47 protein-coding genes (2 of these 47 running past the window's edge) are annotated in these 57,671 nt (G+C 41.4%); 34 read left to right on the top strand and 13 right to left on the bottom strand.

The window, feature by feature from the left end:
• Together GSQ84_RS16995 and GSQ84_RS16990 are read left to right on the top strand one after the other, a co-directional pair.
• A protein-coding gene (locus tag GSQ84_RS16995) for an undecaprenyl-phosphate glucose phosphotransferase (protein ID WP_254070893.1) crosses the window boundary here: on the top strand, window positions 1–639 show its 3' end. Its footprint begins 759 nt before the window's first position; 639 of the gene's 1,398 nt are visible here — the last part of the coding sequence; its start codon lies beyond the left edge, outside the window; its stop codon occupies window positions 637–639.
• Window positions 640–677: 38 nt separating this feature from the next.
• The gene (locus tag GSQ84_RS16990) at window positions 678–1,586 is read left to right on the top strand and encodes a sugar phosphate nucleotidyltransferase (RefSeq protein ID WP_254070892.1); all 909 of its coding nucleotides are present in this window, start codon (window positions 678–680) and stop codon (window positions 1,584–1,586) included.
• 50 nt (window positions 1,587–1,636) lie between these two features.
• Here the strand turns inward: GSQ84_RS16990 and GSQ84_RS16985 are convergent, their stop codons facing one another.
• Both GSQ84_RS16985 and GSQ84_RS16980 read right to left on the bottom strand, forming a co-directional pair.
• Window positions 1,637–1,954, bottom strand: a complete 318-nt coding sequence (locus tag GSQ84_RS16985) for a hypothetical protein (RefSeq protein ID WP_158798462.1) — start codon at window positions 1,952–1,954, stop codon at window positions 1,637–1,639.
• Between the two features lie 208 nt (window positions 1,955–2,162).
• Entirely contained in the window at window positions 2,163–2,747 is a 585-nt protein-coding gene (locus tag GSQ84_RS16980; protein ID WP_158798461.1) for a class I SAM-dependent methyltransferase, read from the bottom strand.
• Window positions 2,748–2,949: 202 nt separating this feature from the next.
• Here GSQ84_RS16980 and GSQ84_RS16975 point away from each other — a divergent pair, with 202 nt between their 5' ends.
• The 7 genes from GSQ84_RS16975 to GSQ84_RS16945 all read left to right on the top strand — a co-directional run bounded on the left by GSQ84_RS16975 (window position 2,950) and on the right by GSQ84_RS16945 (window position 12,219).
• A complete protein-coding gene (locus GSQ84_RS16975; RefSeq protein ID WP_158798460.1) occupies window positions 2,950–4,188 on the top strand; it encodes a PAS domain S-box protein in 1,239 nt (412 codons plus the stop codon).
• Between the two features lie 163 nt (window positions 4,189–4,351).
• Window positions 4,352–5,857, top strand: coding sequence for an ATP-binding protein (locus GSQ84_RS16970; RefSeq protein WP_158798459.1), 1,506 nt, complete (start codon window positions 4,352–4,354; stop codon window positions 5,855–5,857).
• A gap of 2 nt (window positions 5,858–5,859) precedes the next feature.
• Window positions 5,860–6,249, top strand: a complete 390-nt coding sequence (locus GSQ84_RS16965) for a response regulator (protein ID WP_158798458.1) — start codon at window positions 5,860–5,862, stop codon at window positions 6,247–6,249.
• Between the two features lie 101 nt (window positions 6,250–6,350).
• Window positions 6,351–7,520: a pyridoxal phosphate-dependent aminotransferase gene (locus tag GSQ84_RS16960; protein ID WP_158798457.1), complete on the top strand. Its 1,170-nt coding sequence runs from the start codon at window positions 6,351–6,353 to the stop codon at window positions 7,518–7,520.
• The gene (locus GSQ84_RS16955; RefSeq protein WP_158798456.1) at window positions 7,517–8,623 is read left to right on the top strand and encodes an FAD-dependent monooxygenase; all 1,107 of its coding nucleotides are present in this window, start codon (window positions 7,517–7,519) and stop codon (window positions 8,621–8,623) included. Before GSQ84_RS16960 ends, GSQ84_RS16955 begins: the two co-directional genes overlap by 4 nt.
• A gap of 145 nt (window positions 8,624–8,768) precedes the next feature.
• A complete protein-coding gene (locus GSQ84_RS16950; protein ID WP_158798455.1) occupies window positions 8,769–9,374 on the top strand; it encodes a response regulator transcription factor in 606 nt (201 codons plus the stop codon).
• A gap of 37 nt (window positions 9,375–9,411) precedes the next feature.
• Entirely contained in the window at window positions 9,412–12,219 is a 2,808-nt protein-coding gene (locus GSQ84_RS16945; RefSeq protein ID WP_158798454.1) for an SdrD B-like domain-containing protein, read from the top strand.
• Here the strand turns inward: GSQ84_RS16945 and GSQ84_RS16940 are convergent, their stop codons facing one another.
• From GSQ84_RS16940 to GSQ84_RS16910, 7 genes are all read right to left on the bottom strand, one after another.
• Window positions 12,220–13,617, bottom strand: a complete 1,398-nt coding sequence (locus GSQ84_RS16940) for a hypothetical protein (protein WP_158798453.1) — start codon at window positions 13,615–13,617, stop codon at window positions 12,220–12,222.
• Window positions 13,586–14,401, bottom strand: a complete 816-nt coding sequence (locus GSQ84_RS16935; RefSeq protein ID WP_158798452.1) for a hypothetical protein — start codon at window positions 14,399–14,401, stop codon at window positions 13,586–13,588. Before GSQ84_RS16935 ends, GSQ84_RS16940 begins: the two co-directional genes overlap by 32 nt.
• 9 nt (window positions 14,402–14,410) lie before the next feature.
• On the bottom strand, window positions 14,411–14,932 hold the full coding sequence (locus tag GSQ84_RS16930; protein ID WP_158798451.1) for a hypothetical protein: 522 nt from the start codon (window positions 14,930–14,932) through the stop codon (window positions 14,411–14,413).
• A 77-nt stretch (window positions 14,933–15,009) separates the two neighbouring features.
• A complete protein-coding gene (locus GSQ84_RS16925; RefSeq protein WP_216848951.1) occupies window positions 15,010–15,801 on the bottom strand; it encodes an ATP-binding protein in 792 nt (263 codons plus the stop codon).
• Between the two features lie 180 nt (window positions 15,802–15,981).
• Window positions 15,982–16,683 (bottom strand): PRC-barrel domain-containing protein, encoded by a 702-nt coding sequence (locus tag GSQ84_RS16920; RefSeq protein WP_158798449.1) that lies wholly within the window; start codon window positions 16,681–16,683, stop codon window positions 15,982–15,984.
• 151 nt (window positions 16,684–16,834) lie between these two features.
• Window positions 16,835–17,314 carry an ankyrin repeat domain-containing protein gene (locus GSQ84_RS16915; RefSeq protein WP_158798448.1) on the bottom strand — a complete coding sequence of 160 codons (480 nt, stop codon included), beginning with the start codon at window positions 17,312–17,314 and terminating at the stop codon, window positions 16,835–16,837.
• Window positions 17,315–17,394: 80 nt separating this feature from the next.
• Window positions 17,395–19,551: a catalase gene (locus GSQ84_RS16910; protein ID WP_158798447.1), complete on the bottom strand. Its 2,157-nt coding sequence runs from the start codon at window positions 19,549–19,551 to the stop codon at window positions 17,395–17,397.
• A gap of 219 nt (window positions 19,552–19,770) precedes the next feature.
• On the opposite strand from GSQ84_RS16910, the gene GSQ84_RS16905 reads away from it, so the two are divergent.
• The 6 genes from GSQ84_RS16905 (at window position 19,771) to glmS (ending at window position 31,690) form a co-directional block, all read left to right on the top strand.
• Window positions 19,771–20,907, top strand: coding sequence for an alpha/beta hydrolase (locus tag GSQ84_RS16905; protein ID WP_158798446.1), 1,137 nt, complete (start codon window positions 19,771–19,773; stop codon window positions 20,905–20,907).
• Between the two features lie 183 nt (window positions 20,908–21,090).
• Window positions 21,091–23,286 (top strand): glycogen debranching protein GlgX, encoded by a 2,196-nt coding sequence (gene glgX / locus GSQ84_RS16900; RefSeq protein WP_158798445.1) that lies wholly within the window; start codon window positions 21,091–21,093, stop codon window positions 23,284–23,286.
• Entirely contained in the window at window positions 23,228–25,063 is a 1,836-nt protein-coding gene (gene treZ, locus GSQ84_RS16895; protein ID WP_158798444.1) for a malto-oligosyltrehalose trehalohydrolase, read from the top strand. Before glgX ends, treZ begins: the two co-directional genes overlap by 59 nt.
• Window positions 25,056–29,054: a malto-oligosyltrehalose synthase gene (gene treY, locus GSQ84_RS16890; RefSeq protein ID WP_158798443.1), complete on the top strand. Its 3,999-nt coding sequence runs from the start codon at window positions 25,056–25,058 to the stop codon at window positions 29,052–29,054. The genes treZ and treY overlap by 8 nt, the downstream gene beginning before the upstream one ends.
• 12 nt (window positions 29,055–29,066) lie before the next feature.
• Complete coding sequence (locus GSQ84_RS16885) at window positions 29,067–29,549, top strand: DinB family protein (protein ID WP_158798442.1); 483 nt, start codon at window positions 29,067–29,069, stop codon at window positions 29,547–29,549.
• Window positions 29,550–29,851: 302 nt separating this feature from the next.
• On the top strand, window positions 29,852–31,690 hold the full coding sequence (glmS, locus tag GSQ84_RS16880) for a glutamine--fructose-6-phosphate transaminase (isomerizing) (protein WP_158798441.1): 1,839 nt from the start codon (window positions 29,852–29,854) through the stop codon (window positions 31,688–31,690).
• A 438-nt stretch (window positions 31,691–32,128) separates the two neighbouring features.
• On the opposite strand, the gene dxs is transcribed toward glmS, so the two are convergent.
• Complete coding sequence (dxs, locus tag GSQ84_RS16875) at window positions 32,129–34,057, bottom strand: 1-deoxy-D-xylulose-5-phosphate synthase (RefSeq protein WP_158798440.1); 1,929 nt, start codon at window positions 34,055–34,057, stop codon at window positions 32,129–32,131.
• A gap of 167 nt (window positions 34,058–34,224) precedes the next feature.
• Here dxs and glyA point away from each other — a divergent pair, with 167 nt between their 5' ends.
• Complete coding sequence (gene glyA, locus GSQ84_RS16870) at window positions 34,225–35,496, top strand: serine hydroxymethyltransferase (protein WP_158798439.1); 1,272 nt, start codon at window positions 34,225–34,227, stop codon at window positions 35,494–35,496.
• A 21-nt stretch (window positions 35,497–35,517) separates the two neighbouring features.
• Entirely contained in the window at window positions 35,518–37,974 is a 2,457-nt protein-coding gene (locus GSQ84_RS16865; protein ID WP_158798438.1) for a PAS domain S-box protein, read from the top strand.
• Between the two features lie 289 nt (window positions 37,975–38,263).
• Here the strand turns inward: GSQ84_RS16865 and GSQ84_RS16860 are convergent, their stop codons facing one another.
• The 3 genes from GSQ84_RS16860 to rluF all read right to left on the bottom strand — a co-directional run bounded on the left by GSQ84_RS16860 (window position 38,264) and on the right by rluF (window position 41,161).
• Window positions 38,264–38,962 (bottom strand): ComF family protein, encoded by a 699-nt coding sequence (locus GSQ84_RS16860; protein WP_158798437.1) that lies wholly within the window; start codon window positions 38,960–38,962, stop codon window positions 38,264–38,266.
• A 41-nt stretch (window positions 38,963–39,003) separates the two neighbouring features.
• A complete protein-coding gene (gene rlmN, locus GSQ84_RS16855) occupies window positions 39,004–40,062 on the bottom strand; it encodes a 23S rRNA (adenine(2503)-C(2))-methyltransferase RlmN (protein WP_158798436.1) in 1,059 nt (352 codons plus the stop codon).
• Window positions 40,063–40,129: 67 nt separating this feature from the next.
• A complete protein-coding gene (gene rluF / locus GSQ84_RS16850) occupies window positions 40,130–41,161 on the bottom strand; it encodes a 23S rRNA pseudouridine(2604) synthase RluF (protein ID WP_158798435.1) in 1,032 nt (343 codons plus the stop codon).
• A gap of 176 nt (window positions 41,162–41,337) precedes the next feature.
• Between rluF and GSQ84_RS16845 the strand changes: the two genes are divergently transcribed.
• The 17 genes from GSQ84_RS16845 to sprA form a co-directional block, all read left to right on the top strand.
• Window positions 41,338–41,889, top strand: coding sequence for an RNA polymerase sigma factor (locus tag GSQ84_RS16845; RefSeq protein WP_158798434.1), 552 nt, complete (start codon window positions 41,338–41,340; stop codon window positions 41,887–41,889).
• Window positions 41,886–42,497: a hypothetical protein gene (locus GSQ84_RS16840; protein ID WP_158798433.1), complete on the top strand. Its 612-nt coding sequence runs from the start codon at window positions 41,886–41,888 to the stop codon at window positions 42,495–42,497. Before GSQ84_RS16845 ends, GSQ84_RS16840 begins: the two co-directional genes overlap by 4 nt.
• Before the next feature lie 107 nt (window positions 42,498–42,604).
• Window positions 42,605–43,207, top strand: coding sequence for a cupin domain-containing protein (locus GSQ84_RS16835; RefSeq protein ID WP_216848950.1), 603 nt, complete (start codon window positions 42,605–42,607; stop codon window positions 43,205–43,207).
• A 50-nt stretch (window positions 43,208–43,257) separates the two neighbouring features.
• Window positions 43,258–44,433, top strand: a complete 1,176-nt coding sequence (locus tag GSQ84_RS16830) for an amidohydrolase family protein (RefSeq protein ID WP_158798431.1) — start codon at window positions 43,258–43,260, stop codon at window positions 44,431–44,433.
• Between the two features lie 4 nt (window positions 44,434–44,437).
• Window positions 44,438–45,385, top strand: a complete 948-nt coding sequence (locus GSQ84_RS16825) for a nitronate monooxygenase family protein (protein ID WP_158798430.1) — start codon at window positions 44,438–44,440, stop codon at window positions 45,383–45,385.
• Window positions 45,386–45,396: 11 nt separating this feature from the next.
• Window positions 45,397–45,681 carry an acylphosphatase gene (locus GSQ84_RS16820; protein WP_158798429.1) on the top strand — a complete coding sequence of 95 codons (285 nt, stop codon included), beginning with the start codon at window positions 45,397–45,399 and terminating at the stop codon, window positions 45,679–45,681.
• A 19-nt stretch (window positions 45,682–45,700) separates the two neighbouring features.
• Window positions 45,701–47,188 (top strand): polysaccharide biosynthesis C-terminal domain-containing protein, encoded by a 1,488-nt coding sequence (locus tag GSQ84_RS16815; protein ID WP_158798428.1) that lies wholly within the window; start codon window positions 45,701–45,703, stop codon window positions 47,186–47,188.
• A gap of 19 nt (window positions 47,189–47,207) precedes the next feature.
• Window positions 47,208–47,639 (top strand): dUTP diphosphatase, encoded by a 432-nt coding sequence (gene dut, locus GSQ84_RS16810; protein WP_158798427.1) that lies wholly within the window; start codon window positions 47,208–47,210, stop codon window positions 47,637–47,639.
• Between the two features lie 8 nt (window positions 47,640–47,647).
• Window positions 47,648–49,072 (top strand): tetratricopeptide repeat protein, encoded by a 1,425-nt coding sequence (locus GSQ84_RS16805; protein WP_158798426.1) that lies wholly within the window; start codon window positions 47,648–47,650, stop codon window positions 49,070–49,072.
• Window positions 49,050–49,841, top strand: coding sequence for a DUF4292 domain-containing protein (locus GSQ84_RS16800; protein WP_158798425.1), 792 nt, complete (start codon window positions 49,050–49,052; stop codon window positions 49,839–49,841). The genes GSQ84_RS16805 and GSQ84_RS16800 overlap by 23 nt, the downstream gene beginning before the upstream one ends.
• A 21-nt stretch (window positions 49,842–49,862) precedes the next feature.
• The gene (locus tag GSQ84_RS16795; protein WP_158798424.1) at window positions 49,863–51,116 is read left to right on the top strand and encodes a murein hydrolase activator EnvC; all 1,254 of its coding nucleotides are present in this window, start codon (window positions 49,863–49,865) and stop codon (window positions 51,114–51,116) included.
• 47 nt (window positions 51,117–51,163) lie between these two features.
• A complete protein-coding gene (locus GSQ84_RS28080; protein WP_254070891.1) occupies window positions 51,164–51,568 on the top strand; it encodes a twin-arginine translocase TatA/TatE family subunit in 405 nt (134 codons plus the stop codon).
• A 10-nt stretch (window positions 51,569–51,578) separates the two neighbouring features.
• Window positions 51,579–51,758, top strand: a complete 180-nt coding sequence (locus GSQ84_RS16785; RefSeq protein WP_158798423.1) for a twin-arginine translocase TatA/TatE family subunit — start codon at window positions 51,579–51,581, stop codon at window positions 51,756–51,758.
• 47 nt (window positions 51,759–51,805) lie between these two features.
• The gene (gene gatA / locus GSQ84_RS16780) at window positions 51,806–53,251 is read left to right on the top strand and encodes an Asp-tRNA(Asn)/Glu-tRNA(Gln) amidotransferase subunit GatA (RefSeq protein WP_158798422.1); all 1,446 of its coding nucleotides are present in this window, start codon (window positions 51,806–51,808) and stop codon (window positions 53,249–53,251) included.
• A 30-nt stretch (window positions 53,252–53,281) separates the two neighbouring features.
• A complete protein-coding gene (locus GSQ84_RS16775) occupies window positions 53,282–54,610 on the top strand; it encodes a lytic transglycosylase domain-containing protein (RefSeq protein ID WP_158798421.1) in 1,329 nt (442 codons plus the stop codon).
• A 499-nt stretch (window positions 54,611–55,109) separates the two neighbouring features.
• Window positions 55,110–55,694, top strand: a complete 585-nt coding sequence (gene ruvA, locus GSQ84_RS16770) for a Holliday junction branch migration protein RuvA (protein WP_158798420.1) — start codon at window positions 55,110–55,112, stop codon at window positions 55,692–55,694.
• A gap of 38 nt (window positions 55,695–55,732) precedes the next feature.
• Window positions 55,733–57,671, top strand: partial view of a cell surface protein SprA gene (gene sprA / locus GSQ84_RS16765; RefSeq protein WP_158798419.1) — the beginning only. It continues 5,219 nt past the right edge of the window; 1,939 of the gene's 7,158 nt are visible here — the first part of the coding sequence; it begins with the start codon at window positions 55,733–55,735; the stop codon falls past the right edge of the window.

The following is a 57,671-nucleotide window of genomic DNA, read 5'->3' as shown; positions in this document are numbered from 1 at the left end:
GAGTTTCCAATCATTACGCTTCGAAATGAACCATTGGAGTCTATGCCCAACCGTTTCAAAAAAAGGGCATTTGATGTAATCTTTAGTTCGCTGGTTATCGTATTTGTATTGAGCTGGCTATATCCAATTATTGCCTTGTTAATTAAGATGCAGAGTAAAGGCCCTGTTTTGTTTAAACAGGAAAGAAGCGGGATCAATGATCAGCCATTCTGGTGTTATAAGTTCAGAAGTATGCGGATGAATAATGACAGTGATAAAAAGCAGGCTACCAAAGGCGATTCCAGAATCACTTCTGTTGGCCGTTTTTTACGTAAAAGCAGTCTGGATGAAATGCCACAGTTTTTTAATGTATTTTTAGGAAATATGAGTGTAGTGGGGCCCAGGCCGCATATGTTACGCCACACAGAAGAGTATAAAAAGATCATCAGCCAGTATATGGTAAGACAGTTTATGAAACCTGGTATTACAGGATGGGCCCAGGTACATGGTTTTAGGGGAGAGACCAAAGATGATTCGGCAATGGAAAAAAGGGTGGAACATGATATCTGGTACCTTGAACACTGGAGCAGTATGCTGGATGTGAGAATTATATTTATGACAATTATCAATGTTTTCCATGGCGAGGAAAATGCTTATTAATGAACGCCCTAGCAATTATACTACGTTAATTATAAAATATGTCTGAAATTAAACCTTCTTTAGTAATTCTGGCGGCTGGAATGGCCAGCCGGTATGGTGGAAACAAACAAACTGAATCTTTTGGCCCTTCTGGTGAGACTATCATGGAATATTCTATCTATGATGCCATTAAAGCGGGTTTTGGTAAAGTTATCTTTATCATACGCGAAGAATTTGCTGATTCATTTAAAGCGATCATCGAGCCCAAATTGGCCGGAAAAATCGCTACAGACTACGTTTATCAATCTTTAGAAAGTTTTAGCGGAGGACGTGCAGTTCCGGAAGGCAGAACTAAACCTTTTGGTACCATGCATGCCCTTTTATGCTGTAAAGATGTATTAGATGCCCCATTTGCTGTAATCAACGCTGATGATTTTTATGGATTTGATGCTTTCAAACAGGCGAATGATTTTTTGGTTGACGGCATTGAAAAAGGTAAATTTGCCTGTATAGGTTATGAGCTGAAAAATACATTGAGTGACAATGGTTCTGTAACCAGGGGAGAGATCAATGTAGACGCGGAGAAAAATATTGTAAGCATTACCGAACGTAAAGAGATCTACAAAAAGAATGGTAAAGCTTTTACACCTGATGGAGAAACTGATGTAGAATTGCCTTTAGATACAAAGGTGAGTATGAACTTTTTCTGTTTCACACCTGATTTTGTAAACTGGTCTGAAGAAGAATATTACAAGTTCCGTGATGCTAATGCTACCGAATTAAAAGCAGAGTTCCTGATCCCTGAAGTGGCAGATATCCTGATTAAATCTGGCGAAGGCGTTGTCAAAATGATCCCAACTGAAGCAGTATGGTTTGGCGTTACCTTTAAAGAAGATGCGCCTGTAGTAAAAGCACAATTGCAGCACTTAATAGATAGTAAAGTATATCCTGCAGATTTGTGGGCTTAAGATAAAAAATAAGGAAAATCCGGGCAGCTTTATTGTTGTCCGGATTTTTTTTATCCAATTAAAAGCAATAACAGTATAGATGCTGCAGGTAATAATATTGACCAGTTAAAGTCATAAATAGGTTTGAAACTCTGTGGTGTCAAAGGATAATGAAAAACGATCCATTCCCCGATCTGGCGAAGCAGCTCTTTATCTGTGATTTCGTGGGAATACCATAAAACTTCATTTTCTTTTTTGACGGGCTGTGCCCTTCCCAGAAATTCGTGGTTAAGATAGACCGAAAATTGCGAGTAGTCCTCTTTAGTAGGTTCTACGAGCAACGGGCCAACATAATGCCGGCTCATCACTTCAATCCTTAAGGTGTTCATATGTTTAATATTTGGAGATATAAGGTTAAGCAATAAACGTAATCAAAGCAAGCACGGATCGATGTTTTCGACGAATTTTTTGTTTTTGGGACAAATAATCTTTAGCGTTAATGATTTAACGGTTTAGCAGTCTTTTTATTCGCTTTCATTAATAATTCCGGTAATAATTTTGTTCAATTTTGCTGCGGATAACACCAGATAGGTTAGATTATTGTTTGGTCCAGAAACTCAGTGCTTCACTCTGGCTGTATTTTACCTTTTTGTAGGTTGCAGGTACATAGTTATCAGGGCAGTGGAACGTGACCAGACGGGTTCCCGCAGTCCTCTCTTCCAGCAATTCGTAAAATTGTGAAAGATATTCTTCGTAGAGCTCTGCTGAAGACTGTATGAGATTATCTATAGGTTTGTAATGAGAGATATTTTCACTGAAGGAATTGTAAAAATAAAAATGATCATATGCGTTCATATCCAGTTCATTAAAATTAGCATGAATAAAATTCGCATTGGTCAAATTTGTTGCATTTTGGGCAATTAATGCCTCGTCTACCAGCGATTTTCTCTGTTCTACACCGTTGAATATGTGTGCCGGAAAAAAATGTGCTGCAACCAGACAGAATTTTCCTACCCCGCTGCCGATGTCCATGATTTGATTTCCGGCTCCGCCGGTTAAATGCGCAGCAGCTTTTTTAGCGGTCTCAATAGGAGTCCAGTGAACGGATGACAGCTGTTGCGCCCTTAAAGAGTACAAACCATCAAATGCTGCATCATTTAAAAATCTTTCACGAAGTTCCATAGGTTTGTTCTTCTGAGTACGGGAATACAAAATTAGTAAATGGTTGGGCCTGAATCTAAAAAAATGGAGTAACTTTTGCTAAGTTATATTAAAATCTTCAAACCCTTATGGCTGGAAACGAACCTTCCGTGGTTATTTTGGTTGCCGGAATGGCAAACTGTTGCAATGGTAATACTATTCAAGGTGCTTATCCTGTTAACCTTTGGAAATAGAAATGCTGGCGTTAAAAGAATACTGGTGGAAGGCTAAGGGCTTTATGGAAAGAGCTATACTAAGGAACGCAGATCCTTCTGAGGATGATCATGTGTTCTGGAGAAAAAAGCTTTTTACAAATATGATCAGCTATGGTTTTATCGTTAGTATCATAGGCTTTGGTTCCTCCATGACTTTTGGTATTTTTGCAGGGAGCTCTGTAGTACAGTGGCTAAATATCGTTTTCATTTTTGCGCTGTTATCTATTATATTCAATAAAAAAATTATGATCCAAACCAGAAAAATACTGGCCTTGTTTCTTTTATACGTACTGGCGATCGTCTACATTGCCGTATTGGGCTCTGAAGGCCCTGGCGTATTGTATTTGATTATTATTACTATTTTCTCTGCCATGCTTTTCCCGCGTCCTACGGCCTATTGGCTTGTTGGGTTAAACGTACTGATCTGTGCAGGTTTTGGTGCTGTGATCCAATACAAGTTATTTGATAGCCCGCTGGTTGAAAGTTATGATTTACCGTTGTGGGCATCCTATTCAGGAAATTTTATTTTTGTGAGTCTGATCAGTGTAATGCTGGTGAGTAAAGTATTGAGTGGTTTAGAGCAAACTATAAAAAAGGAAGCTACATTGGTTTCCAAACTGGATGCGTCTGAGAAATATTACCGCACAACTTTTGAAGCCAATCCGGTACCGATGTATGTATTTGATATGGAAGACGGTCGTTTTTTACATGTTAACGATGCTGCATGTGCTAAATATGGCTACAGTAAAGAAGAATTTCTGCAAATGAATATCCGGGATATCCGTCCCCAGACGGAGAGCAGTAAATTGCTGGACATGAACAGCATGATCCGGAACAGGAACTATACAGGGGTACTGATCCATGTAAACAAGAATAATGAAGTTTTTCCGGTAGAGATAGAAACCAATGTAATCAGTTTTAAAGACCGTGAAGCAAGGCTGGTATTAGCAACAGATGTATCTGAACGGATTAATTATATTCAAAAAATTGAACGTCAGAATCAGGATCTTAAAGAAATTGCCTGGATGCAAAGTCACATGGTGAGGGCTCCACTGGCTAATATTATGAGTCTGACAGATTTCCTGATCAAATATCCTGGTGAGGACACCCAGGAAACACTCGACTTTTTAAAAGACTCTTCCCAAAAGTTAAATGCTGCGATAAAATCAATCGTATTGCAGGCAGATGGCTCCGGATTAGCCGGCTAATCCGTTTTTGGAGAATTTATTCTTTTTATCTTATCGATAGCGATGTTCTGCTATATAATCGTGATATTGTATATTATTGCTTTATAGATGGTTTTCTTTTTTACAAAAAGAACCAATCTTATACCTAGATTTGTACGGTCAATAATATTGATAGAGAAAGCTTATGATTAATACCCCATCACTTAATAATGAAGCTGAAAGAATAGCGGCGCTATATGTGTTGGAAGTTTTGGATACAGGGGAAGAGGAAGAGTTTGATAACATTGTTAAGCTGGCTTCCATCTTAACCCAGTCGCCTGTTTCTGCTATTACATTTATAGATCAAAACAGGATATGGTATAAAGCAAAACTGGGCATTGGACTAAATGAAACAAGCCGGGAAAATCCTGCGGCTGACCAATATCCTTTTTATGTTGCTGTACCTATTATAGTTGGCAAAAATTTGATTATTGGCCATTTAAGCGTGGCCGGACACTCTTCTGTTGTATTGACCAGCGATCAGCACAAAGGACTCGTGCTGCTGGCAGAACAGGTTGTTACACTGCTGCAGCTGAGAATGCCCGTAATCAATAACAGTATCAAAGAGTTTTACGAAAGTATCCTGAATAATATACCAACTGACATTGTGGTTTTTGATTCAGACCACAGATATCTTTTTGTTAATCCGGGGGCCATTAAAAATGAAGAATACCGGAAAAATATCATTGGTATGGACGATTTTGAATATGCGGCCTATAGAAACCGCGATCCGCAGATCGCAGTAGAAAGACGTGCCCAGTTCATGGAAGTCAAAAATACAGGTAAAGCTATTGTTTGGGAAGAGAGCATGACCAATCCCGAAGGTAAGGTGATCACTTTCCTGCGCAGAATGTTTCCTATGCATGATGAACAGGGTAAGTTTATCATGGTTATTGGATTTGGGGTAGATATTACCGAACGTAAACTGCTTGAAGAAAAGCAGAGCCGGATTATGGGGCAGCTGGCTATGCAGAATACGCAGCTGATGGATTTTTGCAATGTGGTTTCACATAATCTGAGAGGACCGCTGATCAATATGGCTATGCTGACCGAGTTTATACAGGAAGCTGAAGATGCAGAAGAACAGAAATTGCTGGTTTCCAAGTTGGAACCGGTAATCGAAAACCTGAAAAGTACTTTTAATGAATTGGTAGAGTCTATTCAGATCAGACAGGATATCAGTGTACAATCAGACAAGTTGAGTTTTAACAGTTGCCTGCAGGAGGCGCTGGATGGGTTGAATGAAGAAGTTAAAAAATCAAGCGCTGAAATTTTTATTGATTTCGAAGATGCCCCCGTAGTAGTTTATCCGCATAAATACCTGGCCAGTATATTTTATAACCTGATTAGCAATGCGATTAAATATCATTCTCCTGAAAGAAGGCTTTCGCTTAACCTGGCTTCAAAAATAAAAGAAGGGAATATTGTACTAACCATACAGGATAATGGATTGGGAATAGATCTGGTTAAACATAAAAACAATATTTTTAAAATAGGGAAAGTATTTCACCGCCATCCTGACGCAAAGGGCCTGGGTCTTTTTATGACTAAAACACAGGTAGAGGCTATGGGTGGGAGAATCTGGGTAGATAGTCTCCCTGGGCTGGGATCTACATTCTCTGTGGAATTTGTTAACCAAAATATGAATTGATCATGAAGAAAGTTTACTTGATTGACGACGATGATATTTATGTGTTCCTGACTAAAAAAACCATTTTAAGGGTAAAACAGGACGTAGAGGTAGAAGTTTTTTCTGATGGGTTGCAAGCTATTACCCATCTTAAGGAAATCAAGGAGCAGCCTGAGTTATTGCCCGACGTTATCTTTCTGGACCTGAATATGCCTGTAATGGACGGATGGGAGTTTTTAGAAGAGTATGCGGCTATATCATCTTCTTTTTCCAGGGAAAACCAGTTATACATTGTTTCTTCTTCCATCTCTCCCCATGAGATAGAACGCGCTAAAAATATCCCTGAAGTTTCCGAATTCATTATTAAGCCTTTGGTTAAGGAAAAATTTATAGAGATACTCGAAAATTTATAAGGTGTATCTTGTTGGTTTTTAGGGCTTTATTTTTAATTTTAAAAAGGAATAAATTTCAAAGAAAAATTTCTTAAAACACATCGAAATATTTAGTTTAGGGAATGTTTGAAAGGGATTCCGTTAATCTTAATATTTTAAAAAAAAGGGCATTTAATCTACGATGGGCTACTGTACAGGAAGGGGTAATTCCGCTGACGGCGGCAGATCCTGATTTTCCGAGTGCCCCCGAAATTGCGGAAGCTATTATTCGTTTTACCAAAGACAGGTATCTCTCCTATGGGCCACCTGCGGGGCTGCCTGAGTTCAAGGAAAGTGTAGCCCGGTATTTTGCTGTTAAAAGGTTGATACCTGCTGTTCCTGAATTTATCTTCCCGGTAGATAGTGCCGCTTTTGGTATTTATCTAACCTGCAAAGCTTTTTTGAACCCCGGTGATGAAGCTATCATATTTGATCCCGTAGATTTTCTTTTCAGATATTCCATTGAGGCAGTTGACGGTATTGCTGTTCCATTTGCAATTCCTCCGGGACCCGCACCAGTTGATTTTGAAAGGTTTGAAAAATTGATTTCAAACAAAACTAAATTGATTTGCCTGTGTAATCCGCTGAACCCAACAGGGAAGGTTTTTACCCGGGAAGAACTCCTTAAAATTGCCGGACTAGCCAGTAAATATAACCTGGTTATTTTATCTGATGAGATTTGGAGTGACATTGTTTATTCCCCTCATTTGTACACCAGTATCGCTTCCCTCAATGAGGAGGCCCGTAACCTTACGGTAACAGTAACGGGTTACAGCAAATCGTATGGGTTGGCCGGATTAAGAATAGGTGCTGTCATGGCAGGTAATCAGGTGCACTATGATCGCCTTTTCGAAGTTTCTTTACATGGCTCTACGATACATGGCGCCAATGTCCTTTCGCAAATTGCTGCAACAACAGCGCTAAATGAGTGTGATTACTGGCTGAATGATTTTCTGTGTCACCTTCAGCAAATGAGGGATTTATGTGACCGGGAACTAAATTCGATCCATGGATTTCATTGTATTCCTCCGGAAGGTTGTTATGTAGCCTTTACCAATATCAGGGGTACAAGTAAAAGCAGCCTGGAAATTTATCAGCTTTTGCTGGAAAAGGCCAAAGTAGCTGTAGTTCCGGGTGCAAAAGAGTGGTTTGGTGAAGGTGCAGAAGGATATATCAGAATGAGTTTTGCCACTTCGGAAGCCATTCTTGGAGAGGCATTACATAGGGTGAAAAGTACGATCAATTCTCTATGAAGGTAGTGGTTATTGGGGGCGGTATAGCCGGGTTATGTATAGGGATTTATCTGCATAAAAATAATATTGACGTTTCCGTTAATGAAAAACAGGTCTACACTGCAGTTGGCGGCCACGCGTTTTTGATGCATCACGATGGGGCTGCGGTATTGAAAGAAATTGCAGCGGGATCGGATTGTTTTCTGCCTGGTAAACTGGTAAATACTTTTGTTTTTAAAGACCCGGACGGACAGGTGATCATTGAACAAAAAGTGGAAGACTGGCAGTGTTTTAAACGCACCGATTTGCTCGAGTGTTTAACTGCATTGTTGCCACAGGAGCATTTGAAAAATGACCGCGTTTTCTCTCATTTTGTTTATGAAGGTGAAAAAATTGTAGCCGCATCTTTTCTGAATGGCGAATTGGAATATGGAGATATTTTTATTGGTGCTGACGGAGCAAATTCAGCTGTTCGCCAGCAGATTTTTGGAGCAGTGAAATTTGTACCCGGCAAGGTGAAGGAACTGGTAGGAGTAGTAAAACATCCTGAACTGGCACTTTCCCTGCAGGGTAAATTTACAAAATTCCAGCATCGTGATAAGGGATTATCTTTTGGATTGATTCCTACTTCTGCACAGGAGCTGGTGTGGTTTATGCAATACGATCCGGCGTTAGGCGACGTTCCGGAAGGTGTTGCTGCACGTGAAAGCGAAAATTACCCTCATTTACTAAAACGGTTGTGCTTATCCCTGCTGAAAGACTTCCCGGCAGAGGTAGCCGCTGTTCTGTCTGCGAATGATTTCAGGACAAGCTATATCTGGAAAACAAGGGATTTTGACCTTTTGCCTGATTTTCATGATCAGAATGTGGTGCTTATTGGTGATGCGGCTCATGTTGCCCTGCCTTTTACCAGTGCGGGAACAACCAACGCCATGATGGATGCTAAAATTCTTTGTGAATGTTTATTGCTGTATAAGGATCAGAATGCAGCATTTAGCGAATATTACAGGATCAGGTCTGGAAATATTGCATCTCATGTTAAATTAGGACGGCAGTTAAGGGATGATTTCCTAAACCCACATGCACATTTTATTATTCCGCTTATTCAGGAGCCCGTTAAATAATCCTTATTTCGTTGTGATTTACTGTCTGTTCATTTATGCAATTGTAATGAATGGAATGAATGGAGGGGCTGAGCAGGGGATTGATTAACTTTATTTATGCCGTCGAATATTTTTATCAGGATGGCGGCTAAAGGAGGATAATGTTATGATCAAAGTAGGAATTATTGATGTAAATCAACAGAGCCGTGGAATGATGCGTATGATGCTGGATCATCACCAGGATTGTAATTTAAAAGTGACCCTTGAAGCAGGTTCTTTAGGGGAAATTAAAAAAGTGCAGTCTTCCCAGGAGCCAAATGTTACTTTACTTGATATTGAACATAATGGTATTGATATGATCATGGAGATCTATCGTAAATTTCCTAATACCAACGTAGTTGTATATAGCCATATCCAGGATCACAATAGTGTGCTTGCCTGTGTTAAAGCTGGTGCAATGGGCTATCTGACCAAGGACACCTGTGTGGATGAGGTGATCTCTACAATAGTGACCACTCATAAAGGAGGATCTGTTTTTAGTCCGATGATATCCAGAAGCGTCATTCAGCAGGTGCAGCAAACTGTAGATTACCAGAGTAACCTGAGTTTCAGGGAGCGCCAGATTGTAGAAGGACTTAAAAATGGGTTAAGCTATAAACTGATCGGGTACAAATATGGTATCTCCCTGGATACCGTAAGACAGTATATCAAAAGAACCTATAAAAAACTGAATATTAACAGTAAGGGTGAATTGCTTGCCCAGTTTAAATAAAATTCACTTCGGTGATCTTTTCCGTTACTTATGGTGCTTGCTCATTTGTAGTCAGGTTTCTGGCTTTACAGCTTCCGCCCAGGTAAAATATGCTTTTACAAAAGACACTGTTGCGATCAAGGGCGGACAGACATTTTCAAATTTTCTGAAGGTAAGCAACCCTTATGATGAAGAGGTAGTATTAAGGCCTGTAATGAAAGATTTTCCGAAGGGCTTAATCAATTTGCCTGATAGTTTGGTTTTAAAAGCGGGAGAAACCAGGGTTTTTCCTGTGAAGTATATCGTAGATCACCAGCTGATCAGGAGCAATGTCCAGGAATTTAAAGTTAATCTTGTCGCGGGGAAGCCGGGTGTTAAGGTACAAGCCTATGCCCGGTTCATCACGCTGCTGGGAGATGTGAGTGGTCTGATCATAGGTACTGAGCAGGATGAAGTTTATCTGAGTCAGGTCAATAACCAGGCGCAGGTAGTGGTGCGGGTGGCAAACAATGGTTTTGTGCCTTTAACGTTTAGGTTACTAATAACCGGTATTCCTGATGGACTGGAGTTCACCGGGCAAACGATGAACCTGACGTTGCAGCCGGGAGCACAGCAACTGCTGCCTTTCCTGGCGACAAATAAATCAACTAATACCGCTGTGGATTTTACGGTTACCATGCAGGCTTTGGATGCGAGTAATCATCAGCTGGCAACGAAGATGATCAGGGTTTTAAATGTAACGAGTAACAGAAGGATGTCTTCCAGTGGTTTTCAGCCTGAAGGAAACCTTCCAAATACGGTTGCTCTTTATTACGCCAGTTTAAACCGTAATTCTTCTTATTACCAGCTACAGGCTAATGGTAAAGTTAATACCGGGGAGGGTTCTATTTTGAGCTACCGCTTAAATGCGGATGATTATCATCAGACAGGTGCGAATGGAGTGAATGTATATAATAGTTATCTGGATTATGAAGCGAAAAAATGGGGACTTAAGGTTGGAAGCATCTATGATAACCTGGATTTTCAGTTGTCAGGAAACGGAATTAAAGCCAGTGCTAAATTAGATGACCAGAGCGTAGTATCATTATATGGGATTCAGAACAATTATTATTTATATAATCAGCTGAACAACTCAGTGTCTGGTGGTAAAATTTTTGCATTGGATTACGATCTGCAAAAGGCGGGGGAAATCAGGAAATTAACTTTTGTACATAGCCGTGATACGGTAACGGGTTTAATTGCCAACCAGGTAAGCAGCAAAGCTGAATTTAAATTGGGTTCCGATCAAAAGATTGGTTTTGAAGGGGGATTTTCACTGGAAAATCAGATTGTTGACACTACAGCAACTAAGGCCGGCTTTTCTGGTGGATTGAATTATAGTTTGCATACGGGCGATTATGAGTTTCTTGGAAGTTATTATTATAGCAGTGCTTATTTTACCGGCATCAGACGTGGAGTATTACTGACAGACATGAGGGTAATACATAAACTTGCAGATGAAAGCAGCTTCTTTGCACATGTGAATTTGCAGAACAATAGTCCGAAATACCAGGACAGGTTGAATAATATCTATAATTTGGGTGTAAACAAGAATTCGGTTAACATCTACGAATTGGGCTACAATATCAAAGCAGGCGAAGTAAATTTAAATTTTACGCCCTATGTAATGGATCAGCGTCTGGTATCCAATGGATTTTCACAGCTTTTACCTACGCGTGTAGACTGGAAATCATCTGCTGTACATTTCGCTACGAATGTAGGTTATAATAGTATTAAGAACAGCTTTTCTGTACTTGCTGATTACGGTTACACTTATATCAGTACTTCAAATTTACCACCTGCCCCTTTTCATTCTTTAAAGGTTACAGCCAACTACAATATGCCTTTTCTGGGAGTTACAGGATATGCACAGCTTAATCCATATTACTTATCTGATGCGTTATCTTCTAATGGAGTGGGCAATTACCGCTTATATTCTGTTGGCCCGAATGCCCATATTACCACACTTAAAAACACATTAAGCCTGCAACTTGGTGGTATGTTTAATTATTATGGTTTTAGTAACAGCACAAGCTATTCTGCAAACGGAAGTTTCAGATATCTGATAAAAGGTAACTGGGCAATAACAGGTGATTTTCAATATTACCTGAACAGACAAAAACTGACGTCCATACTATATGCAAATAACCAAAACCAGTTACAGAGCACAATTTACACTGGAGAACGGCAGTCTACTAATAACAGGCAAGTTAGATTGGGCCTTGAAAAACAATTTGGCAGACAGGCAAATAGCGGATCTAAAAAACTAATTCTCGCTTATTACCAGGATAAAAATGGTAATGGAAAACGGGATTTGGGAGAAGATGCGGTAGCGGGTGTGCTGGTGAAAATTAATAATGATGCCGCATTAACCAATAGCAAGGGGGAAGTGAGTTTTTCTGATATGAAAAAAGAAGCGTATACCGTTTCTATTACTAATACCAAAGGCTGGAGCCTGGGTGAACCTACAGACGTGTTTTTGGACAAGAATAAAAAGCTGGAGATTGGATTGGTTCAAACACAGGCTTTAAATGGCTGTATTAAGCCCGTGGCGTCAAAATATCTTAACGGTCGACCAGAACTGTCGGGCATAAGTGTAAGTGCAATGGATGCCAATGGACGCATTCATCAGACTTTAACTGATGACAAGGGGAACTTTTGCTTTTATCTGCCGAGAAATAAATATACTGTTTACGTAGAGACGGAAGGTATGCCTTTTTCTATTGAAAATGGTAAAGAAGAAGTAACCCTGGAAGGAAAGCCGGTGAACATGTTAACCTTTCTGTATAAAGATCAACATAGAAAGGTGGATGTTAGCCGTTTCTGATTATGGCGCAACGATGGTAAAAGTTACCGTGGTATTATATGTTCCCGCAGGTTTATTTAACAAGTTGATCGTTTGGGTAGATGGAATGCGGAATTGGAGATTAATTGCCCTGTCAATTTGAGGATTAGAATTACCGACGAGTGTTTGCGCAGTGGTAGATAGTATTATTGGGTTTACCACTGCAGTTTCCGCTGCAGTTCTTTCCAGTGTAGCCACACTGGCAGGAATGGTATTACTTCCTGAAGTAAAGTCGCCGCTCACCTTTACAGTCACCGTATAGGGAACGGTACTACTGAGTGTTAAGGGATTGGACATGGCTGCTGTTAACCCCTGGTTATAACTGGCAGCGGTGTTAAAATTAAGACTTGCGGTGGTTCCTCCGGGAATAGTTAATTCTGATAGTTTAGGTACAGTAACCTGGATACTGCTATTCATAGTCGCGCTGGTTGCGGCAATGGCGTAACTGGAAGTTTTTGCAATCGTATAAACTATAGGCAGGGTATAAGTACCGGCCTGAACAAATTGAGTCTTTAAATCAGCTGCTGCGATAGACAGCGTATTGCTGAATGAAGTTTTATTGGTTACTACTACTGGTACACCAGTTGAAACACTAAATGGTTTGTTGATAGTGGATGACAGGGTAATAGGAGAGACTGCGGCATAAGTTCCGGCGGAAGTTGCAGTCAGATAGTTGGCTCCTACAGCTGGTACAGGGGTGTTATAGTTCTCTGTAGTGCTAAAGGAAAAAGTACTCTGGCCGGCCTGTAGTGTGACGTTTGTAGGCACTGTACTGTAATAGTCGTAATTTTGTATGGCACTCACTCCTCCTCCGCTCCTGAAAGCCGCAAGCGTGGTAACGGCAAGAGTGGAAATAGCCGGGGCAACGGTATTCGTGGTAATATAAGCCGGTACAACCAGGGTTAATGTTGCTGTTGCAGGTGTTACATTTTGATAAGCTAAGGTGGCGGCATAAGTGCCAGCCAGCCAGGCAGCTGCCGAGGTAACAACGGTGTAATCTGATGTAATGGCAACCTGATTTAAACTGATTAGAACAGCATGAACATTCTGAGCAGCTCCGCTGAGTGTGATAGTTGGATCAGATGGCTGTGCTGTGCCGCTTACACTGTTTACCTTATAAAGCATTGCCCCAAGGGGGATGGCAGCATTACCAGAGGGACTGGAAGCGATAAAACCGGCGGTAGTGGCACGAAGTGTTGCTGAGGTTAAAAGCCCAACGGCAGGGAAATTTCCGCTGGCAAAATTACTCGTCAGGAAGTTGCTTTGGGCATTGATATTGGCTGCCGGAATGTTAATGGTTGGCGCCTGGGCATAACTATCCACAGCTGTTATAAAGCTGATAAAAATATTAAGGACGATATATAATCTCTTTTTCTGCAACTTTAAGATCATAAGAGGATCCTGCATCTATCATCGCTACTGCCAGGAAGGTTCCTTTAAGGCTGGCCGGTAAATCTATGGTAACCCATTGTGTGGCCTCCGGCAACATAGCAATTGTTTGCGGTTCAATTTTTACTTCTTCGCCGGTTTCTTTATTGGTGAGTTCAAAACGTACATACGCATCTTTATTTACCGATCCGGTATTCTGGATTTTTAAGACAACCTGGCGAAATTTCTTTCCATCTTTATCTACTGTTCCGTGGTCATCAAAGGACAGGAATTTCAGTTCTCCGGAACTTAGCCCTTTAGGTACATAATATACCTGTACGCCAACTTCCATCAGTACATTAATCCCGAGGGAAATACCTTGTATCTCTTTGGGCTGCTGGTTTTTTACCTGGGTAAAAAAGATGATACTGCGCGTTAGCTTATTTGCATCAGCAGGAATGGTCATGGATACTATTACCTGCCTGGTTTCACCGGCGTTGAGTACAGTATTATTGGAGGATAGGTTAATCCAGCCCGCGTTAGATAAAGGTCTTGTGTTGCTGTCATAATATACTTTTCTACCTACTGAATCCCGGTCCCAGTCCTGTATCCTGTTCACAAATGAAAGCGTGGTTGCGGAACTGTTGCTAAAAGTTATGGTCTGGGTGACAGTTTCGCCGGGGTTTCCGCTAAAAGTGATCCGCGAGGGAGAAACTGAAAAGCCCTGTCCCACTGCTGTGTGTAGGAGCATGGAGACAAGGCATAAGGTAAATAGAGTAATAGTTATGAATTTCATTCAGTTGGTTTATGGTTGGGTAACCGTATAAACCATAGTTGTGGTATATGTACCTGCCGACATAGCCAATAATGGCGCTGCAGTAGGAATACTATAAACAATATTATAAGCTGTGCTGATTGTTGGGCTGGCTGCAGACGCAATAGTCTGATTAGCGAGACTCAAAGCAACATTGGTATAAGCTGCTCCTGTTACGGTTGATGGATCAACGTTTACATGAACAGCGCTTAAAGGCGGCGTTGTAGTAGAAATGGTATTGAATGCTGCGTTTGCTTTGACAGCAACACTATATGGCTTGTTGCTAATTACCGTAAACTGGCCAGTTTTAGTCTGGGTTTTAGCTGATGCATAATCAGCTGCAGTGGAATAGGTAAAAGAAACATCAGGCGTAGGTCCCAGGACAATTGAATAGGCATCAGCCAAAATTAGCGTTAAGTTAATATTACTGGAAACTGCCTGGGCATTCGCTTTAAAGTTAGATATGGTAAAAATGGCTATTAATGCCGCAATACTAAGTAGTTTCTTTTTCATGGCCTTGTAGTTAAAGTGTAAGCCAAAACTATGCATAAACTACTCAAAACGAGGCTCAGGAAAGACACATATTGATGTTACACAGCCACAGATTCATTTTTGATTGTCACCGTAAAGGTAGAACCTTTATCCACTTCACTTTCTACGGAAATTTCGCCGCCCAATGAGGTGATCTGCGTTTTAGTAATGAACAAACCAACGCCGCTTCCATTTACATGACTATGAAAACGTTCGTTTAAACCGAATATTCTGTCTTTATGTTTCAGCAGGTCTATTCCCATACCATTATCTGAAAAAGTAAGAATGATATTACCCTGTTCGTCAAGTTTGGTAGTCACCTCAATTCTCAGTGGCCGGTTTTCTGCACAGTACTTAACAGAATTAGACATGAGATTCATCAGAACGCTTTCCAGGTAACTCTTATTGAAGGGAATCATTTCGCATTGAAAGTCAATGTGTAAATTTATTCCCATTGTGTGTATCTGCTTAGTGAATGAATTGCATACTTTCTTAAACACACGTGAGATACTCACTTTTTCTACTTTAATATTTTTATTGGTTTTAAGGCTCAGCATCTGCGTCAGATCGTAGATGGTTTCATTTAATTTGTTGGCAGAATCCCTGAACATGTCTACAATTGTTCTATTGTATTCATCCAGCAGATCATAATTTAAAATGTCTATTAATCCTATCAGATTAGATAATGGTGCGCGTAAGTTATGCGAAGTAATATAAGCAAACTGACTCAAATCCTGATTGCGGGAGGTTAAATCTTCTATCAGCTGATCTCTTTCTTCTAACGTTTTATTGCGGGCAATATATTCCCGAAAATTGGCGGCAAGCGCACTGATATCCGAGTTTTTTATCATATTATTGTTCAGTTGATTTGACATGGTTTTACCTTTGGTCGTTAGATACCTGATATAGGCAAACACCTTGCCACAGCCCCGGATGTTAGTAATTTTACCTATATTTAGGTATTCCTGGGAGGAGTGCGTTCGTGCGACGAAATATTAAGTAATGATTTGAAAATGAATATTTTAACCTGCTTACGTGGTTTCTGGCCCTAAAAGGCGGTATATCAGTTCAGCTTCTGTAACAGATTGAGCAGCAATACTAAGTATATACTCATCCCTGGAGCCATCACCGATAAATTCTGTATTGGTATTTCCTTGCAGATCGGTGACACTGTTTAATGGATTATAGGGGGTAACTTTAATACTTTTTTCCTCAATCCCATTTTCTATCAGCATACTAAAAGCATTTTCGGCCTCATTTTCTTCCTGGTAGATGCGGGTGATCACCTGGAAAGGTATATGCTCCTGATAGCTGCCGCTTTGTCTTTTTGCGTAGAGATTGGATTCGTCGAAATCTTTATGGCCATAAAGCTGTGAATCTGCAGATATCACCACATTTCCTTTAGTATAATCAGGAAGAACACTGATCTGTTGTGCAGTAATATTTGGAAGAATGACAAAATCATGCGGCACATCCAATTCGGCCACGCCTATGGGAATTAAAACTTCCCGTTCTTCAATTTTCCAGCTGTTTCCTTCGAGGTTTAGCACCAGGTAGCGTACTTTTTGTTCCTGTTCATCAAAAAGCAATTCAGACACGGTTCCTACATATTGTCTTCCGGAATTAAGAACCTTCCAGCTGATAATATCAGGCTGACCATCTTTAACCTCAAAGTCGCTACTGCTTAATTCTTTCAGATTTCTGATCTGATGCTCATTTTCTTTCCGTTCCATATCAGATGATTTTATCGCTCATAAAGTAAAATAGAATGAGTCCCAATGCAATTAATGCCACCAGCCATTTAAACCAGCCCTTATATTTTTTTGGTTGAACTTCTAATTGTGCCATTTATTACCAATGTTATATCAATTTAACAATCGGACTTTAATTTATGTTTGACTGTAATAATTCTTCCGCTTCTTTATTGCCTTGTTGTATAGCCAGATCTAAGGCAGTAAGGCCTCTGAATTCAGTAATAGTTGCATTTGCTCCATTTTCCAGCATTAGTTTAACCAGGTCATTTCTGCCAAACATAGTAGCAAACATGAGTGCTGTGCCCCCGTTTCCGTGCTGCATATTTAGATCGGCGTCATTTTCTATCAGCAGTTTAGCGATATCAAGGTATCCTTTAAAACACACGCCCATTAGTGCCGTATTGCCACCGATGTCGGCAGCGTTAATATCTGCGCCCGCTTCAAGTAACAATCTGGCAGCTTCCAGTCGGTTGTTATAACAGGCAATGATTAGTGGTGTATATCCCTTTTCATCATTAAAATTAACGTTTTCACCTGAAGATTTTAAGACTTCCAGAAAAGGGAGATCGCCGGTTCTTGCGGCATTTATAATTAAAGGCTGAGTTTCCATAAGTGGTAAAAATAGGAGTGGTGTGAATAATAACCTCCCTGTAAATATTACGGGAGGTTATTTTATAAGTTAATGTTTGATTAAGCGGGTACGTCTGGTTTTTTCTCTCTTTCCCAGAAACGGTGACCGGCTACCGCGGTGATAAAATCTGCTGATTTACCATTGATGATCACTCCTGCCGGTGCTTTTTCATTTTTGTTAAGCGGTATAATAGCTGCTTTTAATACATCTGCTCCTTCAGCATCGGCACCAATTGCTTTACAGTGTTTAAAAGCTTCGGTCACAAAATGAATGGCATCGGCCTCTGCTAACAGTGAATTTACACTTGCCGCTCCTCCCGGAACGTATAATGCATCAAATAAAACGGAAGCTGCGGTAAGAAAAGTAAAATCTACTTTAATGGCCAGGCCTTTATCATCTTTAATATATCCGTTGTGGGTAGCTATAATTTTTGGCACTGCACCTGCGGCTATCAAAGCTTTTTTAAGTGCATTCAGCTGTGCGGCATTTACGCCATCAGTTGCCAGGATAGCGATCATACGGCTTTTCGCAGTATTTTTTATGGTATTGGCCATACTTAAAGCAGGCGATATATTAATCGATTTTTTTGAAGGCTTAATGATCTTTGATTCATATTTCTCTTTGTCGGCATCTGCAGGTACACCATGGTTGATAGGGCGCTCCGGTTGTGCAGGAACTTCCAGACCCAGGCCATCGGCAACTCTTATTGCCAGTGAGGCATCAATTAAAGTAAGAATGCCAACCATCCTTTTACGGATATCTTCGCGTTCTACTTTACCTAATTCAAAACGTAAAGCATCTACAATATGATTTTTTTCTGGTTCAGACTGGCTGTTAAAAAAGAGGGTAGCCTGGCTAAAGTGATCAAAGAAGCTTTCGCTGCGGTCGCGGATCTTTCTTGCATCAATTCTTTCATGGTAAGAATTAAATCCGCCTTCAGCAATGGTTGCCTGTTTTGGATCGTTCCCCGAAATACTGTTCGGTTCATAACTGGTACGGGAGGTATTGATGGTTTGACGCATATGCCCGTCCCTTTGGTTATTGTGAACCGGGGAAATAGGCCTGTTAATTGGAATTTCATGAAAATTAGGGCCTCCTAAACGAAGCAGCTGTGTATCGGTATAGGAGAATAACCTTCCCTGAAGCAGTGGGTCGTTGGTGAAATCAATTCCGGGAACAATATGACCAAGGTGAAAGGCAACCTGTTCAGTCTCTGCAAAAAAGTTATCCGGATTTCTATTCAGGGTCATTTTACCCACTCTTTTGATGGGTACCAATTCTTCGGGAATAAGTTTGGTAGAGTCAAGCAGATCAAAATCAAATTTATGTTCATCTTCTTCGGGAACGATCTGCAGGCCTAATTCCCATTCTGGAAAGGCACCGCTTTCTATCGCATCCCAAAGATCTCTCCGATGGAAATCCGGGTCATTACCGTTTATTTTTTTTGCTTCGTCCCAGGCTACAGAGTGAACACCTAACAATGGTTTCCAATGGAATTTAACAAAACTGGATTTTCCTTCAGCATTGATTAAACGGAAAGTATGTACGCCAAATCCTTCCATCATACGGTAACTGCGTGGAATACCCCTGTCAGACATTACCCACATGATCATGTGTGCTGATTCTGGCATGAGGGAGATAAAATCCCAAAAAGTATCGTGTGCAGAAGCCGCCTGAGGGATTTCATTATGTGGTTCTGGTTTTACAGCATGAATCAGGTCCGGGAATTTAATAGCATCCTGAATAAAAAAGACGGGTATATTATTTCCTACAAGATCGTAGTTTCCTTCCTGGGTGTAAAATTTAACAGAGAAACCACGGGCATCACGGGCAAGGTCGCCAGATCCCCGGGAGCCTGCCACCGTAGAGAAACGAACAAAAACTGGTGTTTTAACAGCGGTGTCATTCAGGAAACCGGCTTTGGTAAATTCTGCCTGTGATTCATAAAGTTCAAAAACTCCATGTGCACCGGAACCACGCGCATGCACAATTCTTTCCGGTATACGTTCATGATCAAAATGTGTGATTTTTTCCCTCAGGATAAAATCCTCCAGCAGGGTGGCACCCCTTTCTCCGGCTTTCAGCGAATTTTGGTTATCGTTGATTTTTAGCCCCTGGTTGGTGGTCAGGAATTCACCACTACCGTTTTCTTTATCATCGGCGAGTTTGGTAATCTTGTTATTTTCCAGTGGGCTGGTGTTTTTTTTGTCTTTCATGGTGATAGTTATTATTGGAGGTGACTCCTCTAACACTTTTTTTGTTTAAGTGTTTTGCTCAATAAATGAATTTTTCGGGATTAACACATTTAGATGTATTGTTTTAAGCATCAATTACATAGGGAGAGATCAAATTAATTGGCATTCCAGAGAGGAGTAGGATCAAACATTAAGGAGAAAACCTTTGTTGCTCAGGATATTAACAATTTACACCTATTTATGAAAAAGATTTTAATCACCTCTAAACTAACATTGCTTGCGGGAGCTGTTTTCTTTGCTTCCTGTACCAGCAACTCTTCTAAAACTGTTACTACCGACAGTACAACCACAAAGACCGACTCTACGAAAACTACTGTGATGACTGCCATCAAACCTACAGGTGCTGCGCCTGCATGGGGTAAAACGATACATCCTGAAATGCAGGCTGTGGTGGAAAAATTAATGAGTTATGGTGATAAACCTACAGAAAGCCTGAGTGCTGCAGATGCAAGGAAAAACCATACACCCACAGATGCAGTGATGGATCTGATCAAAGAGAATAAAATCACTGTACCTGCACCAGGTGTGGATACTGCTGGAAAAGATATTCCTGTTAGCGGAGGTACAATCCATTTGAAAATCTATACACCTAAAGCAGGTAAAGGTCCTTTCCCGGTGATTGTTTATTACCATGGAGGCGGATTTGTAATTGCTAATATTGACGTATATAATGCTTCTGCACAAGGACTGGCAGAACAGGTTGGTGCAGTAGTTGTATCGGTAGGTTATCGTTTGGCTCCGGAACATAAATTCCCTATTGCACATAATGATTCTTTTGCAGCTTATGAATGGGTATTGAAAAATGCAGCTTCCATTAATGCTGATCCTAAAATGATTGCCGTAGTTGGCGAAAGTGCCGGTGGTAACCTGGCTGCGAATGTGAGCATCATGGCCAGAGATAAAAAGATCATGGTGCCATTACATGAGGTGTTGGTTTATCCAATTGCGCAGGCTGATATGACCACTAAGTCTTATGTGGCTTATGCCGATGCCCACCCTTTAAACAAAGCAATGATGGCCTGGTTTACTGCGAAATATGTAAATAATATGGCAGAGGCTAAAGATCCAAGGATTTCTTTGGTGAACGCTAATTTGAAGGGCTTGCCTCCAACTACGATTGTCACTGCTGAAATTGATCCTTTAAATAGTGACGGTATGATGCTTGCCGATAAGTTAAAAGCTGCGGGGGTAACAGTAGACAGTAAGAATTATGCAGGGGTAACCCATGAGTTCTTTGGAATGGCAGCGGTGGTTCCTGAAGCTAAAGAAGCCCAGGCTTACGCAGCAGATCAGTTGAAAAAAGCTTTTGGTAAATAAATCAAACAAATGATGGCGACTGTTGTTGCATCACTATCTATACCTACGAAAAACAGAAAAAACGGGTGCCATTCATGGTGCCCGTTTTTTTATTACGCTAGAATGAAGCGGTCATCTGGCCATTTACTCCACCTTTTATAAAAATATTAAAACTTTTTCCTCTAAAAGTTATTGATATAACTGATGGAGAACATAATAGTATATCCCGGCAATCCTTATCCGCTTGGTTCAACATGGGATGGGAAGGGCGTTAATTTCGCTATTTATGCTGACCATGCCACTGCAGTAGAACTTTGTCTTTTCAGGGAGGAAACTGATGAGCAGGAAACCCGAAAAATAAAATTAGCAGAACGTACCCACCATATCTGGCATGGGTATATTCCTGATCTTCAACCCGGACAGTTATATGGTTATCGTGTTCACGGACCTTTTGAGCCCGGGAAGGGATGCCGGTACAACGCAAACAAATTATTAATAGATCCTTATGCAAAGGCTATTGCAGGTCTGATAGGCTGGCATGATGCTGTTTTTGGATACATTATAGGCGATGAACGCGAAGATCTGAGCTTTAGCGAGCTGGATAGTGCGCCTTTTATGCCAAAGTCTGTAGTGATCGACCAGTCTTATGACTGGGAGGGAGATCTGCCGCTTGACATTCCATATCATCAATCGATTATTTATGAAACTCATGTAAAAGGTTTTACCAAACTGCATCCTGATATCCCTGAAGAGATCAGGGGTACCTATGCTGCGCTCGCCCATCCCGTTACTTTAAATTATTTACGGGAGCTGGGCATTACGGCTATTGAACTGATGCCTGTACATCAGTTTGTGAACGACAGGCACCTTGCAGAAAAAGGATTGACCAATTACTGGGGATACAATACCATTGGATTTTTTGCCCCTGATATCAGGTATGCCTCCAATTCTGAAAGAGGGGGACAGGTAAAGGAATTTAAAGATATGGTGAAAGCAATGCACAAAGCGGGTATAGAGGTTATTCTTGATGTAGTGTATAACCACACTGCTGAAGGGAACCACATGGGGCCCACGCTGTCATTTAAAGGAATTGATAATTCATCTTATTATCGCCTGACCGAAAATCAGCGTTATTATATGGATTATACCGGTACCGGAAATACCCTGAATGCTAACCTGCCAAATGTATTGCGGCTGTTCATGGATAGCCTGCGTTATTGGATCACAGACATGCATATTGATGGTTTCCGTTTTGATCTTGCCCCGGCATTGGCCAGGGAACTGCACAGTGTAAATAAGCTGAGTGCTTTTTTTGATATCATCCATCAGGACCCGCTGATTTCACAGGTAAAACTGATTGCTGAACCCTGGGATATTGGTGAGGGAGGTTACCAGGTGGGAAATTTTCCGCCTGAATGGGCAGAGTGGAATGGTAAGTACAGGGATTGCGTAAGGGATTACTGGAGGGGTGCCAATAGTATGCTGGGAGAGTTTGCCCAACGGTTTACGGGAAGTCCTGATTTGTATCAGGATGACATGCGAAGCCCTACTGCCAGCGTAAATTTTATTACCGCGCATGATGGTTTTACATTGCATGACCTCGTTACGTATAATGAAAAGCACAATGAGGCCAATGGAGAAAATAACCAGGATGGCGAGCAGCACAATAGCTCCTATAATTATGGCGTGGAAGGTGAAACGGACAGCCAGGAGATCAATGTAATGCGTGCCAGGCAGAAACGTAATCTGCTCACCACCTTGTTTCTTTCGCAGGGTGTACCCATGATGGTGGCTGGGGATGAGTTCGGCAGGACGCAAAATGGTAATAACAATGCTTACTGCCAGGACAATGAGATCTCGTGGCTCAATTGGCTCAACGCAGATAAAGAACTTTTTACTTTTACTCAGCAACTGATCCATTTACGGAAACGGCATCCGGTTTTCTGCAGGAGGCGCTGGTTTCAGGGCGTACCAATGAAAGGTATCGGGTTGGAAGATGTGGCCTGGTTCCTTCCGGAAGGTATGGAAATGGAAGAGCATAACTGGAATGAAGATTATGCCAAATCCCTTGCTATATATCTGAATGGGCAGGGATTGAGAAGCATTGGAGCTAAAGGGGAGAAAATTACTGATGATAATTTTTACCTGATGTTCAATGCGCATGATGAACCGATGGATTATAACCTGCCACATGAACGTTATGGTAAAGAGTGGCTAAAGGTGCTGGATACCGCTATACAAGACATTAATGAATCGCCTACTACTCACTATACAAGTGATACAATCAAAGTAGAAGGACGATCTATTATTTTATTAAAACATATTAGAAGTAATCAAGAATATGATAAACCGGTTAAAAAGAAACATAGGGGTAAATTTCAGGGATCCCCAAACCGCTGAAATTAGGTTTTGGGCGCCGGAAGCAAAGTGTGTTGAATTAAAATTAACCAATGCTTTGTATCCTCTTGAAAAGAAAGAGTTTGGATACTGGGAACTGGAGACTGACGTTTTAAAGCCCGGTAGCCGTTATAATTTTGTGATTAATGAAGACACAACAGTGCCTGATCCGGCAAGTTTGATACAGCCTGAAGGGGTACACGGTGTTTCGGAAGCTTTTAATGTAAATGCATTTGAATGGACGGATCAGTCCTGGAAAAATCCTGCTTTAGAGCACTATCTGCTTTACGAACTCCATACGGGTACTTTTACGCAGGAAGGAACTTTTAAAGGTATTATCGCTAGACTGGATTACCTGCTTGAACTGGGGATAACTGCCATAGAGATCATGCCGGTATCCCAGTTCCCCGGAGAGCGCAACTGGGGATATGACGGTGTTTTTCCTTTTGCCGTTCAATATTCTTACGGAGCGGCGGCCGGTTTGCAACAACTGGTTAATGCCTGTCACGAAAAAGGATTGGCAGTGATACTGGATGTGGTGTATAACCATGTTGGCCCGGAAGGCAATTATTTTGGTCTTTCAGGTCCCTATTTTACAGATAAATATCACACGCCATGGGGCAGTGCTATCAATTACGATGATGCCTGGTCTGATGGCGTGCGCGATTATTTTATTGAAAATGTACTGATGTGGTTCAGGGATTTCCATATTGATGCATTGCGTTTAGATGCAGTACATGCAATTAAGGATCTCGGGGTAAAACACCTGCTGCTGCAGATGAGGCAGGAAGTTGACCGCCTGATGGAAGTTACCAAACGCAGGCATTACCTGATTGTAGAGTCTGATCTGAATGATAATAAGTTCATCAATCCTGTAGCGGAGAAGGGTTATGGAATGGATGCACAGTGGATAGATGAGTTCCACCATGCACTGCGGGTGACTGCCGGTGAACCTGCGCAGGGGTACTATGCCGACTTTAAAGGCATCGAACATCTGGAGAAAGCCTACCGCGATGCTTATGTATATGACGGGATTTATTCTCCGCAGCGCTTAAGGACCTTTGGTGGTACAGCTGAAGGAAACCCCGGCAGGCAGTTTGTTGTTTTTTCGCAGAACCATGATCAGGTGGGCAACCGCATGCTGGGTGAGCGTACCAGTGAATTAGTGAGTTACGAAATGCAGAAGCTGATGGCAGGAGCGGTATTATGCAGCCCTTTTTTACCGATGCTGTTTATGGGGGAAGAGTGGGGCGAAACACATCCCTTTCAATTTTTTACCAGTCACGGTGATCCCGCATTAATTGAGGCTGTCCGCAAGGGCAGGAAGGAGGAGTTCAAAGATTTTCATACAGGAGAAGATGCGCCTGATCCGCAGTCGGAAGATACCTTTCTTAAATCCAAATTACAATGGGACCTGCAGCAGGAGGAAGGGCACAAACAATTGCTGGAGTTTTATAAAACGATGATTGCCTTAAGAAAACAGTATGCCTGTTTGAATAATACAAACCGGAATCAACTTATTGTATCTTCCAATGTCCTCACCAATTGTCTGACGTTAAGACGCTGGGAACAGGAAGTACAGGTGTTATGCCTGATGAATTTTTCTAACAAGATACAGGATGTGACCATTCCTGATGACAAACCTCACTGGAAAAAAATACTTGATTCTGCGGCTCCCCAGTGGAAAGGCCCCGTTGCTGCACCTTCATCTGTTGATGCGCTTCAAAGTTTACCGCTGCAGCCTCAATCAATTTTAATTTATACGAATAAATATGCTTAATCCACATTCCACCTATCGTATCCAATTCCATAAGGAATTTACTTTTAAAGATTTTGACCAGATCCTTCCTTATCTTGATCAGCTGGGTGTAAGCACTGTTTACGCTTCACCCATTTTGGAGGCCAGTCCGGGGAGCATGCATGGCTATGATACCGTAAACCCGCATCGCATTAACCCTGAAATTGGAACTTTGGAAGAACTGAGGGCGATTGCTGAAAAGATGGCTGGGCTGGGAATACGCTGGATTCAGGATATCGTTCCCAATCATATGGCCTTTCATCCCAATAATATCTGGTTGATGGATGTATTGGAAAAGGGTCAGGAATCGGCTTATGCCGGCTTCTTTGACATCAATTGGTCGGGCGATAAAAAACTGCCCCTGATGGTTCCCTTTTTAGGCAGTACTGTGGATGAAGCTGTTGAAAAGGGAGATTTAAAGCTCATTACAAAAGATGGAAAGATAAAACTTCAATATTTTGATAAGGAATGGCCGGTTAATGCCAGTATACAGAATGTAAATATGCCAGTACAGGACGCTATAGCTTTGCAGTATTACCGCCCCTGTCACTGGAAAGAAACCAATGAACGGATCAATTACAGGAGGTTTTTTACAGTAAACAGCCTGATTTGTCTTAACATACAGCATGAAGAAACTTTTAAGGTCTATCATCAGCTGATCAAAACACTGCTGGATGAAGATGTTTTCCAGGGATTACGTGTAGACCATATCGACGGCCTGTATGATCCGGAGACTTATCTGGACAGGCTACGCCAGCTGGCAGGAGAGGATACTTACATCGTTGTAGAGAAGATCCTGGAAAAAGGAGAAGAACTACCTGCGGTATGGCCTATTCAGGGAACTACGGGTTATGATTTCCTGGCCCAGGTGAACAATTTGTTTACCCATGAGGAAGCCCGGAAAGATTTTACCGAATATTACGAGGAGTTGATTGGTGATACAAGAGGAGTAGCTGAGCAGGTTTTAGAAAAAAAAGCCGGTATTTTGAGCGGCTATATGGTTGGTGAGCTGGATAACTTATACGCGCTTTTTATGGGTTTGCATCTCGCAGATCAGGAAGAGCTGGCTGCACTGAAACATGGCAGCCTGAAGGAAGCCATAGGACAGGTACTGATCTGCTGTCCTGTTTACCGTTTTTATGGAGAACAGCTGCCTTTATCCGGAGATGATCATAAAGGATTGAAAAAACTGCTGAATGAAGTGGCTGAGCAAAAATCGTTAAAAGATGCCGCTGCGCTATTGTATAAAGTATTGCTGGAGCAGCCTAAACAGGGGGATGAAGAGTATAACAGCAGAGCTACCGTGTTTTACCTGCGGCTGATGCAGTTTAGCGGCCCGCTGATGGCTAAGGGAGTAGAAGATACGCTGATGTATACCTATAACCGTTTCATTGGGCATAACGAAGTAGGAGACGCCCCTGATGCCTTCGGAGAAGGAAGTAAAACTTTTCATGAACAGATGAAATTAAGGCAGGAAAGCTGGCCTTTAAGTTTGAACGGTACCTCTACCCACGATACAAAAAGGGGGGAAGACGTCCGGGCGCGACTAAATGTTTTGACGGATATTTCTAAAGAATGGCTCGCGAAGGTAAAAGAGTGGCGGTTGATTAATTCCATTTTATCATCGGGTATAGACCCTAATGATGAGTATTTCATTTATCAGACATTAATTGGTAGTTATCCTATGCCAGGGATGGCTGAAGATAATTATCCGGCGCGTCTGCAGGCTTACCTGCAGAAAGCCCTCAGAGAGGCTAAAGTAAATTCAGATTGGGCAGAACCTAATTTGGAATACGAGGAAATGATAATGGATTTTATCGGGGGAATACTGGATCGAAAAGGTGATTTTTGGTCGAGCTTTAGCCCCTTTCATCAAAAAGTAGCTGACTTTGGGATTTTAAATTCACTGAGTCAGCTGTTATTAAAGTTTACCTGTCCGGGTATTCCAGATACCTATCAGGGTACGGAACTCTGGGATCTTAACCTGGTAGATCCGGATAACCGCAGGCCTGTGGATTATCAGCAGCGTAAAGCATTTTTAGAGGAAATTAAGGACCATTTTCCTGATGGAGAGGAGTTGTGGGAAGGACGATACAATGGAAAAATTAAACTCAACCTGCTGGAAGCATTACTGAGTGATAAAGCCGTGGCAGAATGCCAAAATGGTGAATACATTCCTTTAACCATTAAGGGTAAACATGCAGGTCATCTGCTGGCTTTTGCAAGAAAAAATGGAAAACAATGGATGATCACTGTAATTCCATTACACCTGGCCGGTCTGGTAAATGAAAAACATCCTGATTTTACGTTGCTGAACTGGGAAGAAACTTTTATCGTACTGCCATTTGAAGGATCGTATCAGCTGGGTAACCCTTTAAGAGGAACGATGAATATTGGGAATGAGAAAAAATTAATAGCAGGGAGTTTATTTGATCATCTGCCGCTGGCTTTCCTGGTGATAGAACAGTTAGACCAGCCACGAGCTGCAGGTGTTTTAATGCACATTACTTCATTGCCTTCTCCTTATGGAATTGGCGACCTGGGGATAGAGGCAAGAAATTTTGCCGATTTTTTATCTGCCTCAGGTCAGAAATACTGGCAGCTGCTCCCTTTAAACCCTATTGGAGCTGACCAGGCATTTTCTCCTTATAGTTCTATATCTGCGATGGCAGGAAATGTGCTGCTGATTAGTCCGGATGAGCTGGTAGATGCCGGCTGGCTGAAAGCACATGAGGTGAGAAAATCCTATCTTCCTGTTAAGGATCGTTTGGATTATGAAAAGGCCGAAACGTTGAAAAACAAGCTTTTCTCATTGGCTTACGACAGGTTTATGAAAGAATCCGGAGATCGCGCTGAAGATTTTAGCCGGTTTTGCGTAAAAGAAGCAGACTGGTTAGATGATTTTGCACTTTTTGTGGTGCTGAAAGGCGAGCAGGGAGGTGATCCATGGTACAATTGGGATCTTCCTTACCGGAACCGCGAGCTGCAGGCATTACAGGAGTTTGCCGTTTTGCATAAAGACGAATTGAGGTTTGTGAAATGGAAACAGTTTATTTTTTTTAAACAATGGGCAAAACTGAGAAACTATGCTGCTGCACAGGAGATTAGGTTTTATGGCGACTTACCTTTCTATATCAGTTACGATTCCGCAGATGTTTGGTCTAACAGGGATTTGTTTAGTCTGGATGCAGAAGGACGCCTGACTGGAGTAGCAGGTGTACCCCCTGATTATTTTAGTGCTGAAGGTCAGCTGTGGGGTATGCCGGTTTATTGCTGGGATAAACTGAAAGAAGAGGGATATGCATGGTGGCTGAACAGGATACGTAAAAACATGGAAATGTATGATTTACTGCGGCTGGATCACTTCAGGGCTTTTGCTGATTACTGGGAGGTGCCTGCTGGAGAAAAAACGGCGGTTAACGGAACCTGGAAAGATGGTCCCGGAGCTGATTTCTTCAAAACACTGCAGGAAGAGTTCCCCGGTCTGCCTTTTATTGCAGAGGACCTTGGTAAGATCAGTGAAGCTGTTTATCAGCTCAGGGATCAGTTTAAACTAGCAGGAATGAAGGTTCTTCAGTTTGCTTTTGGCGATGATATCGGCAGTTCAGATTATATTCCCCATAATTTCAAAACAGATAATTTTGTGGTTTATACCGGGACGCATGATAATGATACCAGTATTGGCTGGTATGAAAAAGAAACAAAAAAAGTGGAGCGGAAAAACCTGAAGGCCTATGTTGGTAAAACAGTAAAGAAAAAAAACGTTCACCTGGTATTGGCTAGACTCGCCTATGCCTCTGTAGCGCGGATTGTTATTTTGCCCATACAGGATGTGCTGGGCCTGGGCGGACAGGCAAGAATGAACGAACCAGGGTCATCAAAAGGAAACTGGACATGGAGAATGAAGGAACAGCCCGGCAAGTCTATTGAAAAAGAATTGAGAGCAATGGTAAAGTTATATGGTAGGATTTAATATAATAGTATTATGAGTAAAGATAAAGCAACAATTGTTACAGAATTGGTTAACTTGATTGGTCACGGTAGTGCACATGCTTCATTTGAAGATACGGTTAAAGGAGTTCCCATGGATCTCCTGACAAAGATTCCTGAAAATTTACCTTATAGTATCTGGCAGCTGACAGAGCATATCCGCATTACACAGTGGGATATGCTGGAGTTTTGTAAAGGCCCAGGCCATCAGTCGCCGAAGTGGCCTGATGAATACTGGCCTTCGGCCGATGAAAAAGTTGACCAGAAGAAATGGGAATCTACTTTAGCCGCTGTCAGGGCAGACAGGGAAGAGTTTATTGGTTTGTTAAAAGATGAGAAAAACGATCTGTTTGCCGAATTTCCTTATGGTGATGGCCAATCCCTTCTACATGAAGCTTTGCAGCTTGCTGATCATACTTCCTATCATTTGGGAGAAATTATCGTGGTACGCAGGTTACTGAAGAACTGGAAATCTTAATTTATTAGGGGTAATTTCGTTAAAAATAAATCATTGATTATAAGATGATTATGTTTTTTAACATTTTTCGATAGTGTGCTGGATTTAAGCGGTATTCCTTTTAGTAAGGATTGGTAAAGAGGGTAGCTAAAACGGTTTAAATGCGTTTTAGCTACCCTCTTTGATGAAATTATAAATTGTATTTTAATGAAATTATTGTTTTTTAAAGCTTACAAATGTCATCCTGATAATTAATAAGGGTCGTTTGTCTCCTGTAAATTAATACTGTAATTGACTAACTTTACATTTTTATACCAAGTAAAATGTGTGGAATAGTAGGATATATAGGGCATAGAGAAGCCTGGCCAATTGTATTAAAGGGCTTAAAAAGATTAGAATACCGCGGATATGACAGTGCAGGTATTGCATTGATTAACGGTGGCGGGTTAAATATTTATAAAAAAGCGGGTAAGGTCCAGGAACTGGAAGCGTTTAGCGCTGGGAAAGATCTGAGCGGGACGATCGGAATGGGCCATACAAGATGGGCTACCCACGGAGAGCCGTCTGACAGAAACTCACATCCGCATACCTCAAATGATGGTAAACTGACCATCATTCATAATGGGATCATTGAAAATTATGCTACGCTGAAAGAAGAATTGCTGTCAAGAGGACACGTTTTTAACAGTGATACGGATACTGAAGTGCTGATCCATCTGGTGGAAGAGATCTATAAAAAAGAAAATGTAGATCTTCTGGAAGCCGTGAGATTGGCCCTGCATCAGGTAAACGGTGCTTATGCCATTGTGATCATGGACGAAGACCAGCCGGAACAACTGATCGCCGCCAGAAAAGGAAGTCCGATGGTAATTGGCGTAGGTACAGGGGAGTATTTTATTGCTTCTGATGCAACCCCGATCATTGAATACACCAAGAATGTAATTTATTTGAATGACAATGAAATTGCCCTGGTTAAACGTGATAACCTCCTGATCAAACGGTTGGATAACGTGGTACAGACACCTTATATTCAAGAGCTCGAGCTGAAACTGGAGATGCTGGAAAAAGGCGGTTATGAGCATTTCATGTTAAAGGAGATATTTGAGCAAACGCGGTCTATCAGGGATTGTTTACGCGGACGGATTTATCCAAATGAAGGAAGGGTTCAGCTAGGCGGAATTAAGGAATATGCAGATAAACTCAAAAATATAGATCGTATCATCATTGTGGCCTGTGGTACTTCATGGCATGCCGGTTTGGTAGGTGAATATTTAATTGAAGAATATGCAAGGATCCCGGTTGAGGTAGAGTATGCTTCAGAGTTCCGCTACAGAAATCCGATCATCACCGAAAAAGATGTAGTGATTGCCATCTCACAGTCGGGAGAAACTGCCGATACGATGGCTGCCATAGAAATGGCTAAGGAAAAGGGTGCAACTATTTTTGGCGTATGTAATGTTGTTGGGGCTTCTATTCCAAGGCTTACCGATGCAGGTGTTTATACACATGCCGGACCTGAAATAGGAGTAGCTTCCACTAAGGCATTTACTGCACAGGTTACGGTACTAACCTTAATGGCTTTTTATATGGCCCAGCAAAAGGGAACCTTAACACAGGCAAAACTAGTGGAGTTACTAACTGAGCTGGATTGTATTCCTGAGAAGATCCAGGTAGCCCTGGAGTCCAATGACCTGATCAAGGAAATTGCGCATAAATTTAAAGATTCAAGAAATTGCCTGTTTTTGGGCAGAGGAAGCGGTTTTCCGGTAGCTCTGGAAGGTGCACTGAAATTGAAAGAAATATCTTATATCCATGCAGAGGGTTATCCTGCAGCGGAAATGAAACATGGCCCGATTGCCCTTATTGATGAGGAAATGCCGGTTGTAGTGATTGCCACTAAAAATTCTTCTTATGAAAAGGTGATTAGCAATATTCAGGAGGTAAAGGCAAGAAAAGGGATTGTTCTGGCTATTGTAACCGAGGGTGATACTGAAGTGCGTCGTATGGTTGATTACTGTATTGAAATACCTGATGCAAGTGAAGCATTTCTGCCTTTACTGGCTACTATTCCTTTACAGTTATTGTCTTATCATATTGCGTTGCTGAGAGGCTGTAATGTAGATCAGCCAAGAAATCTGGCAAAGTCAGTCACAGTAGAGTAAGGGGGGGATTTTTCTGGAGTTTAACAGAAAGGGGTGTATTTTCAAGGCTGCTAATTGCTGAGACGCAATTAAAGGCCTTGAAAATATACCCCTTTCTGTTTTACACGAAATATCCATTGGGGAATCCGGAAGGAAAGGCCTGTGTTTTCAAAGTCACTGATTGCTGAAACGCAATTAAAGACGTTAAAATAGACCCTTTTTGGTTTACACGAATATTCGCTGGGAGATCCGGAGAAAGGATGGTCAAATAAAGAATATCTCAGTTAGAAAATAAGCAAGGCAAGAGAAAGGTATACATCCTGCAATGGATGATCTCAAAAAAAAGGACTATGCTGTATGACGGCCTAGGGTCTTGCAAGCGTAGCGCCGCAATATCCAGCCGGAATACAGTATAGTCCTTTTTAGGCGAAGCATGGAGTAACCCCTAGGCTCTATATGTTAAGAAGCAATGGTAGACGTAGTTCTTGTTATAGCAATCTTCCTTATGGTTTCAACGATTGAATTTTTATCATATCCGCAAATTGCCCATAACTCAGCCTGTTCACCGTGTTCTACCACTTCATCAGGCATTCCCAGGCGAATAACATGTGCCTGATAGTTATGATCGGCCATAAATTCAAGCACTGCTGATCCCATTCCGCCCTGAAGGCATCCATCTTCAACAGTGACTACTTTTTTATAGCGGGTAAATACATCATGCAGTAATGCTTCATCCAAAGGTTTAACAAAGCGCATATCATAATGTGCCGGGTGAATACCTTCACTGTTCAATTCCTTACAGGCTTCCACTGCAAAATTACCTACATGTCCGATGGTTAGGATAGCAACATCTTCACCGTCACAGATTTTTCTTCCCTTACCGATCTCAATGGCTTTGAATGGACGTTTCCAGTCTGTCATTACTCCGTTTCCTCTTGGATAACGAATAGAGAAAGGTCCACTGTTTTCAAGCTGTGCAGTGTACATGAGGTTTCTCAGTTCTTCCTCGTTCATAGGTGAGGCAACGGTCATGTTGGGGATGCAGCGCATAAAAGCCAGGTCATAGGCACCGTGATGCGTAGCACCATCTGCTCCGGCAACACCTGCACGGTCCAGACAGAAAACAACATTTAAGTTTTGTATCGCTACATCATGGATCACCTGATCATAAGCCCGCTGCATAAAGCTGGAATAGATATTGCAAAAAGGCACGAGTCCCTGTGTGGCCAGTCCGGCAGAAAAAGTTACGGCATGCTGCTCTGCAATACCCACGTCAAAGGCACGGGTAGGCATAGCTTTCATCATGATGTTCATAGAAGATCCTGATGGCATTGCCGGCGTAATACCAACAATTTTTTTATTTGCTTCTGCGAGTTCTACCAGGGTATGCCCAAAAACATCCTGATATTTTGGCGGCTGCGGTTTGTCCGAAACAGATTTTTTAATCTCTCCGGTTATTTTATCAAAAAGTCCCGGGGCATGCCATTTGGTCTGATCTTTCTCAGCCAGGGCAAATCCCTTTCCTTTCACCGTTATACAGTGTAAAAGTTTGGGTCCTGGAATATCTTTCAGGTCTTTCAGTATAGAAGCCAGTTTTTTTACATCGTGGCCATCCACGGGTCCGAAATACCTGAAATTTAAAGCTTCGAACAAATTGCTTTGTTTAAGCAGGGTACCTTTAATGCTTTTTTCAATCTTCTTTACAACCTTATGGGCATCAGGACCAAGGCTTGAAAGTTTAAGCAGTACACTGGATATATCATCCCTAAAGCGGTTATAAGATTTAGAGATGGTAATACTGGTTAAATACTCTTTTAAAGCACCAACATTTGGGTCAATCGACATGCAATTGTCGTTAAGGATAACCAGCAGGTTTGAATTTTCAATTCCGGCGTGGTTAAGGCCTTCAAATGCGAGCCCGGCGGTCATTGCGCCGTCACCGATCACGGCAACGTGCTGGCGGTCTTTCTCACCCTTATAATGTGAGGCTACGGCCATACCCAGTGCGGCAGAAATAGAAGTTGAAGAGTGACCTACGCCAAAAGTATCATATTCGCTTTCACTGATCTTAGGAAAGCCGCTGATACCATGAAGAACGCGGTTGGTATGAAAAACGGATTTTCTTCCCGTTAGGATTTTGTGGCCATAAGCCTGATGACCAACATCCCATACCAGCTTATCATAAGGGGTGTTAAGTACATAATGCAAAGCTACAGTAAGCTCAACAACACCCAGGCTGGCGCCAAAATGGCCGCCATTAACACTCACTACGTCAATAATATACTGACGTAATTCCTGACTGATCTGCTCCAGGTCATCTTCTTTATACTGCTTTAAATCGGCAGGGTAATTTATGTTCGGTAGTAATGGAGAGGTAAAGTTTTCCATGCATTTTTAAGTAGACAACAATATACAAAGTACGTGATTTTTGTTAAGATAAGTGCAAACTATTAGTCATTAGCTGTATAGTTATATCATCTAATTATTAGATGATATATTTAGTGTCTTCAATTCAATAGGAAAATCATTATTTTTACGGAAATTTTAATTGATAAATGAAAAGAGATACTGTAATTTTTGATTTGATTGACAGGGAATTAGACCGTCAGGAAAATGGCCTTGAGCTGATTGCTTCAGAGAATTTTGTAAGCAAACAGGTAATGGAAGCTGCGGGCTCCGTGTTAACCAACAAATATGCTGAAGGTTTACCGGGCAAACGTTATTATGGAGGTTGTCAGGTAGTCGATGAGGTAGAGACTATCGCAATAGAGCGTGCAAAGGAATTGTTTGGTGCTGCATGGGTAAATGTTCAGCCACATTCAGGAGCGCAGGCCAATGCTGCAGTAATGCTCGCCGTAATTCATCCGGGCGATAAAATCCTGGGTTTTGACCTGTCGCATGGCGGACACTTAACACACGGTTCTCCTGTTAACTTTTCAGGGAAATTATATCAGCCTCTTTTTTATGGCGTTAAAAAAGAAGATGGACTTATCGATTATGCTAAACTGGAAGAAATCGCTTTAGCTGAACGTCCAAAATTGATTATCTGCGGTGCATCTGCTTATTCCAGAGAATGGGATTATGCTTTTATCCGCAGTGTAGCTGATAAAATCGGCGCTCTTGTTTTAGCAGATATTTCCCACCCTGCAGGAATGATTGCAAGAGGATTGTTGGCAAATCCGCTTCCTCATTGTCATATCGTTACCACTACTACCCACAAAACACTGCGCGGACCACGCGGAGGAATGATTATGATGGGGAAAGATTTTGAAAATCCATTTGGCTTAAAAACGCCTAAAGGTGAAACCAGAATGATGTCATCCGTGTTGGATATGGCTGTTTTTCCGGGAACACAGGGTGGTCCGTTAGAACATATTATTGCCGCAAAAGCAATTGCATTCGGGGAAGCATTAAGTGATGAGTACCTGGTTTATATTAAACAGGTGCAGGCCAATGCACAGGCAATGGCAAAAGCTTTAGTGGCAAGGGGTTACAGCCTTATTTCTGGTGGTACCGACAACCATCTGATGCTGATTGATCTTCGGAATAAAAATATTACAGGAAAGTTAGCAGAACATGCGCTGGAAAAAGCGGATATTACCGTGAATAAAAATATGGTTCCGTTTGATGATAAATCTCCTTTTGTAACTTCAGGTATCCGCGTAGGAACTGCAGCCATTACATCAAGAGGATTAAAAGAAGCAGATATGGAAACCATCGTAGCGTTGATTGATAAGGTAATAGCTAATCCTGAAGATGAAGCTAATTTAAGTGAAGTAAGAAAAGAAGTGACGGATTTGGTAGGCCGTTTCCCGCTATATAAATAACAAATTAGGGATAAAAATTATATGCCAGCAGGTTCAGCAATTGTATCACTTATTGAGCAGGAAAGATTATGCGCTTTATATGCCTATAATATTCTGGATACACCTGTAGAGCAAAGTTTCGATAACCTGGCAACACTGGCCAAACAAATATTTAATGTACCCATTGCCTGTATTTCCCTCATTGATAAAGACAGGCAATGGTTTAAATCCTCCATCGGTTTTGATGTAAAGGAGATTCCCCGGGAAATTTCTTTCTGTGAGTATACAATCCTGGAAAATTCAGTTTTTGAAATTCCTGATACACATCTTGACGAGCGTTTTGCCAAAAACCCTGTGGTGATTGGCGAACCTTATCTTCGTTATTATGCCGGTGTGCCCTTAATTGATGGAGAAGGCTTTGTACTGGGCAGCCTTTGTATCTTTGACAGACGCCCTAATGAATTATCTTCTGCTCAGAAGGATATCCTGTATAACTTGGCAAAGGAAGTAATGATACACCTGGCTTTAAAGAAAAAAGATCAGGAATTGGTATATAATGCTGCCCGTTTCCAGGAGCTGCTCAACGTAGAACGCGAATTAACAAAATTATCCTTCGTTGCCAGTAAGGTGAATAATGCCGTGGTCATTAACGACGCCGACAATCTGGTGAACTGGGTGAACCCTGCATTTGAGAAAATTACAGGTTTTACCCTGGATGATGTAAAGGGTAAACGTCTCGGCGACATGATCATCGGGCCGAAAACAGATCTGGAACTCATTGAAGAAGTAAGGCGGTTAACAGCTAAGCGGCAGTCTTTTACAATTGATATGGTGGCCTACACGAAAGATAAAAGGGAAATCTGGATTTCCGTTTATAATACCGTGGTACTGGATGACAAAGGTAATGTAGATGCAGAGGTTGAAATCATTATTGATATTACAGATAAAAAAAGAGCGGAAGAAGAATTACAGATCCTATCCCTGGTAGCCAGTAAGACCAATACAGGCGTGAATATCCAGGACAAAGAAGGAATTACTACCTGGGTTAACCATTCTCTGGAGCGGTTAACAGGTTATTCCCTTCCGGAATTGCGCGGGCATCAGCTGGGGAATATCCTGTCGGGAAATTTCCATGATCAGGAACTGATCATCACCTCCAGGGACAAAAGCAGAAATAACCAGTCATATACCATTGAAGTGCTGGCAGAGAAAAAGGATGGGCAACCCATCTGGCTTTCTGTGTCCAACACGCCAATCTTAAACAGTAAAGGCAAAGTTGAGCGGCAGATAGACCTTATCTCAGACATTACACAGCGTAAACAGGTGGAAAAGGAGATGATTGAGGCGAAAGAACAGGCTTTAAAATTAAGCCAGGCCAAAGAAATGTTCCTTTCGGTAATGAGCCATGAAATCCGTACGCCTTTAAACGCGGTAATCGGAATGACCCATTTATTGCTGGATAACGACCCTAAGATCTCTCAGATCGATGACTTAAATATCCTAAAATTCTCTGGTGAAAACCTGCTGCACATCATCAACGATATTTTGGATTTCACCAAAATGGAAACTGGTAAGATGCAACTGGAGATCTTTCCCTTCAGCCTGAAAACTTTAGCCAATGATATCATCAATTCATTGCAGGTAAATGTCAAGAAAAATGGCAATACGCTTAACCTGGTCTTTGATCCTGCTATACCGGCACAGCTTTCGGGTGATAAAAATAGGCTATATCAGATCCTGATGAACTTTCTTGGGAATGCTATCAAATTTACTGATAACGGGTTGGTTAGCCTAAAAATCGCCCTGCTGAAGCAAGATGATACAGAATCGGTGATCAGGTTTCAGATTGAGGATAATGGTATTGGCATACCTGAAGATAAGCAGGGCTATATTTTTGAAACCTTTACCCAGGCAAAGACCGATATTTCAAGAAAGTACGGGGGTACGGGACTGGGATTGGCCATTACGAAAAAGCTGCTTAACATGTTCAATTCTGAGATTACGGTAAACAGCATAGAAGGAGAGGGGACCACTTTTTCTTTTGATGTAGTGTTTGCTCAGGCAACTGAACCTTCTGTTGCTTTGGGTAAGGATACTGAGATGAGTGTTTTTATTGGAAAACGGATACTGGTAGTTGATGATAACGAGATCAATATCCTGATTGCCAAACGCATTTTAAGCAAATGGGGATTGGATATAGATTCTGCATCGAATGGTTATGAGGCCATAGATAAAATTATGGCCGAACGTTATGACCTGGTTTTTATGGATATAAAAATGCCGGGTATTGATGGCTTTGAGACTACTGGTATTGTGAGGGATATTAACGACCCTTATTACAAAAATGTGCCTATTATTGCGCTTACGGCGTCGACGTTAAAAAATGACCATTTTAAATTCATGGAATGCGGGATGAATGGTCATGTCTTAAAACCATTTAATCCTGAGGAAATCAAGAAACTGCTTTCAGACTTTCTGTCTGTTAAACCGAATAAATAAAAACGGGCTAAAAGAAAAAGGCCAGGATTCAATTAAGAATCCCAGCCTTCTAAATTAACGCTCTCGGTAATATAAACGAACGACCGTTCGATTTGTTTTAAAATTCGTTTGTTTATATAAACTTTAATGGTTTTTTAATTTGAGTGCTGCAATTGGTGCAAGACGCATTTGATAGATAAAGATAAAGGGCCGATATTTTTATGGAAAAATATCGACCCTTATCATCTAAATTAACGCTCTCGAATATATAAACGAGGATATTTAACGAATGTTATGCCTGCACTATTTTTTATTCTGCAAAGGCCAGGGCTACGATACTGAGTTTAGCTACCCCGGCATCTAATAATACCTGTGCGCAGGCTTCAAGCGTTGCTCCGGTAGTAATCACATCATCCACCAGTAAAACATGTTTGTTCGATAAACTGGCCGGATCGGTAACACTAAATACGGCTTTCATATTTTCAAAACGGCTATACCTGTTTTTCTTTGTTTGTGTGCTGGTTGCTTTATTTCGGACCAGCAGGCTGGCAGGAACAGGGAGCCGGAGTTTATCTGCTACCCCCAATGCAATTTGTAATGCCTGGTTATAACCGCGGCTTCTTTCTTTTCTGGGGTGGAGCGGAACAGGGATGATCAGGTCGGCCTGCAGATAAAGATCTGACTGTGCTAATTTTTCACCCAGCAGGCTACCCAAAACAAAACCCAGCTTTATCTGGTCATTATATTTTAAGCGGTGGATGAGGTTTTGTACCCTTGATCCCTTTCGGAAATAAAGCATGGCCATAGCTGCGTGGCAGGCTATTCTGCCCCAAAAGAGTTTGGCTACTGCATTGTCGGCATAGAGGTGGAAATCCGTATAAGGCAGATCATGCAGGCATTTAGTGCAGATCTGCTCTTCCCCATGGAAAAGCTGTGTACCGCAGGCATTGCAGAGGTCGGGAAATAAGAGACTGATAAAGTCGCCGAAATATTGTTTGAACAGTAGCATCTGCTAATTTACTACTGTTCTTACTAAAGATGGTTAAAATATTATTGGGCTGTTTGTTCTTCTTTGATGGCTAATTGTCCGCATGCGGCATCAATATCTTTGCCCCGGCTGCGCCTGATGTTGGTATTTACGCCCTGGCTCTTCAGGTAATTGGCAAAGGCATCGATCTTATCGCCTTCGGCATTGATAAAGTCTGCAAATTGTATGGGGTTATACTCAATCAGGTTCACCTTACAGGGAACATGTTTACAAAATTTAGCCAGGTCCATTGCATCCTGAATTTCATCATTGAAATTATTAAATACAATATACTCGTAGGTGATTGGATTTTTTGTTTTGGCAAAATAATATTTCAGGGCTTCTGCCAGTGCTTTCAGTGAGTTCTGCTCATTGATAGGCATAATCTCATTTCTTTTTTTGTCGTCTGCAGCATGAAGGGAAAGTGCCAGGTTAAATTTAGCACCATCATCACCCAGTTTCTTGATCATTTTAGAAATCCCCGCGGTAGACACGGTAATTCTTTTATAAGACATGTTTAAGCCATCAGGAGCAGTGATCCGCTCTATGGACTTCATTACATTGGCATAATTTAATAAAGGCTCGCCCATGCCCATATACACAATATTGGTTAGCGGAGAATTGTAATTTTTCTTAGCCTGCTGATCGATTAGTACTACCTGGTCATAAATCTCATCAGCGTTAAGGTTACGTTTCCTGTCCATATAACCTGTTGCACAAAACTTACAGGTTAAACTGCAGCCTACCTGAGAGCTTACACAGGCCGTCATCCTTTCTTCCATGGGAATCAATACCCCTTCTACTAAATTCCCATCATACAGCCTGAAACTGCTCTTGATCGTTTGATCATTACTGAACTGTGAATTATTAACTTCCACCACGTTGATGGCATAATTTTCATCCAGTTTTTTTCTCAGGTCTTTAGACAGATTGCTCATTTCCTCAAATGAACGCGCAGATTTTTCCCATAACCACTGGTAAACCTGTTTAGCCCGGTAAGCGGGTTCATTCATGTCAGTGAAGTGCTGCTGAAGCTGAGGCAGACTCAGTGAGCGGATGTCAGTTTTAGTTATTGTAAGCATTTGATGCAAAGGTACCTAAAAATTGTAAGCTGCCCAATATATATAAGGACTTGACTCACAGATGGCATTATCGTTTCGGACTTTTTGTTTTTCCTGCAGGTGCGCCTGATCTTCCTTTGCTTGGTTTTACGGGTCTTCTGCTGGGACCGTTACTTTTATTCCAGTCGGTTGAAGCGCTGGCAGACTTGAAGGCTGAAGCTGAAGCAGGTCTTTCTGATTTGTCAGATTTTCCTGCCCTTGCCGAAGCTACTCTCGGTTTTCCTTTTGAAGGCCCGGCTGGCCTTGCCCGGGCTGTTTTTTTTGGGGTTACGTTTACCAGGTCGGCATCAGGCTGTTCTTTTACTTTTTTAACCACCCTTTTAGGGGCTAAACTCGCAGCAGAACTTGATTTAGCAACCATATTGTAAATTTCTGTTTGCTCTTCTGGTGTCAGTTCCCTCCATTCACCTACAGGAAGGCCTTTCAGGCTGATATTCATGATACGGATACGCTCCAGCTTGGTTACTTCAAAGCCAAAGTGCTCACACATACGGCGGATTTGTCTGTTCAATCCCTGTATCAGGACGATTTTAAAAACAAAAGGACTTTCTTTCGTTACTTTACACTTTTTGGTCATTACCCCTAAAACAGGTACACCCTTGGCCATATTTGTAATAAACTGTTCGGTCAATGGTTTGTTGACCGTTACCAGGTATTCCTTTTCATGGTTATTACCTGCACGAAGAACCTTATTTACCAGGTCTCCGTTATTGGTCATAAAAATGAGTCCCTGAGAATCTTTGTCGAGTCTTCCGATCGGAAATACACGTTCACTATGGTTTACATAATCAACAATATTACTCTTTACGCCGGCTTCTGTAGTACTGGTAACGCCTACAGGTTTGTTGAAAGCCAGTAAAATAGAATTTTCTACTTCCTTGGGTTCAATGGTTTGTCCGTTTACAGTGACAAGGTCACCAAAAAAAACCTGATCGCCAACTTTAGCCTTTCTACCGTTAATATATACATTCCCCTGCTCAATATATCTATCTGCTGCTCTTCTGGAGCACATGCCACTTTCACTAATGTATTTATTTAAACGGGTAGTAGAATCAGACATATACTAATTAATTAAATTGATTTCTTTTTACAAAGTAATCAATTTATACCCATATATATGCTATGAAATATTATAATAAGGGCTATTTAGATTCGCGAAAATTTAGTTAGGTAATTTTTTTGGCAAAAACGATTCAATTTTACTAAATTTATAAAAAAATAACCAAAGAATATAATATGGCAACTCCTTCTTCTCTGGATGTTATTGATAAAAATATGGTTACCCTGTTTCAGCAGGGGAATGAAGATGATTATTTAAAGCTGTATAATAAATATGCTCCTGCCGTTTTGGGTGTATTAACAAGGACAATAGGTGACCAGAAACTGGCGGAGGACTGTATGCATGAGGCGTTTTTTAAGATATGGTCTGAACGGCTGAATTACGATCCCTCCAAAGAACGTTTATTTACCTGGATGCTGAAAATTGCGAAAACAAGCAAGTTATATGGGGCACTGGCTAAAGAAAAATTTTTGGATGATGAGATACGCGAAGGGTTTGACCTGGTTTATGCCTGTGATCTTAAAAAGTATCTTCAGGAAAAACAACGCACTGAAGGTGAACAATTTGCAGCAGGTGTAGATGTAATACTACGCGAAGCTATACGTTTGATATATTTTGAGTCCTATGGTTTTGCTGCAGCCGCAGAAAAACTGAATATGTCTGTAGAGAATTTGCGTGGGGAAATGGTGAAAACGCTGAAACAGTTGAAAGGATCGGTCCTATCATGACAGTAGCTGAAAAGTTCATCTTATCCGGGATATTGGAAGCTTATGTTAGAGATGAAACTACCAAAGAGGAAAATCAACTGGTGAACTTAACAGCAGAATTGTTTCCTGAAGTTAGAGCAAAAATCAATCAGTTATTTGATGAAATTGAAAACGATGCGCTGAAAAATGCTATTGAACCCAGGAGATCAGGTAAATCACTTTTAATCACTAAAATTGATTATAGGATGCGGAGAATGGCTGGAGAGCCTGTTGCTGTAGTCCCTCTTTTAACTGAATCTTCTACAATAGAAGATTATGCGGAATGGATTGATCGTCCGGATATGGTATTGCCTGAAAATTACGAAGATAATTTTGTGAAAATCATCAGTCATACCCGGGAAATGACAACAATGATCGTTTGGTTAACCGAGCTGGAATCTGAAGTTCATGATGATATACATGAAAGATTCCTGATCCTCGAAGGCAGCTGTACAATTGTTGTTGAAGATGAGGGAATTTATAATTTAAAAAGAGGCGACTACATGGAGATTCCACTACATAAGAATCATGATGTGATCATTACTTCTGCTATACACTGCAAAGCTATCCTGCAAAAGGTAGCCGCGTAATTTACTGCGACATATAAATTGTAATGTCTGCAGCTCATACAGAAAAATAGTTAAGACAATTAACAATTGAAGGGATCAGTAGTATCATGATAAGCTGCGAAGAATATATGGCCTCAGGAATATTGGAAGCTTACGTCAGGGATGAAACAACCGCCGAACAAAATGCGGAAATCAGGCTCATGGCGGATATGTTTTCTAATATCGATAAAAAAATCAGCGATTTATATGATGCGATGGAAAAGGACGCACTTGATCATGCCGGAATACCTGACTCACTTACCGGGCCATTTGTAGTTGCTACGGCAGATTATATAGGCCGGTTAAATAAAGGCGAACCCTTTGTGATGGCGCCTGAATTATCGGCGTCTTCTACCATAACAGAATATCAGGGATTTATTGACAGCATGGCTCCGGTAGCTCATGATGAGGTGGATGAAATCCATGCAAGAATTATCAGCGCCATCCCTGACCGACTGATGACGGCTATTGTGTACCTGAGAAAGATGGCCCCTCAGGAAACGCATGATGATGAATTTGAACGGTTCCTGATCCTGGAAGGTACCTGTACAATTACTATAGAAGATGCTGGGGCCTTTGACCTGGTGCCGGGAAGTTATTTGCAGATACCGCTGCATAAAAAACACCATGTAATCGTTACTTCACTCTTTCCTTGTAAAATCCTTCTCCAACGGGTAAAAGTAGCGGCATAATTCTGCTTTATCTTTTTAAGCTTTGGGCAGAATAACCGTAATTTGTAAATATGAGGTCTTATCTGTCTGCATCCTGGATCTATCCTGTCAGCTCTGCTCCATTAGAAAACGGAGTAATTGCCATCGATACTGATGGTACCATTCTCGAAATACTAACGGCGGCGGCAGCGAAATCAAAAAATATACAAAACATCAGGCAGTATCAGGGCATTCTTATACCTGGCCTGATCAATACACACTGCCACCTGGAGCTTTCTCACCTTTTTGGAAAAATCCCTTTACATACCGGATTATCTGGATTTGTACAGCAGATCATGCAGTTGCGGGCTGCTGATGCTGAAGAAATTGAAGCAGCAATGGAAAAGGCAGATGCCGAGATGTATGAAAATGGTATTGTGGCAACGGGTGATATTTCCAATCAGCTTTCCTCAAGAGGAGTAAAGCTAAAAAGCAGGATGTATTACCATACGTTTGTGGAAACCATGGGTTTTAATCCTGAAAAGGCAGCTGATATCATTAAAAAAGCTGAGGAAACAAGGGATGCTTTTGCACCCTTAAAAGCAACTATTGTTCCCCACGCACCTTATTCTGTATCTGAGCCCCTATTTGATGAGATCTTCAGGACCTCCGGTGCAGAGGGAGAATCAGTTTCTATCCACAACCAGGAAACACCGGATGAAAATGCTTTTTTTGAAAAGAAGGAGGGACATTTTTTGAAGTTATACCAATTCTTAGGTTTGGATATTTCATTCTTTACCGCTAAGGGAAAGAGCTCGCTGCAAAGTTATCTTCCGCTTTTATCTCCTGCTGCCAAAACTTTACTGGTCCACAATACTTTTACCAGCAGGGAAGATCTTGAATTTGCCGCGCAGACGCATCCCAATTTGTACTGGTGTTTATGTCCTAATGCAAACCTGTATATTGAAAACAGGCTGCCGGATGTTGCTTTGTTAAAAAATTCTGGTTTGAAGATTACCCTGGGTACAGACAGTCTGGGCAGCAATCATCAGTTAAGTATATTGGCGGAGATGTTTACCCTGCAGGAGCAGGCAGCAGTTTCTTTTAGTGAATTACTGTTATGGGCAACACTTAACGGAGCGGCTTTTTTGGGGATAAGCTCACAATACGGGAGCCTGGAGAAAGGGAAAAGACCAGGAATCAATTTAATTGAGAAGCTGGATGGTGATCGTTTAACTGCTGAAAGCAGCATTAAGCGTTTAATTTAATGTCATGTCAAACCGTATCACAAGTTTATTTAATATTCAGTACCCAATCATACAGGCAGGGATGGTATGGTGCAGTGGGTGGCGTCTGGCGGCGGCAGTATCTTCTGCAGGAGGCCTCGGTATTATTGGTGCCGGTTCTATGTATCCTGAAGTATTGAGGGAACATATCCGGAAAATAAAAAGTTCTACCACAAAACCTTTCGCGGTAAATGTACCCCTGTTATACGCAGACACAGAAAAAGTGATGCAGCTGCTGGCAGAAGAAGAGGTGAAGATCGTTTTTACCTCTGCTGGGAATCCCGCCCTATGGACAGGCTTTTTGAAAGAAAAAGGTATGACTGTTGTGCATGTGGTTTCGAATACCAAATTTGCTGTCAAAGCAGAAAGCTGTGGTGTTGACGCTGTGGTTGCCGAAGGTTTTGAAGCTGGCGGACACAATGGGAGAGAAGAGACGACTACTTTATGCCTGGTGCCTATGGTGGTGGATGCGGTTAATATTCCGGTAATTGCTGCTGGAGGGATCGCTTCAGGAAGAAGTATGCTGGCTGCTTTTGCCCTGGGAGCGGAAGGTGTGCAGGTAGGATCAGCATTTGCTGTTGCCGAAGAGTCTTCTGCGCATCCTGCATTTAAAGAAAGGATTATTAATGCGGTGGAAGGTGATACCAAACTGAGAATGAAAAAGCTGGTACCCGTAAGGCTGCTGAAAAATTCTTTTGAAGAGGCTATTGCCATGGCAGAAGCTGAAGGTGCCAATCGTACAACATTAAGTGCCTTATTAGGGCATGCAAGAGCAAAATTAGGTATGTTTGAAGGAAATATGGAAGAAGGAGAGCTGGAAATCGGTCAGGTTTCGGCGCTGTTAAAAGAAATTAAACCCGCTGCGGTGATCCTGGAAGAGATCTGGCAGGAATTTTTGCAGGAGAAAAACCGGCTTAAACAGCTCAATTTTTAAATAAAATATAGATGAAGCATATCAATATTAAAATAACAGGGAAAGTACAGGGAGTAGGTTTCAGGTTTACCACAAAAGTAGTGGCAGATCAGATGGGTGTGAGAGGCATGATCAAAAATGAGAAAGACGGCAGCGTATACCTCGAAGCCGAAGCAGATGAAATGCTGCTGGAAGTTTTTTTGGAATGGTGTAATGAAGGACCAGACAGGTCGCAGATAGAAAACGTTGAGGTTACGGAAGCTGAACTGAAAAACTATCGTAATTTTGAAATTATTAAAAAATCGGATTGGAATTAATATCCATTAACCTCATCAAGTGTCAGTTTTAAAAAAATTTATAGGTCAGACGGCAGTATATGGTTTGAGTACCGTATTATCCAGGCTGTTTAATTTTATCTTAACCCCCCTGTTTACAAGTGTATATGTACCGAGTGTGTATGGTATTTTTACCAAACTGTACAGTTATGCTTCCCTGATCAATGCCGTGCTGGCTTTTGGTATGGAGAGTACTTTTTTCAGGTACCTGAACAAACATGAAGATAAAAAGCAGGAGGTATACAACAATTCCTTTATTTGCATCGCCTTTATTGCGGTGCTGTTCCTGATCACAGGTTCTGTATTTGCCAACTCCATTGCCGGCTGGATCAATAATGGGATCAAATTGCAGGTTTCAGATTATCAGCAGTACATCCGTTTTTTCGTATGGATATTATTTATCGACGCGATTTGTGTGATTCCATTTGCTAAGATCCGTGCGGATGAAAAAGCTTTTAAATACAGCCTGATCAAATTTTTAAATATTGGCAGCTTTGTGGGCTTTAACCTGATTTTTATTTATGTGGTTCCGGTAATCATCAGCCACCAGTTGCCCCTAGCCGGATGGTGTGCATCCTGGTATCGGTCAGGATGGGTAGGTTATGTGTTTATTTCCAACCTGATAGCCAGTATCATTACCTTAGCCATGCTGCTCCCGGAATTTTTGCAGATCAGGCTAAAATTTGACAAAGAACTTTTCTTTAAGATGCTTTCTTACAGCTGGCCTATCCTGGTTGCGAATTTGTCATTTATCGTGAACGAGAACCTGGATAAAATTGTACTGAGCCAGCTGCTCCCAAAATCTATCGCTGATGCTCAGGTAGGAATTTATGGGGCTGTTTGCAAGATTGCCATTTTCCTGAGTATCTTCATTACTGCTTTCCGTTTGGGAGCAGAGCCTTTTTTCTTTAGTCATGCCAAACATGCCAATGCGCGGAATACTTATGCCACGATCCTGCATTATTTTGTGATCGCCTTGTCTGTATTGTTCGTGGCACTGGTGGCGAATATCGAAATCCTGAAACATTTTATTAATAGCCACTATTGGATTGGATTGCCTGCAGTTCCCTATCTGCTGTTTGGTTATGTTTGCCTGGGGATTTATATGAACCTTTCTATCTGGTACAGACTGTCAGATCAAACCAAATTCGGACTTTACATTTCTATGGTAGGGGCAGTGATAACCATTGTATTTAATGTTATCCTGATCCCAAAATATAGCTACATGGGTTCTGCATGGGTTTCTATGCTGGCCTATTTTGTGATGATGGTAATTTCCTACATATTGGGACAAAAATATTATCCTATTCCTTATAAATTAAACAGGATACTGCTCTATCTGGTAACTTCTCTAGTGATGGTTGTTTTATCTTTCTGGGTATTTCACAGAAATATTTATATTGGAAATGGATTGCTGCTGTTATTTTTTGCAGGAATATTCGTTATAGAAAAGGATGAAGTAAAAGTGCTTTTGGCAAGAGGTAAATAAAATAAATATATATTACAAAATGAAGATCAATATTATCAACAAATCGGGACTGGCATTGCCGCAATATGAAACGGCCCATGCTGCTGGTATGGACATGAGGGCTTTTATCACTGAAGAACTGGTGATCAAACCTATGCAGCGTATGCTGGTACCTACAGGTTTACATATTGAGCTGCCCGTGGGTTATGAAGCGCAGATCCGTCCGCGCAGCGGGCTGGCCTATAAACATGGAATCAGTATTGTAAATTCACCAGGTACCATTGATGCAGATTACCGCGGGGAGATCAAAGTATTGCTGATCAACCTTTCGGATACGGATTTTGTGGTAAATAATGGCGACAGAATTGCACAGATGGTGATTGCAAAACATGAAACGGTGAGCTGGGAAAGTGTGGAAGAACTGAGTGATACCGTACGTGGCCATGGTGGTTACGGACATACGGGTAAATAAAAATTAACATGAACAGGATCGTTGTTTTATGCTGTATGCTGCTTGCAGGACTGCAATTATCTGCCCAGCAGGTAAAGCTATCCGGTTCAGATAGCGTACTCATTAAACAACTTTTCTTTGCTGGCTTAAAGGATAAGTTAAATGCTAACTATGCCAAAAGCAATGAAAGCTTTAGCCAAATCACTACTATAGACGCAGGAAATGCACCTGCCTGGTATGAAATTGCCCTGCTAAACTTCCGCCAGAATAAAATGCCTGAAGCAGAAGAAGCCATAAAAAAAGCCACTGAGATCGATCCGGATAATTTGTGGTACTGGAAATTACTTGCAGAAGTTTATAAAAGCACCGGAAATATGGATAGCCTTATCCCTATTTTTGATCAGCTGATCCGTTTAGCGCCCGACCAGCAAAACTATTATTTTGATAAGGCAAACGCATTTTCTATCGCAGGAAAAAAGGAAGAGGCTAAGGATGCCTATTCCGTTTTAGAAAAAAAGTTCGGTTCTTCTCCGGCACTAGACAAGGCTATGGGAAGGCTGGACAGCATTGAACATCCTGCCGACGCAATGGCTGTTGCTACTTTGTATATAGCAAAGAAAAACTTTACAGCGGCTGGCACTGTACTGGAAAGTATAGCTAAAACCCATCAGGATGACCCTCTTTTCCTCGCACTTTACGGAGATGTATTGTATGAAAATGGAAATCTTCCCGCTGCGCTGAACAGTTATCAGAAGACCTTAAAAATAAATAGCCAGCTGTATAGTATCTGGGAAAAGGTCCTGAACATTCAAATCTTACTGGGGCAATTTGCAGAAATGGCAGAAACAGGTAAAACGGCATTGTCCTTATACCCTAACCAGGCTATTTTATATTATTATATGGCTTTTGCCCTGCACCGTGAAAATCAGAATAACCTGGCTTTAGCACATATCAAGTCTGCATTGGAGCTCGATGGTGATAACAAAGAATTACAGGCACTGATCTTTGCCCTGCAGGCAGAAATCCTGATTGATGAGCATAAAACCCAGGCTGCAGATGTAGCTTTTGAAAAAGCACTGCAACTGGATCCTCAGAATTACCTGATCATGAACAATTATGCCTATTATCTGGCGTTGAGGAATGTAGATTTAAATAAGGCTGCTTCTTTAATTGATGTTGCTGCCAGAGGTTTACCTGATGATGCTTCTATCGCCGATACGTATGCCCTCATCTTGTTTAAGGGAGGTAAGTATGTGATGGCCAGAACATGGATAGAGAAGGCCTTACAAAACAATGAAGAAGAAAACAGTGTTTATCTGGAGCATTATGGCGATATTCTTTTTTTTATCGGAGATACCGATCAGGCATTGCTGCAGTGGAAGAAATCGAGGGACGCCGGAAATGACTCGGCACTGTTAAAACGAAAAATTAATGAAAAGAAATACTTTAAATAGCCTGCTGGCCCTGGTTCTGCTTACACTGGTGATGGCCTGTAAAACCAAAAAAGCAGTGGTTGCTGTTCCTCCCGTGGCCAAAGTCCCGGTAGTGGTAAATGATAAAAAGGCAGAAAACCTGAAGCTGCTGAAGAGTAAAGACCTTCCTTTTAATACACTTTCGCTAAAAGGTAAGGTAAACGTGGATATGAACGGGAACGCACAGGACGCAAACATTACTATCCGGATCAAGAAAGATGAAAAGATCTGGGTAAGCATTACCGCTTTCGCGGGAATTGAAGTTGCAAGGGCGCTGATCACTCCGGATAGTGTGCTGGTAAGAAATAACATTCAGGCATTAAGCGTTAAAAAACCTTTCAGTTACCTGAATAGTTTTACCAGCAAGCAGGTTACGTTTAAAATGCTGCAATCAGTAATTACTGGAAACACGATTGCTGATTTTACCACCGAACAGGCTGCACTGCATCAAAACGCAGGAATATTTGTGCTGAGTGGCAATAAAGTAGATCTGTCCTATAAGATATTGTTCAATAGTTTGCTTAAATCTTCGGAGGCCGACCTAAATGATCCTAAAGCAGGGCAGGCATTGAAGGTTACCTACTCCGATTATCAGCAGGTTATTGAAGGCCTTTACCCTTCGGTAGTGACTCTCAATTCTATGTCTGGCAAGAAGAAAACCAATCTCACCTTTGATTTTTCAAAAATAGAACGGAATGTTCCGCTTGATTTTCCCTTCACTGTTCCTAAAAGGTTTGAATTAATAAACTAAATTTTTTATACTTTTGATGCAATGAAGTCACACAAATTACTTTTATTTCTTTTGTTAGTTACGTTCGCTTCTGCGGGTTTTGCCCAAAGCAGCTCCCAGCTGAAAAGAAAAAAAGAAGCCCTACAGCGGGAAATTGAACTTTTACAGAAGAATCTGGACAAGGCGTCTCAAAGTAAAAAGCTTACTTTGAGTGAGATACACGCCTTAAGTGCGAAAATTGGGTTAATGCAGAATAAGATCACCGTGATCAATTCTGAAATAAAAAATCTGGATAGTGAAATCCACGAGAATACGAATACCGTACATTCGTTGCAAGGACAGCTTAGCCAGCTTAAAGAAGAATATGCAGCCATGATCAGGTTTGCGCAGCGAAACAGGAACTCATATGATAAAATGATGTTTATTTTTGCCGCCCGCGACTTTAACCAGGCTTATAAAAGAATAAAATATTTACAGGAATTTGGTCAGTACCGTAAAAAACAGGCTGATTATATACAGGGAACAGAAAAAAACCTGAACTATAAAATTGTTGTACTGGACAAGAGTTTAAAAGCTAAGAATGACCTGTTGCGTGAGCAGGAAAATGAACGCACCAAGCTGGCGAAAAATAAAAGCGAGCAGGCCAATGTGCTGAACCAGTTTAGTAAACAGGAAAAGCAATATAGCCATGATATTGCAAAAGGTAAAAAACAGCAGGCTGCTATAGACCGCGAGATTAGAAATGCCATTGCCAGGGAAATTGCCATAGCAAGGAAAAAGGCTGAGGATGAAGCCAGGGCAGCGGCCGCGAAAGCAAGGGCCGATAATAAGCCAGCTCCCGTAGAAAGGGCAAAAACAACAACAAACTACCTGACTTCAACGCCTGAGGCGGCGAAATTGTCTGCCGGGTTTGAAAATAACAGGGGCCGCTTACCGTGGCCGGTAGCACAAGGGTCAATTACAGAAGGCTTTGGAAGGCACACAGAAGGGGAGGCTGGTTATACCAATGATGGGGTAAACATCCTGACCAGTGATGGTGCTTCGGTAAGGGCTGTATTTGGCGGGGAAGTATTATTTGTAAGGGTGATCCAGGGGATCTATGTAGTGGCAATACGCCATGGTGATTATTTCACCATTTATCAGAACCTGAGATCTTCCAGTGTGTCAAAAGGAGAAAAAGTAGAAACCCGCCAGTCTATCGGTACGGTTGCTACCACATCGGACGGTCCTTTACTGCATTTTGAGATCATGAGGGGACAGTCTAAGCTGAATCCGGAAGCTTGGATTGCAAAGTAAATAATTGGATCTAAAATGTTTATATTTGCTAATAAATTTGAATTGATATGAGTACAGGAATAGTATTGGAATTTTTAAATATGGGTGGTTCAGAGATCATGCTGATCCTGGCGGTAGTGCTGCTTTTGTTTGGAGGTAAAAAATTACCTGAACTGGCCAGAGGCCTTGGACAGGGAATCAGAGATTTCAAAGACGCCTCAGAAGGTGTTAAAAGAGAGATTCACCGCAATATCAACGCTGTTGGTTTGGAAGAAGATCCTAATGCACCGGTAGCAGCAGCTGAGGTAAAACCTACTCTGGAAGAGCAAATGTATCCTAAAACAGAAGTTAAAGAACCAATTAACTTAACGAAAGAGGTAGTTGTAGAACACACAGCTGTAGCTGTCCCTGTTGAGCATACTGCTGCAATAATAACTTCAGAAACACCGGAAACGGAAAAAAATAAAATTTAACTAAAAGATTATGTTAAACGCAATTGTATGTGGAGCCTTAGGCACACCAGAGATTCTTATTATTTTAGTGGTTGTTTTATTGCTTTTCGGCGGTAAAAAAATACCTGAACTGATGAAAGGTTTAGGCCAGGGAGTAAAAGAATTTAAAGACGGTAAAGATGGTGCAGATCACGATCAGCGCAAGCCATAGACGGTTTAATCTTGATTTTCTAACCTTTTAATTCCTGTTTGATAGTTTTGAAGAAATATAACTCTTTATCAGAGATACAAGCACTTATCGTAAAAAAACAAATTCTCCTTCCCGATCTTCTTTCCTATTATTTTACGCAGATTGAAAAAAATAAAAACCTCAATGCATTCAATGAGGTTTTTTTTGATTCCGCAAAAAAACAAGCGCTTAAGGTTCAGGATAAGATTGATACAGGTACCGCAGGGAGACTTGCCGGTATGGTGATTGGTATTAAAGATAATATCCTTTACAAGGATCATGCTACCACTGCGTCTTCGAAAATGCTGGAAGGTTTTGTGTCTCCTTATTCTTCTACCGTTACAGAACGTTTGCTTGCTGAAGATGCTATTATCATCGGCAGGTTAAACTGCGATGAATTTGCTATGGGCGGTTCCAATGAAACTTCTTATTACGGACCGGTACGCAATGCTGCGGATACGGAAAGGGTAGCTGGCGGATCGTCTGGCGGTTCTGCTGTGGCAGTTCAGGCAGATCTCTGTTTATCTGCCCTAGGTACGGATACCGGCGGCTCGGTAAGGCAGCCTGCTGCTTTCTGTGGCTGTTTTGGCTTAAAACCTACTTATGGACGTATTTCCCGGTATGGGGTAATTGCCTATGCTTCTTCTTTTGATCAGGTGGGTACGCTGACTTCTTCCGTTAGTGATGCTGCGCTGTTAATGGAAGTGCTGGCGGGTGCTGATGAGCACGACAGTACAGTATCCCGTTTACCCGTTCCCGGATATTTAGCCAAATTAGAAAATACAGGTACAAAGAAAATTGCCGTTTTACGTGAAACACTGGAAAGTGAAGCACTGGATCCGGAAATTAAAAATGCCATTCTTCAGGCAATTGAACAATTTAAAGCACAGGGGCATAGTGTTGATTATGTATCTTTCGATTTGCTGGATTACCTGGTGCCTGCTTATTATGTATTAACTGCTGCTGAGGCTTCTTCTAACCTTTCCAGATATGATGGGGTACATTACGGTTACCGTAACCTTCAGGCAGAAAACCTGAATAACCTGTATAAAAAATCCAGGGCCGAAGGTTTTGGAGAAGAAGTGAAAAGAAGGATCCTGCTGGGTACATTTGTATTGAGCGCAGGTTATTATGACGCTTATTACCAAAAAGCACAACAGGTTAGACGGTTAATCAGAAATAAAATAGAAAAACTTTTTGAAGATTACGATGTGATCCTTACTCCGGTAGCACCCACTCCTGCGTTTAAAATAGGGGAAAATATAGAAGATCCGCTGGTGATGTACATGGCCGATATTTTTACGGTCCTGGCTTCATTAACAGGCGTACCTGCAATTGCATTGCCTTTAGGCAATAATTTGGCTGGATTACCGTTAAGTTTACAATTAATGGCGAAACACTTTGAAGAGGATGTTTTACTTTCCCTGACAAATAGTTTTACGCATATCGCTTCACCTAAGCAAATTATCAATTAATTATTCGTTGCAGATGGCAAACGACAGCCTATGAAAATACACAGACTTATTCTTTCTTATTGCGTGTTTGCATTCTCTGCCCTTACAGGATACGCTCAGCAAAATATAAACAAGCTTGATTCTGTGTCTCCTGTCAGCTTCTTATCAACCCGTTTAGCCAGTGACACTACAGCAGTTCCGCTGGTCATGGAAAATTCCTTATTCTACAATTATAATTTTACCTATAAAAAGCGCCTGGATTCTATTCAGAAACAGATCCCATTGAGTTACAATGAATCCGTACAGCGTTACATCGATATTTATACCGGCAGAAAAGACCAGATGGGTAAAATGCTGGGCCTGTCTGAATATTATTTCCCGATTTTTGAGAACGCGCTAAAGGCTTTTAATGTGCCTATGGAGCTAAAATACCTGCCGATCATAGAATCTTCTATGAACTCGCATGCCATTTCAAGGGTAGGTGCAACGGGCCTATGGCAATTCATGTTCTCCACCGCTAAAGGTTATGGATTGAACATTGATAATTTTGTTGATGAACGTAAAGATCCTATCCAGGCAAGTTATGCGGCTGCGAAATATTTCAAAGATGCCTATGCAGAGCTGGGCGACTGGCTATTAACTATTGCGGCTTACAATTGCGGAACCGGTGCCGTGAACCGTGCCATTATTAAAGCCAATTCAAGGGATTTTTGGGTGTTAAGACAATATTTACCACTCGAAACCCGTAATTACGTGCCTGCATTTATTGCTACGATCTATGTGATGAACTATCCTTCAAAACATCAGATCACGTCGCAGAAATCATTGTTTGCTATCAAAACGGATACCATACAGGTAAACAGGTTTGTTTCACTTACTGAACTGGCACAAGCCCTTACCATGAACGAAGAAGACCTTTGTACGTTAAATCCTTCTTACAAGAAAAAGATTGTTAACGGATCTCCGGAAGCACCTAAACGGATTATTATGCCTAGTGTAAGCATTGCCAGCTTTGCCAATATCTATGAGGTACTCAATACCCATGAGGTAAATATGGACACGCAGATCATACAGGCGTCTAATGATGACAGAAGGTTACATAAAAGACACGCTGAGCTGTCCGAACGCAAATCTTCCCTAGCTTATCATAAAGTAAAAGCAGGACAGAACCTGACTGCTATTGCGGATGAATACCATGTTGAAGTACAAGACTTAAAAGTGTGGAACAAATTGAAAGGGAATAGTATTGTTCCGGGACAAAAATTAATTGTTTCTAAAACACAGGGACTCAGTAAACATGGAGACGCCCATTCAGGAAAGAAATATATGTCTTACCGGAGCAATGAAAAGTCTGACTCACAGACTTCAGGAAGGTTATAATTAAGATTCTGTTCTTTTTGTTCATTTCTTGCCGGCAGGTTTTTTTGCTGAAATATTTCCCCATATTCGTTAAAGTATCATAGCTGTAAATACTGTTTTATGCTGTATTTGTATTTAGGTACTTTAACCAAACTATCTATTCTTTAATCTGAGCTAATGCTATGAAATTCATAACCTTCTTGTGCGTCCACTTTGTGGGTATCTCCGGAAAAATATTAGCTGTTTCATCAGATGTAATCCGATTTATATTCAAATTTAACATTCAGTCAAGGTCTAATTTATATTCAGATTTTAACTTTGAGTGGAATAATGTTTTCTTATGCAGGATGGAATGAAATTCAATGGAAATATTGTCTGGAATGGGTTCGGGAATTATAGTTTGGTGGTGCTTTACAGTGCGTTTAAGGATAAATGTTAGGTCATTAAAAGGTAAATTCCTTTTAGTAGATTAGCGCAAAATTGGAGATAATTTTGGGCGTAATGATTAAAAATTATAAATATGTATGATTATATAGATGGCAGGCTAACCTTTAAATGTCCTGCTTATATCGTGGTTGAGGCTGGTGGAATAGGATATCATATCAATATCTCCCTGAATACCTATAGTGGCCTGGGCGATAAAGAACGCTGCAAAATATATGTATGGCTGCATGTAAAAGAAGATGCACATACCCTGTACGGGTTTATGGATGAAGGAGAGCGAAGATTGTTTCTGCACCTGATATCGGTTTCGGGTATTGGTCCTAATACAGGACGTATGATGCTCTCTTCTATTACACCATCAGAAATTCAAACTGCCATTGTAAATGCAGACCTGCCCCTGATCCAGCGGATTAAAGGGATAGGCGTGAAGTCGGCACAACGCCTGGTGTTAGAACTGCAGGATAAGTTAAAAAAAGAAGGTACAGGATCATTAATTGCTGCCCCGCTAAACAATACGGTTAGAGAGGAAGCTTTATCTGCATTGATGATGCTTGGATTTGCAAAACTACCTGCCGAAAAGTCAATAGACAATGCGGTGAAAAGTGGCGGGGTGGATTTGACAGTGGAACAGATGATTAAAATTGCTTTAAAAAATTTATAAAAAAGAACCGTTAAAATATCACCCATAATTTTCCGCCTTTGAGAAAGACTTTTACCCTAATCCTCTTCTTGATCTTTTTCTTGTGCGGGAACCGGGCTTTCTCACAGGTTAGCCGGGTGAACCTTTTGGATACAACCAGGAATAACTTTGGGCTAAAAGAAAAGTCTATTTTAGGTATCCGGCAGCCTTTTGATTCGTTTAACCCGCTGCCGGATAACTTTAAAAGGGAAGTGGAATATGATGCGGTAAACAAACGTTACATCATCAGGGAAAGGATCGGCGGCCGGTTTTTTAGTGCCCCTCAGTACCTGACCATCGAAGAATACCAGCGTTTAATTAATAGTGAGATCAAGCGCGACAACTGGCGGGTAATCTCCAATGCCGAAACAGAGGAAATACGGAACACAGGGATTATTCCAAGTCTGGAGGTCAACAACAGATCATTTGAAAAGCTTTTTGGGGGTAATCAGATCAATATACAGCCCCGCGGTGAAGCAGAGCTGACTTTGCTGGGACGTATCAACACGAATGAAAATCCTTTGTTCAATGAACAGCAAAGATCACAGAGTAATTTCGACTTTAACCAGCGTATCCAGATGGATGTGGTGGGTGACGTAGGAACCAAGCTGAAGATCAACATGAATTATAATACTGAAGCGCAATTTGATTTTGAGAATCAGGTGAAGCTCGATTATACAGGTGGTGAGGATGACATCATCAAGAAGTTAGAGGTAGGAAATGTGAGTATGCCTTTGAACACTACGCTGATTCAGGGTACCCAGGCATTGTTTGGGGTTAAAACACAAATGCAGTTTGGGAAACTAAACGTCACCACTATTATTTCCCAACAGAAGTCGCAAACCAAAGAGCTGAAGATCAATAATGGTGCGCAACAAAATGAATACCGCTTTGGCGGCGATAATTATGAAGCCAACAAACATTACTTTTTAGCCAGGTATTTCAGGGATAACTACAATAAGAACCTGGCGAATCCCCCAACTGTTCTTTCCGGAATTAACATCACGAAAGTGGAGGTATGGATCACCAACAAAACAGGTAGCACTACAGATGCCAGGGATGTTTTAGGATTGATCGATCTGGGAGAGAATATCCCATATAATACGGCGCAGGTAACGGGCGGGGCGGGTTATGCAGCTTTGCCTTCAGGTTTTGTATTGCGCGGAAGCAAACAGTCCAATAATTTACTGGCCAAACTGCCTGCAGGGGCCAGGCTAACCAATTCAAACGATGTAATTTCCTATTTCCAGGCTAACGGGTCGACAGATAATTTTGCCAAGCTTACCTATGCCCGTAAATTAACCGACAAAGAATATTCCTATCATTCCCAGCTGGGTTATATTTCCTTAAATAATGCACTGAACTCGGATGAAGTACTGGCTGTTGCTTATCAGTATACTTATAATGGGGTGCAGTATCAGGTTGGAGAGTTCTCTACGGATATCAATTTTGATCCCAATACGCCTAAAGTTTTATTTGTAAAACTGCTGAAAAACGAAACGATTAAAACAAACCTGCCTACCTGGAACCTGATGATGAAAAACATCTATTCCATTGGCGGTTACCAGATCAGCCCGCAGAATTTCAAACTGGATATCACCAGGCTGGATAATGAAACCGGTACGGAGTCTCCAGTGATGAATGAAGGTTTAAAAACCAGCAATAAACTGTGGATCAATCTTACCGGGCTCGACAGGTTAAACCCGCAGAATGAAAAGAAACCTGATGGTATATTTGATTATGAGGCGGAGGACAAACCTTTTTCAGGAACCACCACTACGGCCGCGGCTTCAGCAATAGGGAGCATTGGAGCTGCTGCAAATAGTATCACCGCTGCCGGTCTGATTTCAAACAGCAATACTGGATATATTACCATAGATCCGCTCAACGGGCGTATCATTTTTCCGGTAGTAGAGCCTTTTGGTAAAGACCTTGCTGCCCAATTTAATACCAGTGAAC

This window comes from Pedobacter sp. L105 (assembly GCF_009765875.1).
In the GTDB taxonomy this organism is placed as follows: Bacteria; Bacteroidota; Bacteroidia; order Sphingobacteriales; family Sphingobacteriaceae; genus Pedobacter.
This window is presented reverse-complemented; position numbering and strand designations above follow the sequence as displayed.

What these genes read in the sequence shown, in the direction of transcription:
- dut (WP_158798427.1), top strand. Translation starts at nt 47,208, where the DNA reads ATGAAGATCAATATTATCAACAAATCGGGACTGGCATTGCCGCAATAT.
- GSQ84_RS16955 (WP_158798456.1), top strand. Translation starts at nt 7,517, where the DNA reads ATGAAGGTAGTGGTTATTGGGGGCGGTATAGCCGGGTTATGTATAGGG.
- rlmN (WP_158798436.1), bottom strand. Translation starts at nt 40,062, where the DNA reads ATGCTTACAATAACTAAAACTGACATCCGCTCACTGAGTCTGCCTCAG.
- glgX (WP_158798445.1), top strand. Translation starts at nt 21,091, where the DNA reads ATGGAGAACATAATAGTATATCCCGGCAATCCTTATCCGCTTGGTTCA.
- GSQ84_RS16935 (WP_158798452.1), bottom strand. Translation starts at nt 14,401, where the DNA reads ATGAAATTCATAACTATTACTCTATTTACCTTATGCCTTGTCTCCATG.
- GSQ84_RS16840 (WP_158798433.1), top strand. Translation starts at nt 41,886, where the DNA reads ATGACAGTAGCTGAAAAGTTCATCTTATCCGGGATATTGGAAGCTTAT.
- glyA (WP_158798439.1), top strand. Translation starts at nt 34,225, where the DNA reads ATGAAAAGAGATACTGTAATTTTTGATTTGATTGACAGGGAATTAGAC.
- GSQ84_RS16910 (WP_158798447.1), bottom strand. Translation starts at nt 19,551, where the DNA reads ATGAAAGACAAAAAAAACACCAGCCCACTGGAAAATAACAAGATTACC.
- GSQ84_RS16805 (WP_158798426.1), top strand. Translation starts at nt 47,648, where the DNA reads ATGAACAGGATCGTTGTTTTATGCTGTATGCTGCTTGCAGGACTGCAA.
- GSQ84_RS16925 (WP_216848951.1), bottom strand. Translation starts at nt 15,801, where the DNA reads ATGATAAAAAACTCGGATATCAGTGCGCTTGCCGCCAATTTTCGGGAA.
- GSQ84_RS16825 (WP_158798430.1), top strand. Translation starts at nt 44,438, where the DNA reads ATGTCAAACCGTATCACAAGTTTATTTAATATTCAGTACCCAATCATA.
- GSQ84_RS16835 (WP_216848950.1), top strand. Translation starts at nt 42,605, where the DNA reads ATGGCCTCAGGAATATTGGAAGCTTACGTCAGGGATGAAACAACCGCC.
- GSQ84_RS16990 (WP_254070892.1), top strand. Translation starts at nt 678, where the DNA reads ATGTCTGAAATTAAACCTTCTTTAGTAATTCTGGCGGCTGGAATGGCC.
- GSQ84_RS16960 (WP_158798457.1), top strand. Translation starts at nt 6,351, where the DNA reads ATGTTTGAAAGGGATTCCGTTAATCTTAATATTTTAAAAAAAAGGGCA.
- GSQ84_RS16915 (WP_158798448.1), bottom strand. Translation starts at nt 17,314, where the DNA reads ATGGAAACTCAGCCTTTAATTATAAATGCCGCAAGAACCGGCGATCTC.
- GSQ84_RS16845 (WP_158798434.1), top strand. Translation starts at nt 41,338, where the DNA reads ATGGCAACTCCTTCTTCTCTGGATGTTATTGATAAAAATATGGTTACC.
- GSQ84_RS16920 (WP_158798449.1), bottom strand. Translation starts at nt 16,683, where the DNA reads ATGGAACGGAAAGAAAATGAGCATCAGATCAGAAATCTGAAAGAATTA.
- GSQ84_RS16965 (WP_158798458.1), top strand. Translation starts at nt 5,860, where the DNA reads ATGAAGAAAGTTTACTTGATTGACGACGATGATATTTATGTGTTCCTG.
- GSQ84_RS16985 (WP_158798462.1), bottom strand. Translation starts at nt 1,954, where the DNA reads ATGAACACCTTAAGGATTGAAGTGATGAGCCGGCATTATGTTGGCCCG.
- GSQ84_RS16795 (WP_158798424.1), top strand. Translation starts at nt 49,863, where the DNA reads ATGAAGTCACACAAATTACTTTTATTTCTTTTGTTAGTTACGTTCGCT.
- GSQ84_RS16860 (WP_158798437.1), bottom strand. Translation starts at nt 38,962, where the DNA reads ATGCTACTGTTCAAACAATATTTCGGCGACTTTATCAGTCTCTTATTT.
- ruvA (WP_158798420.1), top strand. Translation starts at nt 55,110, where the DNA reads ATGTATGATTATATAGATGGCAGGCTAACCTTTAAATGTCCTGCTTAT.
- glmS (WP_158798441.1), top strand. Translation starts at nt 29,852, where the DNA reads ATGTGTGGAATAGTAGGATATATAGGGCATAGAGAAGCCTGGCCAATT.
- treZ (WP_158798444.1), top strand. Translation starts at nt 23,228, where the DNA reads ATGATAAACCGGTTAAAAAGAAACATAGGGGTAAATTTCAGGGATCCC.
- GSQ84_RS16830 (WP_158798431.1), top strand. Translation starts at nt 43,258, where the DNA reads ATGAGGTCTTATCTGTCTGCATCCTGGATCTATCCTGTCAGCTCTGCT.
- GSQ84_RS16885 (WP_158798442.1), top strand. Translation starts at nt 29,067, where the DNA reads ATGAGTAAAGATAAAGCAACAATTGTTACAGAATTGGTTAACTTGATT.
- dxs (WP_158798440.1), bottom strand. Translation starts at nt 34,057, where the DNA reads ATGGAAAACTTTACCTCTCCATTACTACCGAACATAAATTACCCTGCC.
- GSQ84_RS16785 (WP_158798423.1), top strand. Translation starts at nt 51,579, where the DNA reads ATGTTAAACGCAATTGTATGTGGAGCCTTAGGCACACCAGAGATTCTT.
- GSQ84_RS16800 (WP_158798425.1), top strand. Translation starts at nt 49,050, where the DNA reads ATGAAAAGAAATACTTTAAATAGCCTGCTGGCCCTGGTTCTGCTTACA.
- GSQ84_RS16905 (WP_158798446.1), top strand. Translation starts at nt 19,771, where the DNA reads ATGAAAAAGATTTTAATCACCTCTAAACTAACATTGCTTGCGGGAGCT.
- GSQ84_RS16820 (WP_158798429.1), top strand. Translation starts at nt 45,397, where the DNA reads ATGAAGCATATCAATATTAAAATAACAGGGAAAGTACAGGGAGTAGGT.
- treY (WP_158798443.1), top strand. Translation starts at nt 25,056, where the DNA reads ATGCTTAATCCACATTCCACCTATCGTATCCAATTCCATAAGGAATTT.
- GSQ84_RS16930 (WP_158798451.1), bottom strand. Translation starts at nt 14,932, where the DNA reads ATGAAAAAGAAACTACTTAGTATTGCGGCATTAATAGCCATTTTTACC.
- GSQ84_RS16970 (WP_158798459.1), top strand. Translation starts at nt 4,352, where the DNA reads ATGATTAATACCCCATCACTTAATAATGAAGCTGAAAGAATAGCGGCG.
- GSQ84_RS16775 (WP_158798421.1), top strand. Translation starts at nt 53,282, where the DNA reads ATGAAAATACACAGACTTATTCTTTCTTATTGCGTGTTTGCATTCTCT.
- GSQ84_RS16865 (WP_158798438.1), top strand. Translation starts at nt 35,518, where the DNA reads ATGCCAGCAGGTTCAGCAATTGTATCACTTATTGAGCAGGAAAGATTA.
- rluF (WP_158798435.1), bottom strand. Translation starts at nt 41,161, where the DNA reads ATGTCTGATTCTACTACCCGTTTAAATAAATACATTAGTGAAAGTGGC.
- GSQ84_RS28080 (WP_254070891.1), top strand. Translation starts at nt 51,164, where the DNA reads ATGAGTACAGGAATAGTATTGGAATTTTTAAATATGGGTGGTTCAGAG.
- GSQ84_RS16980 (WP_158798461.1), bottom strand. Translation starts at nt 2,747, where the DNA reads ATGGAACTTCGTGAAAGATTTTTAAATGATGCAGCATTTGATGGTTTG.
- GSQ84_RS16950 (WP_158798455.1), top strand. Translation starts at nt 8,769, where the DNA reads ATGATCAAAGTAGGAATTATTGATGTAAATCAACAGAGCCGTGGAATG.